Source organism: Donghicola tyrosinivorans, from assembly GCF_003003355.1.
In the GTDB taxonomy this organism is placed as follows: Bacteria; Pseudomonadota; Alphaproteobacteria; order Rhodobacterales; family Rhodobacteraceae; genus Donghicola; species Donghicola tyrosinivorans.
The window spans coordinates 1-54,696 of record NZ_PVTQ01000011.1; the positions used below are offsets into that span (position 1 = coordinate 1).

Below are 54,696 nucleotides of genomic sequence, written 5' to 3' on the forward strand. Positions count from 1 at the left end.
CGTCGGTCAGCCAGAAAAGGTCGCTCATGTCACCGCTCCGTTTTCCGGGCCGTGAATCACGCAGCGCTTTGAAAATCAATGCATCCTGACCCTAGGGCGGCTTCTTTCGCATTGTGTTTGAGGGTCTTCGTAACTCCCAAAAAGGCGAAAACTCCTACTATAAAAGTCTGCCAATCCTCCAGAAAATCGATGCTGCACTTAAAAAGTGTCAGAAATTTCCCCCCAAAATATACAACGCAACTGAGAAAATTTTGCTCAGACAAAATCGCAAGAAAATTCTCGCTCATATCAATATCTCCAGACTTTGAATGATGTCTTCTGGTTCTCTCGCAATACGCTTTCTAGAAACTCTGTCCATACCTGAGGGACCGAAATCTGGATTGAAGATAAGCCTTGCTCCTTTTCAAAGGCAATTCGTAGAAGGCGCATTGGCACATAGCATAAACGTCGCAGTACTAAGCATTGGGCGAGGTAACGCTAAAACTGCGCTGTCTGCAGGGCTCGCTCTAGGGTCTTGCATGGGCGTATGGGATAGCCAGCCCCGCCGCGAGACCATCATTGCGGCTAGAACACGGGACCAAGGGCGGATCGCTTTTGAGTTCGTAGTCGGCTTTATCCGAACTCTACCTGACGAAGATCAAGCGCAGTTCACCATCCGTCGCAGCCCACGCCTTGAAATTGAGTTTGAAGGCGACGGCGGTGGCCACTTCATCCGCGTAATTGCTGCTGACGGGAAGTCTGCACTGGGTTCAGCGCCAACATTGGTTTTAATGGACGAGCGCGGCCACTGGGCGTCAGATCAGGGGGACGCGCTAGAACACGCGCTTCTGTCCGGTTTAGGAAAGCGCGGCGGTCGCGCCTTGATCATTTCCACATCTGCCCCAGACGATACGCACCCGTTCAGCGTCTGGCTCGACGAAGATCAACCCGGAGTCTACCGCCAAGAACATCGCCCTGCCCCCGGTCTTCCTGCCGACGATCTCGAAAGCCTAAAGGAAGCAAATCCCGGCGCTTTGCACGGAATTGGTTCTTCAATTGATTGGCTTCAGGGACAGGCGCGCCGTGCGATTGCACGCGGCGGATCAACGCTGACAACTTTCAGGCTGTACAACAGGAACGAGCGGATCAGCGGTGAAACCCGAGATCAGTTGGTCACTGTAGACGAATGGCTAGCCTGTGAGGTTTCAAAACTTCCCGAGCGCGACGGACAATGCGTCATCGGCATTGATCTTGGCGGCAGCGCCAGCATGACAGCAGCGGCATTCTACTGGCCCGACACAGGAAGGCTGGAGGCTCTAGGAACATTCCCGAGCCGCCCCACGCTTCTGGACCGCGGGCAGAATGACGGTGTCGGGGATCGTTACGTACAAATGAACGACCGCGGCGAACTCTCGACCATTGGAGATCAAACTGTTCCCATTTCAGCGTGGCTCACTGAGGTCATCAATCACGTTGAAGGTGAACCTATCGCGGCGATAACGGCGGATCGTTACAAGCAAGCTGAGCTTGGCGAAGCCATTGAACAGGCGGGCATTCGTTCGCCGATTGTATGGCGGGGCCAAGGTTTCAAAGACGGCGGACAAGACTGCGAACGATTCCGCCGCGCGGTCTATGAAGGCAAAGTAAAAACCAACGCATCCCTTCTGCTTCGGTCCGCATTTGCAGATGCAGTGGTTCTTCGCGACCCCGCCAACAACATGAAACTAGCGAAGGCCAGATCCACAGGCCGCATTGACCCCGCAGCGGCGACGGTTCTCGCCGTGGCTGAAGGTGCGCGAATTATCGGTCGCCCCCGCAACAAAGGGGGGCGCGTGGCATGGGGTTGATCAAGGAATACAAGCGGCATTCAGCCAGGGTTACCCGCTCTGCCCGCTGGAAGTCTTTGAGACTTCAGGCGCTAGAACGCGATGATTGGAAATGCGTCCAGTGTGGCGAACGGCGGCGCTTGGAAGTGGACCACATTAAACCTGTCCGCACTCACCCCGAACTCTCCTTTTCTCTGGCCAACCTCCAGTGCCTCTGCGGGCCGTGCCACAGCAGAAAGACCCGTATCGAGATCGGCTTAGGCCGACCCGACCCCAAGCGAGACGCTTGGAAGAAACTGGTGCGCGATATGCAGCGCACCCCCTCCCTGAAAGGAAAAGACCTTGCTTGATTCTGTCAAAATCCAGCGCCGTCAAAGTGAAATCCGCCAAGAACTGGCGGTAATTGTCGGCAAATCCCAACCCTCTGAAAACGAAACCCGCTCGATGGAGGCGCTTGATACCGAATACCGATCGAACGAAACCCGCTATCGTGCGGCCCTCATTGCTGAGGACACCGAACGCCGGGAAGCGGGCGCGGAACTCGAAACCCGTTCGGAACGCGAATGGTCCGACCTCATGGCAAATTTCGAGATGCGCCAAGTCGCCTTGGCTCTGGACGAAGGGCGCACCCTGTCCGGTCAAACGGCTGAGATTGTGACCGAGCTTCGTGCTTCTGGGGGCTACCGCGGCCTACCTATTCCATGGCAGGCGCTGGAGGTTCGCGCCGGTGAAACTGTTGCCAGCGGCACCCCCAACCCGATCCGCACCGCACCCATCATCGAACGCCTGTTCTCTTCTTCGGTTGCAAGCCGCATGGGCGGGCAAATGGTCAACGTTGGTATCGGTGAACTGGAATACCCCGTTGCGACCTCTGGCGTGACCGCCGGTTGGGCAAACGGCGAAACTGCGAACGTGGCTGGTCCCTCGGCATATGAGACCATCGACCGCCCCTTGAAGCCCGATCATAACTTGGGCGTTCAAATGCGCCTGACCCGCAAGACCCTGAAGCAATCGGGTGACGGTCTGGAACAGGCGGTTCGTCGCGATATGAACGGCGCAATCCAAGAGGCCATGGACAAGGCGGTTTTCCTCGGCAGCGGGGCGAACGGCGAACCAACCGGCATCTTCGCGGGTGCATCCACTTGGGGCATTGCCGAAAACGCGGTTGATGCAGCGGCATCTTGGGCGGCATTCCGTTCTGAGGTTGTCAGTTTCATGACCGGCAACGCGGCGAACGGCCCCAGCGATGTCAACGCCCTGATCCGTCCCGAAATCTTCGACGGCATGGACGGCACTTACATCTCGGGAACTGCTGTAACCGAATGGGACCGCCTGACCCAAGCACTCGGCGGCGTAACCATGAGCCATAACGCTTTGGCTGCACCGACCGGTGATCCTGCGGCAAGTTCGGTTGTTCTGACCACCTCAGCGGGCGGAGTTGCACCGTTCTTCGTAGGCACTTTTGGCGCAATAGATTTGGTTCGCGATGTTTTTAGCGACGCACAATCCGGCGGCCTTCGTCTGACCGCTCTTGCGACCATGGATGTGACCATTTCGCGGGCTGCTCAAATCCGCATCATGACGGGCGTTCGCTAATGCTCTGGGGCGGTCACACAGGCGGGCTAGAACTCCGCAAGCGTGCATCTGGCGCAATGGCGTTGCGTGGCCGCTTCCCCTACGGAAAACGGGCGGTCCTCAGCGATGGGGGCCGAACCGGACGGCCACGGAAAGAGGCAATCGCCCCCCGTGCCTTCGCCTATCGGGTAGAACGGCCTGAGGAAGATATTCACCTGTTGGTTGGTCATAGTTATGACCGGCCCCTAGCATCGCGGGGGGCTGGAACACTAACCCTTGCCGACAGTGACGACGCCTTGACCTTCGAGGCGCTGATTACTGAGGAAATGCAAGAAGTCTCCTATGTGCGGGACTTCCTTAACGCCTTCGCGGCGGGCTTGATCATGGGTATTTCCCCCGGCTTCAGGCTTCCCCCGAAACGTGCGGTCCCGAACCCTGAGAAGATCGAGGATGAAGGCCACGACCCTGAAAACGGGATGCACAACGCCATTATCCGAACTGTGCTGGCGGCGTTGCTGTACGAACTCAGCGTAGTGACCCGTCCTGCCTATCCTGAAGCCCAGATCGAGGCGCGGAACTGGCAAGAGACTGACGCGGGCTTGATCGTCCCGCAAAACCCCCTGAACCGTTGGAGGCTGTGAGATGGCGACCACGCTAAAGCAGACTGAAACAATCCCGTCTTACCCTAGCGCCCCCAGCGGTCTTAGCGAGAAGGCGGCGGCGATTGATCCCGGCGCGATCTGGTCCCGCATCGAGGCATACACGGCCTATCGGTATTCCCCCCGTTCCGTGGTCTGGATTTGTGAAGGTCCGGGCGAATGGACTCCCCCACTTGCCGATACCGTCTTGGGAACCTGCGAGATGTGGACCGGCGAAGGCTGGACGCCTTACCCCCTTAAGCAAGGCCCTCTAGGCGGCGTCCTGCTGTACGGCGAAGGCCCTTACCGCATCACCGGCACCACCGGCAGCCAACAAGCCCCTAAAGCCGTCCTAGAGGCTTACAGGCGCTATTCGGAGTATATGGCCGAAGAAACCGGAGCAGCGCCAGCTACGGGCGGTTCTACCGGCGGCAACATAAAGATTGGCGATGCAATGGAACTTTCATTTGAGCGCCCCGGCAACTGGATTGCCCGCGCTTTGCAGAACAGCGGCGCTGCGGACCTACTCCGCCCCTATCGGAGAGCCTGAGACATGTTCAATTGGTTCAAAAAGAAAGCACCTATCGAAGCGCGTTCGTCATCCTGCGGGTTTACTGCTGAGGTTATCACGGCGCGGGAAGCCTACATTTCGGGAACCCGTGGCATAGGTGAGCTGACCGCCACTGTCCAAAGCTGCGCAACGCTCTGGCAAGGGGGTCTTAGCCTAGCGGACGTGGAAGGCACCGACCTGTTGACCCCCCGTGTTCTCGGCATGGTGGCCCGTGGTCTGGCGTTCCGTGGGGAAGCCCTGTTCTTGATCCGTGATACCGGCCTTGTTCCCTGTTCAGATTGGGAACTGAAAACCCGCGACAGCAAGCCGACCGCGTACCGCGTGACCGTGCCTGAAGTCGGCGGAGGGCGAACTGAAACCGCCCTAGCTGGTGAAATCCTGCATTTCAGGACTGGCACCGACCCGCTGGCCCCGTACGCTGGGCAAGCCCCGCTGAAGCGGGCGCAACTGACGGCGGGATTGCTTCAGGCTATCGAGACGGCTCTAGCTGAGGTTTACGAAGACGCGCCCTTAGGTTCGCAGATCGTGCCTTTCCCTGAAGCCCCCGAAACCGACATGAACGAACTAGCCCGTGGTTTCCGTGGCAAGCGGGGCAAGGTGCTTATTCGTGAATCGGTCAACGTCACAGCGGCGGGCGGCCCTGCACCGGTCCAAGACTGGAAAGCGGCGGACGTAACGCCGGACTTGTCCAGGGCAATGACGCGGGAAAGCCTTAACGCGGCCCGTGATGCGATCTGCATGGTATTCGGCGTTTTGCCCGGAATGAACAGCAGCGCCGTCACCGGCCCTCTAGTTCGTGAAGGACAAAGGCATCTCGCTCAATGGGTTCTAAGCCCCTTAGCCGCGGAGATTGCTGAGGAATGCACCGACAAGTTGGGAACGCCGGTCAAGCTGGACGTGATGCGCCCGCTTCAGGCGTTTGACGCGGGCGGACGTGCTCGAGCGGCGGCCGGCATCGTCCAGACATTAGCACTTGCGAAAGAAGCCGGCGTCGATCCGTCCGTGGCGCTGCGGCTGGTAGATTGGGAGAACCGGGCATGAATATCGGAATCACAGGACTGAATTGCGTGGACGCACCGAAACCGAACGGCAAGGGAGATATGATTATCGCATACTTCGACTTTCAAGCGGACTTCGTAACCATGAAAGGGGCTGCGCTGGTGCAACTGGCCAGCGGCGGACTCACGACTTGGGAACCGCTCGCTAAGGATGACCGCCTGCCGCGCCGTTCGGTCCAGATGACCGGCGACGCGCGGCGCAAGGTAGCGCAAGCGGCGCTGCCCCTATTCAAGGTGTTAAGCAGTGGCAAAAAAGCGCCAATCGCTATTAGAGATTAGGGCAATCGAACGTCATCGCGGAGAATGGTCTAGACTGATCTAGAGGGAAAAGCATGAAACAAGAACTCACAGCAAAACAGAACTTCATTCTTCAAAACGCACTCGACCAAATGGATGCTTGCGGCCCCTCGATGTTGAAACTGATCTGCAAACTTGTGGAGCTTGGACGATTGCCACTAGCCGAAGAAGTGATGAAAATTGCCTATGCCCAACCAAGCCCCGATAGCGGCGTGGTTCTTCCATATGACCACGAATTTGAGCGCCAGCTGCGGTGCATTCCAGAACGAGAAATGCCCTTTTGGTTCGGTGCATTTTCGGCGCTTGTACGGATAGATGACAAACCACGGTTCGACCGCTTCTTGGGCGTCTTCCAAGCTCGATCGGCAAACTAGAATCGCTCGTTGCGAATTTTCTCACAGAAATTTGGGGGGAATTTCGTGCGGGGTAACATCATTGAAACCTGTTACCCCGAACGTTACCCCAAAGAAAAACCCCGCTGCTGAGGCGGGGTTTTTTCTTGGCTAAGCCTTTGTTTTTAGTGGTGCCCCCACACGGACTCGAACCGCGGACCTACTGATTACAAATCAGTTGCTCTACCAGCTGAGCTATAGGGGCACTGACACGCGTTTACGATGACCCGTAGGGCTTTGCAAGCCCCTATCGGTTCGCACGTGCCAAGAGCGCGACGGCGACCAAACCGACGGCGCTGACCAGCAGCGCGGCAGGGGCCGCATCGCCGATATTCTCAAGGCTGGCCTGATCGTAAACCCGCGTTGCAAGGGTGCTGTAATTAAAGGGACGCAGCAGCAGTGTGGCGGGTAACTCTTTGACACAATCCACAAAAACCAGCAGCAAGGCCGAGCCGATAGACCCGCGCATCAGCGGCAAATAAATCTCATACAGCACTTTCAGCCGGTCCCGTCCCAGCGACCGCGCAGCCATCGGCAGGTTGGGGGCAACACGCTCCATCGCGGAATCAGCGGCCCCTTGGGCGATGGCGAAGAAACGCACCGAATAGGCCAGCACCAGCGCAAAGGCCGAGCCGGTCAGGATCAGGCCGATGTTATTGCCGGTCAGGGCCTCGACTGCGTCGGCCAGAAGGTGGTCACTTGCGGCCAGCGGGATCAGGATGCCGACCCCCAGCACCGCGCCGGGCGCAGCATAGCCGATGGTGGTCAGCGGCGCCAAAAGCTGCGGCAGGCGGCGGCCCGAAAGGCGCACGCCGTAGACCATGAATAGTGCAGCAACGACCGTTAGAACCGCCGCGATGCCGCCAACGGTCAAGGTGTTCCAGAACGCCTTCAACAGACCGCGGGCGACGAAGCCCTCCATATTTTCAAGCGCGTGTTCTCCGATCACCGTCACCGGAAGCACAAAGCCGATCAGCACAGGCACCACGCAAAGGGCAGTTGCCAGCCAAGCCCGCACACCCGACAGCGGCAGGCGCTGGATCGGACGGTGCCGACGGGACAGCGCGTAAAAACGGACCTTCTTACGGCTGAGTTTCTCCATCGCGACCAGAAAGATCACAAGGCCAAGGATGACACAGGCGATCTGTGCCGCGCCACCCGCGTTGTTGCCTTGTAGCCAAACGGTAAAGATGCCCGTGGTCAGGGTCTGCACCGCGAAATAATCCATGGTACCGAAATCATTCACGGTCTCCATCATCACAATCGCAGTGCCTGCGGCAATGGCCGGACGGGCCAGCGGCAGCCCCACGCGGACAAAGCGGGACCAGCCCCCTGCCCCCAATGACTGCGCCACCTCATGACCACAGCCCGATTGTTCGCGGAAACCCGCGCGGGTCAGCAGGTAAACATATGGGTACATCGAGGCCGCCAGAACGATCACCGCAGCGCCTTGGCTGCGCACCTCGGGGAACCAGTAATCCCGGGCCGTTTGCCAGCCGAAGGTGCTGCGCAAGGCGGTCTGGAGCGGACCTGCATATTCCAGAAAATCCACCAGTGCATAGGCCCCGATATAGGCAGGGATCGCCAGCGGCGTCAGCAGCGCCCATTCAAGCCAGCGCACACCGGGAAAGCTGTGACGCACCACCAGCCATGCCGCACCCGTCCCGACCATCGCAGCCAATAGGCCGGTACTGAACATCATCACCAGCGTCGTGCCGAAATAGCGCGGCAAGGTGGTGGACAGCAGATGGGGCCAGATATTTTCAGTGGGATTGAAAGCGATCAGCAGAACCGAGACGATCGGGGCCAGCACAAGGCCCGCGATCACGATTGCGCCCACGGACCACGGGTCAGGCAACGACCAGCTTTTGCGATGAGGTTTGGCGGATGTGAAATCAGTCATAACAGCCTCCTGCCCGAATGCGGTTTAACTGTCCATAAATTAGAATATAATTAATACCAATCGGGACCACTCGAAAAAGTTAGGCAGAGCAGATGCAGATTGCACTTCATATCGGCGCACATAGCACAGATCACGAACAACTGATCCAGACGCTTGCCAAGAACGGGCCGCAATTGGGCTTTGAGGGGATCGCGGTGCCTGCGCCGAATGCCTATCGCAAGCCGATGCAGGATCTGCTGATGTCCTCGATGAAGGGCGAGTCCACCGACAGCGCCGTGCGCAAGACGATGCTGGACGCCATCGGCTTTGGCGGCAGCGCCACGCGGGCGCTTTTGTCTCATGAGAACCTGCTGGGTCGTCAGCACCGGATTTTCGAGAAGGGCAAGATGTATCCCGTCGCGCCGCGCCGTCTGGCTGACCTGATGTCCCTGCTGCCGGTGACCGAGCTTCAGGTCTATATGGCCATCCGCAATCCGGTTCTGTTCGTGGCCGACAGCTATCCGCAGGCCAATGCTCCCAGCTTTGCCGAATTCATGGACGGTGTACGCTTTGCCGATATCCGCTGGTCCGACATGATCGAACAGATGGCCGCGGCAGTGCCCCAAGCCGACTTTACCGTCTGGTGCCATGAGGACACTCCGCTGATCTGGGGCGATATACTGCGGGACATGGCGGGCGTTGCCTCAGATTTCGCCCTGAATGGCGAATTCAACGGCTTGAAAGAGATCATGACCGAAGAAGGGTTCCGCCGGATGACCGCCTACATCCAGCAGCACAGCCCCCAAACGCCCCAGCAGAGACAGCGGATCATCAGCGCGTTTCTGGACAAATTCGCCCTGCCCGACGCGCTGGAACAAGAGATCGAGCTGCCCAATCTGGACGATCCCGCGATTGAACGTCTGACCGCCCAGTATGAGGCCGACCTGGACAAAATCGCCGCCCTGCCAGGCGTACGGCTGATCCAGCCAGCGTTCCAGAAAAGCTAAAGAAACGCACTGAGAAACAGCGGGCAATAAAAAAGGCGGATGCCGCAGCACCCGCCTTCTGATCTGTCGCGGCAAGCGCGCCTTAGCTCATGCCAAGCGCTTCTTTGTACATTTCAAGAATCGCTTCTTCTTCCGCGATGTCATCACGGTCGCGCTTGCGCAGAGAGATTATCTTGCGCATCACCTTCACGTCGTAGCCACGGGCTTTGGCCTCGGCCATCACCTCTTTTTGCTGGTCGGCGAGGTCTTTCTTTTCGATGTCCAGACGCTCGAAACGCTCGATGAACTGGCGCAGCTCGTCCGCGGTCACGCGGTAGGTGGCATCAGCGGCGCTGACTGCGCTTTCGGGGATATCACTCATGAGGGCTCCTCGGAATTGGGTTGCAAAGGGGATAGACCGCCGCAGGGGGCGGTGCAAGGGCTGGACGTAAGCGGCGGCATCATTTACCGCTGCGCCCAAGCAATGCAAGGAGTGTAGCGATGAGCTGGCTGATCTGGGGCGGTGCCCTGCTGTCTGTACTGGGCCTGTGCGGGATCCTCTGGTCGATCGTGACGGTCTGGCGGGCGAAAAAGGCGAACCTGCCCGATGAGGAAATGCGCGAACGTATCCGCAAAGTGATGCCGGTGAACATGGGCGCCCTCTTTGTATCGGTCATCGGCCTGATGAGCGTGATCATGGGCATTTCCCTGTCCTGATCCTATCGCTTCGCTGTATCGCCAGTACCAACGGTATCAACGAAAAAGGCGCACCCGAACCGGTGCGCCTTTTCTATTGGGTCATGCCTTCCGCGATCCGGCCCGAAGCCGCTACGCGGCCTTAGACAGGCATATTGTCCATTTCAGCCTCGGTGGCTTCGTCTTCCATCTCTTCCAGCGTGGTCCGCAGGTTGATGGAAACCTCCATACCCCGCGCCGAGATATCCGCAGTCAGTTTGCGAAGCTCTGCCAGCAGTTCGTAACGGTTCTCGCCGGCAGCGTTGATACGTGCCAGCAGGTCGGCTTTTCTACGGTTCAGTTCCATCGCATTTCCTCCCAAGCGCATATCGCGCCATGACCTTCTCACAAGCGGTTAAACCCGCTCAGGTTCGGTTGCAGTTTTGCACGTCTACGACGATGCCGGTTGACGCATGTCAGGACAGCACGAACACAAACATTTAACTGCAAACCAAGTGGCGCCTCTCCCTTTGCACCAATGTCACCTCTGCCACGCAAGCGTCAGAGATTTGTGACACCTAGACTGTTTCGTCAGCACTTTCATGCGTCAACCCGCCACAGCAGCTGGTACCGGTACAAAAAAGCGACATGCACGTCTTGAGTGCAAAAGCGCCGACTCATTCATCAAATATCGGAACAATACTACGAAAGATCGCCGGAACGTACATTGATACGGATCAAATCTTTTACCCCCTTGCAAGCCATATTCAAGTTTCTATATATGTAGGGAAACGAAACCGGAGGACTCACCATGCACCCCGTCGTAAAAGCATTTTTTGATCAAGCCACCAATACCATCTCGTATGTGGTCCGTGATCCTCAGGGCAGCTCTTGCGCCATTGTCGATAGTGTTCTGGACTTCGACTACGCGTCGGGCCGCACGGACACCCGCTCGGCAGACGCCATCATCAACTACGTCAAAACCGAAGGTCTGAATGTTGAATGGCTGCTGGAAAGCCATGTTCACGCAGACCACCTGTCGGCAGCGCCCTACATCCAGCGTGAAGTTGGCGGCAAGATCGGCATCGGCGACCGGATCACCGTGGTGCAGGACACCTTCGGCAAGGTCTTCAACGAAGGGACCGAGTTCCAGCGTGATGGCAGCCAATTCGACAAACTGTTCCAGGAAGGCGACAGTTTCCACATCGGCCAACTGCGCGGCGACGTTCTGCACACACCCGGCCACACACCTGCCTGTCTGACCTATGTGATCGGCGACGCGGCCTTTGTTGGCGACACACTGTTCATGCCTGACTTCGGCACCGCACGTTGTGACTTCCCCGGTGGCTCGTCGGAAACGCTCTATGCCTCGATCCAGAAAATCCTGGCCCTGCCCGATGAAACCCGCATCTTCGTGGGTCACGATTACAAAGCACCGGGCCGTGATGAATATGCATGGGAAACCACCGTTGGCGCACAGAAGCGCATGAACATCCACGTGGGTGAAGGCAAAGCGAAAGAGGACTTCGTCCGTATGCGCAACGAGCGTGACGCGACCCTTGATATGCCCAAGCTGATCATCCCCTCGCTTCAGGTGAACATGCGGGCGGGCAACATGCCCGAGCCCGATGAAAAAGGCGACGTGTTCCTGAAGGTTCCCGTCAACAAGATTTAATCAGTACCAGCTCCGGCAGAGCCGCGAACTCTCTGCCGGACGTTCAGGACAATAGGAAACGCAATGGAACAAGACTGGATTATGGGTCTGCTTGGCGGACTACTGATCGGGCTGGCAGGGGCTGTCTTCCTGCTTGGCAACGGCCGCGTCATGGGCGCGAGCGGGATCATCGGCGGATTGGTCGATGGGTCGGGCATGAGCAACAAATGGGAGCGGATTTCGTTCCTTGTGGGCTTGATGGTCGTCCCGCTGGCACTGCTGCCGGTATATGAAAAAGTGGACACCCACCTGACCAGCAACCTCTGGGTCATCGTCGCCGCTGGCGTTCTGGTGGGCGTCGGGACCCGTCTGGCCAATGGCTGCACCTCGGGTCACGGGGTTTGCGGGATCTCTCGCCTATCGCTGCGCGGCATTGTCGCAACGGTCATGTATATTCTGGCGGGCGGTCTGACCGTTGTCTTCTTCCGCCACCTGCTGGGAGTGATCTGATGCGCAACGTATACGCTCTGATTTCCGGTGGCCTCTTTGGCCTTGGTCTGTGGATTTCCGGCATGATTGACACCACCAAGGTGCAAGGCTGGCTGGATGTCTTTGGCGACTGGGACCCGACTCTGGCCTTCGTGATGGGCGGGGCAATCGTCCCTATGGCCATCGCATGGCAACTGACCCGAGGCCGCAAGCCGCTGGTTGGCGGTAACTTCCCCGAAGCGCCCGCGCCCCGTCTGGGCCGCAATCTGGTACTGGGGTCGGTGCTGTTCGGCATGGGTTGGGGTCTGGCCGGTCTGTGCCCCGGCCCCGCAATGGCTGCCGTTGGTCTGAACGGTCTGGGCGGTCTGGTTTTCATCGCCGCAATGGCCGCTGGCATGTTTGCTGCGCCCGCCGTGCGTACAACACTAGACCGAGCCGTTCCGGCAGAGTAAACGCAAAGCATGGATATCCGTGTTTTGACCCCCACATACTCGGTCTCGCCGCAGATCACCCCCGAAGACATCCCCGCAATCGCGGCGGCTGGCTATAAGGTGGTGATCTGTAACCGGCCTGACGCCGAGAACCCGCCGCAGCTTTGGGCCGAAGAGGTCGGTAAAGCCGCAGCAGATGCAGGTCTGGAATTTTACGTCCACCCTGTCACGCATAGCACCATGACCCCGCAGGTCATCGCGCACCAAAAAGAGATCATGGACAACGCCGCTGGCCCCGTTCTGGCCTACTGCGCGTCGGGAACCCGCTGTTCGGTCGTCTGGAGCTTTGCCATGGCAAAGGAACTGTCCGCTGACGACATCATCGCGACCACCGAACGCGCGGGTTACGCCTTGGGTCAATTGCGTCCGCAGATTGAAGTGCTGGCAAGCAGCTAATCCCTGCCCATGCACCAAGTTATACGGGGCTTCCTTCAATGGAGGCCCCGTTTTCGTTTTCCACCGGCAACGCTGGCGCAGGTTCTGCCTTTTGCCCGTCGGTGAACTTGAAGGCCCGCCGCCCGCCAAAGCGGCCCAGTTTGCCAATCCCGACCTTTTCGCCGTTGCTGATGCGCAGTTGCGCACGCTCCAACGCCTCCATCGGGATGGTCAGTTCGTCCCCGACCGACAACGCCTCAACCCGCTGCAAGGGCATCCGGTATTCTTCAAGGACAACCTGCAAGGATACCTGCGCCGCGCTGACATTCTCGGACAAAGCCGCGCGCCATTCAGCAGGGTCCATGACCTCTGACGCCTCATCAGGCATGGGCGGCGGCATGATCAGGCGGACCTTTCCCGAGTGATCTGCCCCAAGCTTCAATTCGCTCCAGTATTCGTCCAGCGCCCCTTCCGGCATCACCCGCGCGAAATGGGCCGGTGCCAGCAACGCCCCGAAGCGCAGACGTTCAAAGCCCTGATCCGCCTCGGCCATGTCATCCAGCACCCGATTGACCAGCGGCTCTAGCAAAGCCGCATCCGTGGCTGTCGGCATTCGCGGCGCAACCGAAGCCGCTGTCAGCATCCCGAAGGTCAGCAATTGCACCATGCCCGCGCTAAGAAGCGGTGGCACCAACAACGCCCCCGTCCGCCCGTCGGCCGCGTCCAGCAGCAAGATCAGCGTGCCCGCCTCAAGATTATCGGGGATCAAACGTGCGGCCACCTGCCCCCGCCCCGAGGCCATCACCCGCACCGGATGATCAAGCCCCGCGCCAAAGGCCACCTCACAGCTACGGGCGAACCGCTGCTGCGGTTCGGGTCGCCCGCCATTCGCCATTGATCTCAGAATCGAGTCGCCCATTCGGCCCCCTGTGATCCAAATCTTCTGACAGGGCTAAGGCACCAAGGTTATCAAAGGGTTTCTACGCGCCTATTGCGCCGCCATTTCCAGTGCATCAGGCAGGGTTACGCGGAAAGACGCGCCACCCTGTCCAGGCAAATAGGCAATTTGCCCACCAAGACGCAGCATGATCTCTCGGCAGATGGCCAGCCCAAGGCCCGCGCCTCCCGCCGCCTGATCACTGCCCACGCGCGAGAATTTCTCGAAGATCACCTCTTGCGAGGCTTTAGGGATGCCGCTGCCATTGTCGGTGAAATCGACCACCAACTGGCCTTCGACCTCGCGGACCGAGATCGTCAGAACCGGACTCTTTGCATCACAGTATTTCTGCGCGTTGGAGATCAGGTTGATGAACACCTGCGCCAATCGATCCAGATCGGAAAAAAGACGCACATCCTCACGGGCGCCAGAGCGGCGAATGCGCATCGGATTATTCTCGGCCCCTGCCGCCGCCATCGCCTGATCCAGAACCGAGGCAATCGTGCCACCACGCATATTCAAACTGACCTGCCCGTTTTCAAGCACGCTCAGGTCCAGAAGATCATCCAGAAGACGGGTCAGACGGATCGCCTCATCATGGATAATGCCCGCGTATTTTTCCTGAGCTTTCAACTCTAACGTCCCGCCATCCCTCAGAATTTCTGAAAATGCACGGATCGAGGTCATGGGCGTTCGAAGTTCATGACTGATCTGGCTGAGAAAGGCGTCTTTCTGATGGGAAATCTGCGTCAGCTTTTCGTTGGCGGCCCGCAACTGGCGGGTGGTGTGGACCAACTCGGCAGATTTGGCCTCAAGCTGGTTCGAGTATTCCATGATCTGAGCGGTTTCATCGGCCACGGCCATCAGGTCCTCAACCGTGACGCTGGCGCGGCCCATGATCTGACCGATCATCGCGTGAGCTGTCGCAGCACCAACCGAGCCCGCCATTTCCCGTTCCAGCCGTTGCAGAAACTCGGGGCTGATCTGGGGCAGATAGCCGGTGATACCCTGACTTGCGGCCTCGGACCGGAACAGGGCCTGCGCATCGGCGGGGCCCAAGATACGCTGCGCCATCACCAGCAGATCCTCGGCCTCAGCTGCGCCACGGGACCAGACGCCCGGTCGAGCCGAGTGGTCAAAGACGTTCACAAACTGCGCACCCTGAAGCCGTTCCAGCGGGGTCGGAAAGCTGACCAGCGAGGCGACCACAAAGAATAGAGCGTTCAGCGACATGCTCCAGACCAAAGCGTGGATCATCGGGTCCAACCCCGAAATCCCGAACAATGCCTGTGGCCGCAGCCAGACAAGACCCAGCGGACCGTGATCCAGCACGTCTTGGGTAAAGAAGACGTCAGGGCCGAAACTGGGCATGAACATGGTGTAACCCCAGATCACAAAGCCGGTCACCAGCCCTGCCAAAGCCCCCACACGCGTGGCCCCACGCCAGAAAATCCCGCCCAGAAGCGCGGGCAGCGTCTGCGCCACACCGGCAAAGCTGATCAGACCGATGGCGGCCAGCGCCTCGCCCCCGCCGGTGGCGTGAAAATAGAAATACCCCAGCGCCAGAACACCCATGATCGACAGGCGCCGCGACAAGAGAACCACGTGGCGCACGTCGCCCGCCACCATCGCACTAGCCCCTTGGCTGCTAAGCCAGATTGGCATGACGATATGGTTCGACACCATCGTCGACAGGGCAATCGCCGCCACGATCACCATCGAAGTGGCAGAAGAAAACCCGCCCAGAAAGCTGAGCATCGCCAGCGCATCCTGCCCCTGCGACAGGGGCAAGGTCAGAACGAAAAGATCAGGGTTCGCGCCTGCGGGCATCAATTCTAGCCCCACCACGGCGATGGGAACTACAAAGAGGCTCATCGCCATCAGATAGGCGGGAAAGGCCCAACTGGCGGTTGCGAGGTGGCGTTCATCCTCATTCTCGACCACCAGCACCTGAAACATGCGCGGCAGGGTCAACAGTGCGGCAGCAGACAGGAACATCAGTCCCGCCCAACGCCCGCTAGAGACCTGCCAGACCGCAATCTCGGACTGGCTGATCATCTCCATCACCGGCCCGACGCCGCCCGCGATGCCCCAAACGACAAAGAGGCCAACGGCGACCAGAGCCAGCAGCTTGACCACGGCCTCAACGGCAATGGCCATCACCACCCCGTCGTGCCGTTCATTCGCATCCAGATTGCGGGTGCCGAACAGCACCGTGAAGAGGGCCAAACCTGCGGCCAGCCAAAGGGCCGTGGCGTTATGGCCCGCGCTGGTGCGCGCCTCGCCGGCGAAAGCCTCAAGCGCTAGTGTCACTGATTGAAGTTGCAAGGCGATGTAGGGCGTGGTGCCCACCACCGCGATCACCGTCACCACAACGGCCAGCGAGTTCGACTTGCCAAAACGGGACGAAATCAGGTCCGCAATCGACGTGACGCGCTGGCTTCGGCCAATCCGCACCAGTTTGCGCAGGCCCCACCACCAGCCGATCATTACGATTGATGGTCCAAGGTAGATGGTCAGATACTCAAGCCCCGACCGCGCCGCATAGCCCACCGCACCGTAGAAGGTCCATGCGGTACAGTAGATCGACAATGACAGGGTATAGATCAGCGGGCTTTGCAGCCACTTCGCGTGGCCCCGAGCCGCCGCGTGATCAGCCAAAAATGCGACGACAAACAGGAACAAGACATAGGCCAGCGAAACCGCGACCAGAACGTTTAACATGCCCATCAGCGGCGCGTCCGATCTGTCCGGCCAGGCATGTCACGAAGGCGGCGCGATAGGAAATACGCCCCGACGACTAAAACCAGCCAAACCGAAAAAAGGTAAATAATAGCGAAGGTTGTCGGGACATCCTCACGCCCCACCCACAACAGAGGAAAGCAGAACAAAAAGGCCGTGATCACTGGGGCAACCCGTGCGGCATCCATCAGACGCCGCCTGCGGTAGCTTTCTCTTTCCAGAAACAACGGGTGATCGGCTTTTCTCATGGCTCAATCGCCTGCCTCATGATGCCGCCTTTTGCCCCTCGACCAGCGAGCGGACAATATCAAGCACCTCCGCATTCGAGAACGGCTTAGTCATGAAACAGGACGCCCCCAGACGTTTGGCCATCTCACGGTCCTTGGTCTGGCCGCGGGCGGTCAGCATCAGTACCGGTAGATCAATCGTCTCGGGCTGGTTCCGCAAATCTCCCAAAATGTCGAAACCGCTGCGCCCCGGCAGCATGACATCCAGAATCACCAGATCCGGATTGCGTTCTTTCACACGGTCCACGGCGTCACGACCGTTGGCGTGGGTGTCCACATCCCAACCGTCGCGCGACAAAATAAAACTGATCGCTTCGATGATGTTTGGCTCATCCTCGATCAGCAATACGCGTTTTCCCATGCCATCACCCCTCCCCTTGGCTTGGCACTATAGTCCAAAGACTATCGCAAGAAGCATGATCAAAAGTCAAAACCCCTCTGCCAAAATTGAAGGTTCACGCCGCGCATCGCAGCGTTCCTTGGGGCAGATTCGACAACTCACCCCCACAGATTCGGACGAATCGGCAGGCTCCTGATCCACGGGAAGAATCAGCATGGCTGATTCAAAGCGCATCGGCTTACCGAATTCCAGCGCTCCGGTCGGTTGCGCGATGGCATAAGTTTCGAATGAGCCACTTCCGCGCCCGCTTTGGGCAACCACCTCAAAAAGCGGCATCATCGGTTGACTGAGGGCACGGAAAAGGCTCCACAAAGGACAGGCCGCGCCGAAACGGGGCATCGGAAAGCCTTCCAGTGGCTTACGCTGGATCAATGTCCCAGAGGCATCACAAGACACAAAGCCGATGGACCCATAACCCGCCTCCTCCGGCAGGGCCGCAAGCCGCCGGAACAGCCGTGCCATATCCACGCCAAGACGACTGGCCAGCAATGAGGGCTGCATCCCCACATCATGCAGGGCCTGCTTCAGCCGCCCCATGGGCAAGGCCCGAACATCTTCGACGTAGCGTTCCAAGAACGCCTGCGCCAAGGCTTTGGACGAGGCCGAGGCAAGATGGGTGTCCCCTGCCAGAACCTCGGCAATCACATCCTCTTCGGCCTCGGGATCCTCAAGTTCAGGGAAATGGTATTTGTTCAGGGTCAGAAAGGCCTCAACCTCTTCCTGAGGCGAGGTCACACTTGCATCGATGTCATCCACCCCATCCAGATAAGAAGCCAGCGCCCGCGATGCCTCGGTCAAACGCTGACTGTCTTCGTTAATGTTCCGATGGAAACGCCCCCGCCATTCCGGCTCCAGCCCCGGCGTATCCACAAGAATGGTCGAGGTTGACCGGATCGCCGTCACAGCGGTCAGCATGTCGTGCAGGGCCGCCGACAAAAACGGGTCGTGGGTCAAACGGTCGGTCAGAACCTCAACTGTTCGTTCCAACGTGGCCACGCGCCGCTGCTTTTCAACGATCAGCTCGGCCCAACCCGGAAAGCGGCCCGCGAATTCATCAGCACGATCCAGTTCGGCCCGCTTGCCGCCCTCTGCTGCGGCTTCGCGCAAACGGGCGACCATATGCGCCTCTGCCCCTTCGGATAGGGCTGCGGGTTCCACATCCAGCGCAATCGCAATATCACGCAACAGTTTGCCAGCGATTCTCCGGCGATTGTGCTCAATAAGGTTAAGGTAACTGGCAGAAATACCTACTGTCCGGGCAAGATCTGCCTGTCTCAGCGCTAACATATTTCGGCGCTCTCGGATGCGGCTTCCGGTCAGGGCACTGCGTGACATGCGATTTCCTTTTGCATTCAAGGCTTTTCTGCAGTTGCGAGAAAAATAATTTACTACGTATACCACCGTATTGTGTAGGTATTTACAAATTTTTCCTTAAAGACAACGTGGTTGTTGCGAAATTTTACAACTCGGAGCGATACTGAATTTGCACGAAAGTGTCGCTTTACCCGGGGAAGAGGAGCCCTGGCCGAAGCAATCGCAAAAATTTGGGAGGAACACATGTCCAAGACGGATGTGACACGCCGCGGCGTGCTGAAGACCGGTGCAGTCGCCGGTACTGGCCTACTGCTGCCGACGTATCTACGCGCAGCTAGCCACGAAGGTTTTACCAACGCACCCACCGGTGACACCGTAACTCTGGGTTTCAACGTACCCCAGACCGGCCCCTACGCGGATGAAGGTGCAGACGAGCTGCGCGCATTCGAACTGGCGGTCGAGCACCTGAACGGTGGCGGCGACGGCGGCATGCTGCAAACCTTCAGCTCCAAGGCTCTGGAAGGCAACGGCATCATGGGTAAGAAGGTCCAGTATGTGACCGGTGATACCCAGACCAAGTCGGACGCAGCCCGCGCATCGGCAAAGTCGATGATCGAAAAAGACGGCGCGATCATGATTTCGGGCGGCTCGTCCTCGGGCGTGGCTGTGGCTGTGCAGGGTCTGTGTCAGGAAGCTGGCGTGATCTTCATGGCGGGTCTGACCCACTCGAACGACACCACCGGCAAGGACAAGAAGGCAAACGGTTTCCGTCACTTCTTCAACGCCTACATGTCGGCAGCGGCTCTGGCCCCCGTTCTGAACAAGCTGTACGGCTCGGACCGTCGCGCTTACCACCTGACCGCCGACTACACCTGGGGCTGGACCCAGCAGGAGTCGATCCAGGCAGCAACCGAAGCAATGGGTTGGCAGACTGTGAACAACGTTCTGACCCCGCTGGCAGCGACCGACTTCTCGTCGTATATCGCGCCGGTTCTGAACTCGGGTGCAGACGTTCTGGTTCTGAACCACTACGGCGGCAACATGATCAACTCGCTGACTGCTGCTGTTCAGTTCGGCCTGCGTGAAAAGCAGGTAAACGGCAAGAACTTCGAAATCGTTGTTCCGCTGTACTCGGAGCTGATGGCGAAGGGTGCTGGTGCCAACATCAAGGGCATCGTCGGTTCGCAGAACTGGGACTGGAAACTTGAGAACCAGATGGGCGCTCGCTACAGCGGCACCAACGCGTTCGTTAAGTCGTTCGGTGAGAAATACGGCTTCCCGCCGAGCCAGGCTGCACAGACCTGCTACGCACAGACCATCCTGTACGCAGACGCAGTTGCACGTGCCGGTTCGTTCAACCCCTGCGCCGTTGCAGAAGCTCTGGAAGGCTTCGAATTCGACGGTCTGGGCAACGGTCCCACCAGCTACCGCAAAGACGACCACCAGTGCTTCAAAGACGTTCTGGTTGTGCGCGGTGCTGAGAACCCTGCAAACGAATACGAACTGGTCGAAATCGTCGAGGTCACCCCGACCGAGCAGGTTTCGTACGACCCCGAGCACCCGATGTTCGCGGGTGGCGCCCTGGGTACCTGTAACCCCGGCGCATAATCGCCCCCTACAATCGGTCCGGCCAGCCTACGCGCTGGCCGGTTGATCAGCCGGTCCGAGATACCTCTCGGACCGGTCTAGCATCCTATTGAAAAGACGGTCGGAACCATGGACGCGATCCTACTGCAAATCCTGAACGGGCTCGACAAGGGCTCTGCCTACGCGCTGATCGCGCTTGGGCTTACACTGATCTTCGGCACACTTGGCGTTGTGAACTTTGCTCACGGCGCCCTGTTCATGATCGGCGCATTCTGCGCGGTCACCGTGCAGCGAATCCTCAACCTCAGCTTTGAAACCATTGACCCCAGCAAGACGGACTTTCTAGGCAACCCGCTGAAAGTACAATCGCCCTATGTGGTCGAATGGTTCGGCGCAGACTTCGGCAACGCCATCATTGACTGGTCGGTTCCGATTGCGATCCTGTTCGCGATCCCGATCATGATCTTTGTCGGCTTTGCGATGGAGCGCGGGCTGATCAAGCACTTCTACAAGCGTCCCCATGCGGACCAGATCCTTGTGACCTTCGGCCTTGCGATCGTTCTGCAGGAAATCGTCAAGTACTTCTACGGCGCGAACCCCATCCCCACCGGTGCCCCCGAGGCATTCCGTGGCAGCTTTGATTTCGGCGTTCTGCTGGGTTTTGATCCCAACGCGATCATCTACCCCTACTGGCGTCTGATCTACTTCAGCTTTGCGGCTGTGATCATCGGCGGCGTGTTTGCCTTCCTGCAATTCACCACCTTCGGCATGGTCGTCCGCGCCGGTATGGCCGACCGCGAGACCGTGGGCCTGCTGGGGATCGACATCGACAAGCGCTTTACCTTCATGTTCGGCCTTGCTGCCGCCGTGGCTGGTCTGGCCGGTGTGATGTACGCCCCCATCAACAGCCCGAACTACCACATGGGCATGGACTTCCTTGTGCTGTCCTTCGTTGTGGTGGTTGTCGGCGGCATGGGCAGCCTTCCGGGCGCCGTTGCTGCGGGCTTCCTGCTGGGTGTTCTGGAAAGCTTTGCATCGATGAACGAGATCAAGTCGATCATCCCCGGCATCGACCAGATCATCATCTACGTGGTCGCAATCATCATTCTGCTGACCCGCCCCCGTGGCCTGATGGGCCGCAAAGGCGTGATGGAGGAATAATTCATGTTCGGACTGAACAAAAAGGACGCCAGCCTTCTTCTGGTGGTCGCGGTGCTGACCATGTTCGCACCCTTCATCCTGAACCCCTTCCCCACTGACAGCGGTCTGGCGCAGTTCAACGCGGGCTATCCCGACCTGATGCAGCGCTTTGTGATCTTCGGCATCTTTGCTGTGGGCTTTAACATCCTGTTCGGCCTGACCGGCTATCTGTCCTTCGGTCACGCAGCGTTTCTGGGTGTGGGTTCGTACTCGGCCGTATGGATGTTCAAGCTGCTCAGCATGAACGTGATCCCCGCGATCATCCTGTCGGTTATCGTCTCGGGCCTGTTCGCCCTGTTGATCGGCTTTGTGTCGCTGCGTCGCTCGGGGATTTACTTCTCGATCCTGACGCTGGCCTTCGCACAGATGTCGTTCAACCTGGCCTACTCGGTTCTGACGCCTATCACCAACGGTGAAACCGGCCTGCAGCTGACCCTGGACGACCCGCGCATTCTGGGCGAATCCGTCACGGCTGACGGCTCGATCCCGGTGACCAACCTCTTCGGTATGGAAATGCGTTCGGCCTTCAACCTTGAAATCGGTGCATGGGACTTCCAGTTCTCGGTCGGCTACTACCTCTGTGCCGTCATCATGCTGCTGACCTTCTACCTGGCGATCCGTATCTTCCGCTCGCCCTTCGGCCTGATGCTGCGCGCCGTGAAGTGTAACCAGAACCGGATGCGCTACACCGGCCTGAACACCCGTCCCTACACTCTGGCGGCGTTCGTGATCTCGGGCATGTATGCGGGTCTTGCTGGCGGCCTGATGGCCTCGATGGACCCCCTTGCAGGCGCAGAGCGTATGCAGTGGACCGCATCGGGCGAAGTTGTTCTGATGACCATCCTTGGCGGCGCAGGCACTCTGATCGGCCCCGTTCTTGGCGCAGGCTTCATCAAGTACTTCGAAAACATCTTCTCGAAGATCAACGACAACGTTCTGCACCAGTGGTTCAGCTTCATGCCCGACGGGATCGAGGACTTCGTCGTCTTCATCATCCATCCCTTCATCGGTAAAGGCTGGCACCTGACCCTCGGCATCCTGTTCATGCTGGTGGTGATCTACCTGCCCGGCGGCCTTGTCGAAGGTGGTCAGCGTCTGATGAGCCTGTTCAAGAAGGACAAGGCAGATGACGACGGCAGCCACGCCCCCACCAAGCACCCCGCAGAATAAGGAGAGCAACCAATGGGTATTCTCGAAGTCAAAGGGGTTGGGAAACGCTTCGGCGGTCTGCAAGCCCTCGGTGATGTGAACCTCAGCGTTCAGGAAAACACCGTCCACGCAATTATCGGCCCGAACGGGGCCGGTAAATCCACCCTGCTCAACTGCCTTGTGGGCAAGCTGATCCCCGACACCGGCAGCGTCATGTTCGACGGCCAGTCGGTTCTGGGACGTAGCCCCCACGAGATCAACCAGATGGGCATCAGCCGCGTGTTCCAGACGCCCGAGATTTTCACCGATCTCACGGTTCTGGAAAACGTGATGATCCCCTGCTTTGCCCGCCGTGACGGCTCGTTCCGCATGCACGCCTTAGGCGCTGTCAGCAACGAGCGTGACATGCTGGAAAAAGCAGAGAAAATGCTGTCCGACGTGAACATGCTGGAAAAGGCCCACCTGCACGCAGGCAGCCTGTCGCGCGGTGATAAACGCCGTCTGGAAATGGCCATGTGCCTTGTTCAGGAACCGCGCCTTCTGCTGCTGGACGAACCCACAGCCGGTATGGCCCGCGCCGACACCAACAACACCATCGATCTTCTCAAAGAGATCAAAACCAAGCGCGACATCACCATGTGTATCATCGAACACGATATGCATGTGGTCTTCAGTCTCGCCGATCGCATCACCGTTCTGGCTCAGGGCACCCCGCTGGTCGAGGACACCCCCCAGAACATCAAAGGTCATCCGAAGGTGCGCGAAGCCTACCTCGGCGAAGCCCACGTGGATTAAGGAGAAAACCAGATGAACGTCAGACCCGATTTCTCCAAGAACTCCAACCACGCAGAGACGGCACCCGCCTTTCTGTCGGTCTGGGACATGCACGCCTACTACGGCGAAAGCTACATCGTCCAAGGCGTCAACTTTAACGTCCACGAAGGCGAAATCCTCGCCCTTCTGGGCCGCAACGGTGCCGGCAAGACCTCAACCCTGCGCGCCATCGCCCGCACGGGCAGCCCGCAGGTTACCCACGGCGAGATCTGGCTGGACCACCAGCCCCTGCACAACATGAGCAGCCATCAGGCCGCCGCTGCAGGTCTGGGTCTTGTCCCCGAAGACCGCCGTATCATCCCCGGCCTCACGGTTGAAGAAAACCTGCAACTGGCGCAAATCGCGCCCCCCGTCGGCTGGTCGATTGAACGTCTCTATGACCTCTTCCCCCGCCTCGGCGAGCGTCGCAAACAAGAGGGCGTGACCCTCTCGGGCGGCGAACAGCAGATGCTGGCGATTGCCCGTGCCCTGGCCCGTGACATCAAGGTCCTGCTCCTCGATGAACCCTATGAGGGCCTTGCCCCCGTCATCGTGGACGAGATTGAAAAGACCCTGATGCACATCAAGGAACAGGGCATCACCACAGTGATCGTGGAACAGAACGCCGTACGCGTGCTCCAGATTGCCGACCGCGCAATCATCCTCGACACCGGCACCATCGTTTATGACGGTTCCGCCGCCGAGGTTCTGGCAAACGCCGAACTGCGCGCCGAATATCTGGCGATCTAAAGAAAATTCTCTCCCAAGACGATCAGAGCCCCCTCGTGGGGCTCTTTTCACATGCCCCTCTTTCATCTTGGCAAAAATACCTCGGGGGAGCAGCGCAGCTGCGGGGGCAGCGCCCCCTACCCGCCAAACGCCTGCGCCATCGCAGCCAGCTTGCGCACTGTATTCAGGTTCCGCATGGTCCCCATCGCAGCCTCAGGCAGAACCAGCTTTGAACGGCCCATGCCTGACGGATAAAACACAAAGGCCTCGCGCCCACTGGGCAGAACCTCTTCATCGGCCTGCCCGCGCAAACTCTCAAAGCCACTTTCAGGCACAACATCCTCATAGAACATCACCCCCACTTGCGCGCCGCCCCGATCCCCGAACGGCGTGCTCTGCGCCAGCGTGGCCATCTCCTCCGCAGACCGTACCAGCACAGACACTGCCACTCCTATACGCGCCAGCAACATGGCTTCCAGCCCCTCCGCCACGGCGTCCCCGGACAAATCCGACCGCAGCACCAGATTGCCGCTGGCGATATAGGTCTGCACCGCACCAAAGCCTGCCTCAGTGCACCAGTCCCGCAAATCCGCCATCGCCAACCGCCCGTGGCCACCCACATTCACCGCCCGCAACAGCCCGACAAAAACAGTCATACGACCCCCATGGTTTTTACAATCACTCGCGCGAGCCCTTAATTGCTTTACAAAAACATCCCCAGACGCCAAAGAACAGCAATTATGAGAAAGCCCAAGTCACGTACCCGTATCCAGCAAAAAAATATTCAGGCCATCCTTGATGCAGCGCTGGAGGTTTTCTCGCAATTTGGATTCCGCGGCTCGACCCTTGACCAGATCGCGACCCAAGCAGGGCTTTCAAAACCGAACCTGCTTTATTACTTCCCCTCGAAGGAAGCGATCCACGCGGAACTTCTGGAAGAGCTGCTGGAGAACTGGCTGGCGCCCCTGCACGAAATCACCGCTGACGGTGATCCCATCGAAGAGATCATGGGCTATGTGCATCGCAAGTTACAAATGAGTCGAGATTTCCCCCGTGAAAGCCGCCTCTTTGCCAATGAAATCCTACAAGGTGCGCCCCGCATCATGGAGGCGATCACCGGCGATCTCAAAACGCTCGTGGATGAAAAGGTCGTGATCATCCGCCAATGGAGCGCCGAGGGCCGCATCGCCGAGACCGATCCCTATCACCTGATCTTCTCGATCTGGGCACTGACCCAGCATTACGCGGATTTCGACGTGCAGGTTCGTGCGATCCTACCGGACCAGCGTGACGACCAGATCTACGCCCAAGCCGATGATTATCTGACCAAACTGTTCACCAGATTGCTGACCGCATAAGGCGCATCGGGCGTTTTTCCGCATATTTCTGCGCAGACCACCCGCCCGATTGCCGTCATACGCCCATCTTCCGCGCAACAGGCTTTCATACAGGCCCCGCTTCGCGCAACGATCTAACGCTGCATCTGCACAGTTTCGCAAATCCCCATCAAAACTCTCGTATTGAGGTTGACCACAGGGCATCAGACGCTTTTCACCAGTGCAAGCCTCGCGTATAAGCGCCCAAAATTCGACATGTGCCCTTGGATGGAAGGGCAACAAAAACCCTATCGAGGACGGCATGACAAAACATTCCCATGACGCGGACGTAGCCTTTATCCAGGCGCTGGCAGAATTGCTGCGGGAAAATGACCTGACCGAACTGCAGGTCAAACGTGAATATGGCGAAGACGACAGTCTGGATGTCCGCGTATCGCGCGCGGCCCCTGCCGCAGCGCCGGTCCACTATGCCGCCGCTCCCGCACCTGTTGCTGCTGCGCCTGCCGCCGCGCCCGTCGCCGCTGCGCCGGAAGCTGCCTCGGACAACCCCGCCGACCACCCCGGCGCGATCAAGTCGCCGATGGTTGGTACCGTCTACCTGCAGCCCGAACCCGGCGCGCCGTCGTTCATCTCCGTTGGCGCTCAGGTCAAAGAGGGTGACACCATCCTCATCATCGAAGCGATGAAGACCATGAACCACATCCCCGCCCCCAAATCGGGCACCGTCAAGCGCATCCTCGTCGAGGACGGCTCGGCAGTGGAATACGGCGCACCGCTCGCGATTATCGAGTGAGGCTGACCCATGTTCGATAAAATCCTGATCGCAAACCGGGGCGAGATCGCGCTGCGCGTCATCCGCGCCTGCCGCGAGATGGGCATTGCTTCGGTCGCGGTCCATTCGACCGCCGACGCCAATGCAATGCACGTGCGCATGGCCGATGAGGCCGTTTGCATCGGCCCCAACTCCAGCGCGGAAAGCTATTTGTCCTTCCCTGCGATCATCGCGGCTTGCGAAGTGACCGGCGCTCAGGCGATCCATCCGGGTTATGGCTTTCTGTCGGAAAACCAGAACTTTGTGCAGATCGTCGAAGATCACGGCATCACCTTCATCGGCCCTTCGGCCGCGCACATTAGCCAGATGGGCGACAAGATCACCGCGAAGGAAACCGCTGAAAAGCTGGGGATTCCGGTGGTGCCCGGTTCCGCCGGTGGCGTGCCCACCGTCGAAGATGCCAAGAAAGTCGCGAATGAGATGGGCTATCCCGTCATCATCAAGGCAACCGCCGGTGGCGGTGGTCGCGGCATGAAAGTGGCCAAGTCGGACACTGATATCGAAGTCGCTTTCCGCACCGCCCGTTCCGAGGCCAAAGCAGCCTTCGGCAATGACGAAGTCTACATCGAGAAATACCTGCAAAAGCCCCGTCACATCGAGGTTCAGGTGTTTGGCGACGGTCAGGGCAACGGCGTTCATCTGGGCGAGCGCGACTGCTCGCTTCAGCGCCGTCACCAGAAGGTTTTCGAAGAGGCCCCCGGCCCCTGCATCACCGAAGAAGAGCGCGCCCGCATCGGCGGTATCTGTGCCAACGCGATTGCCAAAATGGGCTACCGCGGCGCCGGTACCATTGAGTTCCTCTATGAGGACGGCGAATTCTACTTCATCGAGATGAATACCCGCCTTCAGGTGGAACATCCCGTGACGGAATCGATCTTTGGCGTGGACCTTGTCCGCGAACAGATCCGTGTGGCCGCAGGCATGCCCCTGTCGTTCACGCAGGACGATCTGAAGATCAACGGCCATTCGATCGAAGTGCGCATCAACGCCGAGCGTCTGCCCAACTTTGCACCCTGCCCCGGCACCATCACCCAGTATCACGCCCCCGGCGGTCTGGGTGTGCGCATGGATAGCGCGCTCTATCAGGGCTACACGATCCCGCCCTATTACGACAGTTTGATCGGCAAGCTGATCGTTCACGGCCGCGACCGGACCGAAGCACTGGCACGCCTGAAGCGGGCGCTGAGTGAGCTGATCATCGACGGCGTCGACACCACGCTGCCCCTCTTCCATGCCCTGCTGGCAGAGAAAGACGTGCAGACCGGCAACTACGACATCCACTGGCTGGAAAAGTGGCTGGCGGCGAACGGCGCATAAGCACCTACGCTATCAAAGAAATTTCAAGGGCAGGCCATCGGTCTGCCCTTGTGCGTTCTGACGGGCGGGATAGGATCGCGGAATGACGATCACACCGGAACTTTTGCTGAATGCCTACGCCTCGGGGGTCTTCCCCATGTCCGAGGGCCGCGACGATCCAGAGTTGTTCTGGGTTGATCCCAAGCGGCGAGGGATCTTTCCCTTGGCGCAGTTTCGCATCTCGCGCTCACTGGCGCGACGGATGCGTCGGCAGGAATTCCGACTGACCTTGAACGCTAATTTCACCGGTGTCGTCGAAGGCTGTGCCCATCGAGATGAAACATGGATCAACCACGAGATATTCGATCTCTACCACAAGCTTCATGAGATGGGTTTCGGCCACAGTATCGAGGTCTGGGACAAAGACGGCGATTTGGTCGGCGGCGTCTATGGCGTCACCCTTGGCCGTGCGTTCTTTGGGGAAAGCATGTTCTCGTACCGGACGGATGCGTCAAAGATCGCCCTCGCCTATCTGTGTGATCACCTACGGCGGACCGAGTTTGCCCTGTTCGACACCCAATTCCTGACGCCGCATCTGGCCAGCCTTGGCGCGATTGAAATCCCTCGTGCCCGCTATCGCGGGCTATTGGCGGATGCCTTGTCAGGAGTGGCCGATATTCACTCGGTCCCGCTAGAATCCGCACCCGAAGCAGTCTTGCAGCGCAGCACCCACACGTCGTAACGCGCGTGGTCCATCGGGTTCAGCGCGGGCGAGGATGCAACCATCCAGCCTTGAAACACGTCGGTTCCATCGTTTTCAGCAATCGAAAGGAAAGCAAAGGCGTCGCCCGCCGGATCGCCCTCGGGATAACGGCATTCGGCCATCCCGATCGTCACGCGCCCGAAGGTCACATAGCCGCCATTGTCGACCTCTAGGTCAGTGACATGGCCGGTCAGCTTGTCCAGACCGCGCAATACAGCGCCGGTGCCGGTTTCTGTCCGCTCTTGCAGCACCGCCCCTTGGGCCGTGCCCGCAATCAGAACCAACGCAAGGGCAGAACGGATCATTGATCAGCTCCGCCCGATACGAATTTCATCATCAAAGAGACCAGACTGATGGCGCTTTGGGTGTCTTCAATCTCGGCCCCTTCTTCAAAATTGAAGGGCGAGCCGCCGGGAACAATCTCGATGAACGAACCACCCAGCAACCCTTCCGAGGCCACAGTGATCGCGCTGTCATCGGGAATATCGATCCCCTTTTTGATCGTGACGGTCGCATCGGCGCGGAAAGTTTCGGGATTTAGATCCAGAGCCGTCACCGTACCGATTTTGACACCGGCCAAGCGCACATCGGTGCCAAGACCAATCCCCTCAGCCGAGCGGAAGCTTGCGGTCAACGGATAGCTATCCGCGGTGCCGATGGTCAGACCGGCAACCTGCCCTGCGTAAACCACAAAGCCAATCGCCATCGCCAGCACAATGCCACCGATGGCCACTTCGGTACGGTTTTCCGACATGATGGCTTATTCCGGACTCCAGGCCTCATAGTCCTGACGGGGCGCCGGCGTCGCATGACGGATCGAGCCCGCAGGAGCATAGGCCAGCGCGGTACCGGTCAGGTTTTCCTGATGGGGCTGTTCCCATGCCTTGTGGGTCAGGGGTTTATCACCGGGATGTTCGTCAAAGGTGTAGTGCAGCCAACCATGCCAGTCAGGGCTGACGCGGCTTGCTTCTGCTTCACCGTTGAAAATCACCCAGCGGCGTTTGCCATCTGCGGTCTGGTAAAAAACGTTGCCTTGCTCATCTTCGCCCACTTTCTGGCCGTTGCGACGGGTCCAGAGCATTGTGTTCAAAGTAGCGCCGTTCCACCAGGTGACGGCCTTCAGCAGCGAGTTCAGGATACCCATAGGTGCCTCCGATCTTGGTCATCTTCGTATGGACGAAGTACCGTAAAAGGTCCAGTCCCTTAGCTGTGAGCCAAGGCGGTTACTTCGATTTCGATGCGGTATTTATCGTCGATAAGACCGCATTCGATCATCGTCGCGGCGGGCGGGTTTTCCCCGAAAGTCTCAGCCAGAATGGGCCAGCAGGGTTCAAACTCGGCCCGATCCTGCAGATAGTAGTTCACCCGCACCACGTCGGCAAAGGTGCTGCCCGCCTTTTCAAGTGCGGCACCAATGACATCCAGCGCCGATTTGCACTGTTCCTGCACGGTATCGCCCTGCCCGACGGTGCCCGCCACATGGACAAAGCCCCCTGCGACCACCGCGCGGCAATAGCCGATTTTCTCTTCGAACACACCGCCAGATTTGATGCGCTTCATTTGTCTTACCTTCTGAAATCAGTGGGGCTTGCCTGCGCAGGCCCGATACGAAAAATGCCCGCCGGAACCGGCAGGCATTATGTTGTCTCGTGAAACGGGGCTTAGCCCGCGCTTGCGCCGCCTTTTTTGGCTTCGGAGTAAATCATCAGCGGTTTTGCCTCGGCTGCGGTGACAGCCTCTTCGTTGACGACCACTTCTTCGACCTCATCCATACCGGGCAGTTCGAACATGGTGTCCAGCAGGATGTCTTCCATGATCGAGCGCAGGCCGCGTGCACCGGTTTTGCGTGAAATTGCCTTTCGGGCAATCGCCAGCATCGCATCCTCGGTGAAGGTCAGCTTGGTATCTTCCAACTCGAATAGGCGCTGGTACTGCTTGACCAAAGCATTCTTGGGCTTGGTCAGGATGGTTACCAGTGCGTCTTCGTCCAGATCTTCCAGCGTCGCGATAACGGGCAGACGGCCAACGAATTCGGGGATCAGGCCGAATTTCAGCAGATCTTCAGGCTCCAGCTCTTTCAGCAGTTCGCCCACGCCCTTCTGGGTTTCGTCCCGTACATCGGCACCAAAGCCCATCGCGCTGCCTTTGCCGCGCTGCGCGATGATCTTGTCGATGCCCGCAAAGGCGCCGCCACAGATGAAGAGGATGTTCGTGGTGTCCACCTGCAGGAACTCCTGCTGGGGGTGCTTGCGTCCACCTTGCGGGGGAACGCTGGCCACAGTGCCTTCCATCAACTTCAGAAGAGCCTGCTGCACGCCCTCACCCGACACGTCGCGGGTGATCGAGGGGTTTTCAGACTTACGCGTGATCTTGTCGACTTCGTCGATGTAGACGATGCCGCGCTGCGCACGCTCAACATTATACTCAGAGGCCTGAAGCAGCTTGAGGATGATGTTTTCCACGTCCTCACCCACGTAACCGGCTTCGGTCAGGGTCGTGGCATCTGCCATCGTGAAGGGCACATCCAGAATGCGCGCCAGGGTCTGCGCCAGCAGGGTCTTACCGCAACCGGTGGGACCCAGCAGCAGGATGTTCGATTTCGAAAGTTCGATCTCGGACGCGCTCTGCGAATGGTTCAGACGCTTATAGTGGTTATGGACCGCCACAGACAAAACGCGTTTCGCCTGTGCCTGACCGATTACGTAGTCATCCAGAACCTCGCAAATTTCGCGCGGGGTGGGAACGCCGTCGGTAGACTTCAGCCCGCCGCCTTTGGTTTCTTCCCGGATGATATCCATGCATAGCTCGACACATTCATCACAGATGAAGACGGTCGGGCCGGCGATCAGCTTGCGCACTTCGTGCTGGCTCTTGCCGCAGAAGCTGCAATACAAGGTATTTTTGCTGTCGCCGTTGCTATTGTTCGCCATGTCTCGCCTTTCGGTCGTTCACGCAAAATGGCCGGTGCCAGCCTGCGCGTATGTGTTCGTACGACATGCTAGGGTGTTGTTCTGCCCTTCACAATGTCAAAAGTGCCGCGAAGTTAGGTTCCGCGGCACCTAATTTGGCTTACTTGTCTGCGTCGGGTTTGACGCGGTTTTCGACGATTTCGTCGATCAGGCCCCAAGCCTTGGCATCTTCAGCCGACATAAAGTTGTCACGCTCCAGCGCGGCTTCAACGGTATCGTAATCGTTGCCGGTGTGCTTCACGTAAATCTCGTTCAGGCGGCGCTTCAGCTTTTCGGTTTCACGGGCGTGGATCATGATATCCGTCGCCTGACCCTGATAGCCACCCGAGGGCTGGTGCACCATGACGCGGCTGTTGGGCAGCGAGAAGCGCATGCCTTTTTCGCCAGCGGTCAGCAGCAGCGAACCCATCGAGGCCGCCTGACCGATGACCAGCGTGCTGACCTTCGGTTTGATGTACTGCATGGTGTCGTAGATCGACAGGCCCGAGGTCACAACACCGCCGGGGCTGTTGATGTACATGCTGATCTCTTTCGAGGGGTTCTCGGCCTCAAGGTGCAGCAGCTGTGCGACGATCAGGCTGGACATGCCGTCATGGACGGGGCCGTTCAGAAAGATAATCCGCTCTTTCAGCAGGCGCGAGAAAATGTCGTAAGCACGTTCACCGCGGCTGGTCTGCTCAACCACCATGGGAACAAGGTTCATGTATGTTTCGATCGGATCGCGCATTGCCTGCCTCTGTCTGTCGTCGTCTCAAGCATTCAAAACCAAAATGCCTAAAAGAGTCTTAGTCTTGCACCAGACCCCCTGCAAGAGGTGTGCCTTTTTAAAAACGCGTCATTTGGCGCGATATTGATCGCTTTGTTTGCCGTACTATCCTTTTTCTCCGACTTAGATCACCGGAAGGGTATGAAATGATTGGGACTTTGCAACAAAATGCCGTGCCGGACAGAAATAACGCGTTGACTGTTTTGCAGGCTTTTCTGCCCAAGGCGGGTGAAAATTATGCACAATTGCGAAATTTTGATCGCGGGGCGGGGTTGGATAGCTGCACCGTCTCTACCCTGTCCCCTTTTATCCGTCGCCGCATTCTGACCGAGGAAGAGGTGTTGCGCGCGACCCTTGGCCTTCATTCCCCCCGCGCGGCAGGCAAATTCATCCAAGAGGTGTTCTGGCGCAGTTACTGGAAGGGCTGGCTGGAATTGCGCCCCACGGTCTGGCGCGACTATCGCCAAGAGGTCGACCGGCAACTGAACCGTATCCAGTCAGAGGGCGGTTTGCGGCAGATGTGGCAGGATGCCTGCGCGGGCGACACGGGAATCGCTTGTTTCGATGCTTGGGCGCGGGAGTTGGCACAGACCGGTTATCTGCATAATCATGCGCGGATGTGGTTCGCCTCGATCTGGGTCTTTACGCTGGGGCTGCCTTGGGCCTTGGGCGCTGATTTTTTCCTAAGGCATCTGCGCGATGGCGATCCGGCGTCCAACACGCTTAGTTGGCGATGGGTGGCGGGACTGCATACCCAAGGTAAACACTATGTGGCCAGCGCCCAGAATATCGCCAAATTTACCGAAGGACGGTTCTTCCCAAGTGGCCAGCTTGCGCAGGACCCTGCCCCTTTGCCGTGGCAAGCATCACCAGCCCCGCGCGTCTTGCCGCCGACTTTATCCGTTCAAACCGGTTTGCGCACGGGACTGCTGGTCCATGATGAGGACGTGGCATTAGACCAAGCCCTAAACGCCTGCCCCGAACCTGTGGCTGTCGGGCGCATGAATTCTGCTGCTAACCTAAGCCCGTTAATCGTCGCGCCGATGGTCACAAATTGGGCAGAAGGTGCGATCACCCATGCGCTTGCAGCCTACCCGCAGCTTGCGTCAGCAACCGCACTAATGCCCGATATAATCGCGGAATGGGCCAAATCCAAAGGGTTAGAGCAGATCGTCACCCCCTATGCCCCCACAGGCCCCGTGGCCGAGGCCTTTGCAGCCGCGCTGCCAACCTTAGAGGCCGCTGGCATCCGTCTGTGCCAGATACGCCGGACATACGATAGCCGCGCATGGCCCTTCGCCACGCACGGCTTTTTTAGGTTCAAAGACCAGATCCCCGCCCTATTGGCAGCACTGGACGGATCAGATCACTCGGCCGCCTGAGGCATCCGCGCCAGTTGGCACTGGGACCACAGGTCGGCCAACGCCTTGACCAGATGCTCGACATCCTTTGCGCTATGCACGGGGCTGGGAGTAATCCGCAAACGCTCGGTCCCTTTGGGAACGGTGGGATAGTTGATCGGCTGGATGTAGACACCGTGGGTCTTCATCAGCTGGTCCGAGATGAACTTGCATTTTACCGGATCGCCCACCATCACCGGAATGATGTGGCTGGGGTTCGGGATATGGGGAATGCCGATCTGGTCCAACTGCGCCCGCAACTCGGCCACGCGCTGCTGCTGCAACGCACGCTCGGTGCTGCTTTGCTTCAAGTGCTTGATCGAGGCCGCAGCCCCCGCAGCCACACTAGGCGGCAAAGCGGTGGTGAAGATAAAGCCGCTGGCGAAACTGCGCACAAAATCCACCATCTCGGCCGAGCCGGTGATGTAGCCGCCAACCACGCCGAAGGCTTTGCCAAGGGTGCCTTGGATGATGTCCACACGGTCCATCACCCCATCCCGCTCGGCGACGCCGCCGCCACGGGGACCATACATGCCAACCGCATGCACTTCGTCCAGATAGGTAATCGCGCCGTATTTCTCGGCCAGATCACAGATTTCGGCGATGGGGGCGATGTCGCCATCCATCGAATAGACCGATTCAAAGGCGATGATCTTGGGCTGACCCGCAGGAAGCGCCTGCAAATGCGCCTCTAGGTCGGCCAGATCGTTGTGCTTCCAGATCACCCGCTGCGCCCGCGAATGGCGCATGCCTTCGATCATCGAGGCATGATTCAGGGCATCCGACAGGATCACACAGTCAGGAATTTTGGCAGCCAGAGTGCCCAACGCCGCCCAGTTCGAGACATAGCCGCTGGTGAACAGCAGCGCCGCCTCTTTGCCGTGCAAATCAGCCAGTTCGGCCTCTAGCAGCACATGGTCATGGGTGGTGCCGGAAATATTGCGCGTGCCGCCTGCACCAGCGCCGCAACGGTCCAGCGCCTCATGCATGGCCTCCAGCACTTTGGGGTGCTGACCCATGCCAAGGTAATCATTGGAACACCAGATGGTTACAGGGCGCTCTTCAGTGCCGCTACGGTGCGTCGCCTGCGGGAAATTGCCCGTGTGTCGTTCCAGATCCGCAAAGTGGCGGTAGTTTCCTTGCGCACGCAAATCGTCCAGCGCGCCCTTGAAAAAGCTGTCGTAATCCATCGTCCCTCGTCTCTTAGGTGGGACGGCCCTTGCGGGGCCGTCCTGCCGCCTTGGGGCGGACGTGTTAGCCAAACATGTCTGCGGTGATACCGGCGTACCAGCCAACAGATTCCTCATAAGTTGCTTTGCGCAGCGCTGCATCCTCGCCGGTTGCGCTGATAAATCCATCGACTTTGGCGATTTTTTCATCAGTTGCTTCATAAGTCGCGCCGACCTTGATCCCGTCATCCGAGTCAATCAGCGACCAGCAGGTGTTCGAGAACTTGGCCGGGAACACTTTGGAGCCGGTCAAAGCACCGCGTACGGCCATTGCCGCCACTTTCGCCTGCGAGTTCGCCGAGAAGCCCGACTTCGGCATATCGCCCTGCGCACAAGCATCGCCAAGCACATGGATGTTCTCGTCAATCCGGCTTTGCATGGTGTGGCCGCTGACAGGCGCCCAGTTGCCGTCGGTGATGCTGGCCATCTCGCAGATACGGCCCGCTTTCATGGCGGGAATCACGTTGCAGACGTCAGCCTTGATCACCTCACCGTCCACATCAACGGTCATCTCATCCGCATTGACGCTGACCTTGTCACCGCCGAAGTCAGGACCGATGCGTTCGATCATACCGCTGTAGTGCTTGCCCCAACCTTCCTCGAACAGAGCCTGTTTCGAGAATTTGTCCTTGGGGTCCACGATGATGATCTTCGCGGTCGGGTTTGTCGCTTTCAGGGTGTGCGCCACCATGCTGATCCGCTCATAGGGGCCAGGGGGGCAGCGGTAGGGGTTCGGCGGTGCGACCATGACATAGGTGCCGCCTTCGGGCATCGCCTCGATCTGGGCGCGCAGCAGTTCGGTCTGGCTGCCCGCCTTATAGGCGTGGGGCATCTTGTTCTGGCTGGCCACCGACCAGCCGGGGACTGCGCCTTCGATGAAATCAATGCCGGGGCTCAGGATCAGACGGTCGTAAGAAACACTGCCGCCACCGGCCAGCGCCACAGTCTTGGCGTCGCGGTCAATGCCTACGGCCCAATCATGCACAACGTTGACCCCTTGCGAGGCAAGCGCACCGTAGGAATGGCCAAGGCTCTGCATCTCGCGGAAACCGCCAAGGTAGAGGTTCGAGAAGAAACAGGTGTAGTACTGACGACTGGGTTCGATCAACGTCACGTCGATCTCGCCTTTGCTGTCCTTAGCGATATAGCGGGCCGCGGTCGCACCGCCTGCCCCGCCGCCGACAACAACAACACGGGGCTTGCCCGATGCGCGAACCATGGGCGCGGCCATGGTGGCTGTTGCCACGCCGGTCGCGATAAAGGTGCGTCTGTTCAAAGTCATGGTCTTTCCTCCCTGAAAGAGGCCCTGCGCTGAATTTTCTCAGTCTTCCAGAGCCGCAAAATACGCAGCCAGCGCCGCGATTTCTTCGTCCGTCAATCGGCCTGCCATCATTTGCATGACCGGATGGGGACGGATTTTCTCCTTGTATGCATGCATTGCCGTCACGAAATCTTCGGTCGCCCACTGAGTAATCGAGGGGATCCCCTCGTCCCCACCATCGCGCTGATGGCAGGTCGTACACTCGCTAGATAGATATTCACCGTACTCCGGATCGCCCACAATCGCGAGGATCTCATCGGATAGCTCTATCTCCTTTGGGATCGCTGTCGGCTGCGCCTCGGGAATATCGCGGGGGCTGGCACTGAACTGGCGCAAGTAAGCCAGTACATCGTGGCGTTCCTGTTCGTCCTTCAACCCGCGAAAGTTCATGCGGGTGTCGCTGACCAGCGCCTTGGGGTTATTCAGGTAGGCGTCCAGATGTTCATAGTCCCAGACCAGCCCGTTGTTACCTTCACGGATCAAACCGTCGGAATAGCGAAAGCCTTCAATCGCGCCCGCTTTGCGACCGAAAACCTCGTTCAACTGGGGGCCGACCTTGTTCTTGGCGTCCGGCCCGACCGCGTGGCAGCTTTGGCATTTGCGGAAGATAACAGCGCCATTGTCGGCATCGCCCAATGCCTCGGTTTCTTCAGCAGCTAACGCCGGAGACAGAAAAGCAGCGGCGCTGAGCGCCACTGCTGAGAGGTATTTCGCAACACCCGACATCAGATCACTGACCGAAGGTCTTGAGGTATTCGATGACCGCGGCCACATCTTCCTCTTTCTTCAGACCCGCGAAAGACATCTTGGTGCCTTTTACCTCTCCCTTCGGATTAGCAAGGAACGCCGCCAGACGCTCGGGCGTCCAATCGCCGCCGTGATCGACCATCGGACCCGAGTATTTGAACCCGTCCGCGCTGGCCACAGCACGGCCCACGATGCCATTCAGCTGCGGACCCGAGCCGTTCTTGGCCCCGTCCCCAACCTTGTGGCAGGCTTTACACTTCTTGAAGACCTTCTCGCCTTTACCGGCCAGATCCATGTCGATGGCAGCGGGTGCTGCGGCCTCAACCACAGCTTCCGGTTCGGCTGCGGGCTCTGCAGCGGGTGCCGCTGCTTCTTCCGCTGCCGGAGCTTCGGCTGCCGGAGCAGTTGCGGCCTGCTCTTCCGCGGTATCGACACCCGGCGTCACGTCCAGATTTGTCGCGCGGCGGGTAATCTCGACGCTTTCCTTGCAGTTTTCCATGCAGGGCTCGCCGGACCAGATCGCGTATTCGGTCTCGGCCCGATCGTCGATGATAAAGCCTTCGGCGTTCGGCAGGACGATCTCGGTGAAGTTCTCGTTCGACAGAACAAAGTCGTCTTCGACCAGATAGTTCGAATAGAGAATGTAGGCCACAATCGCGTAGACCTCGTCCGCTGTCAGGCTTTGGGCATTGCCAAAGGGCATCGAGCGGTTGACGTAGTCCCATGTGGTCGACAGGTGCGGCCAGTAGCTGCCCACGGTCTTCAATGGGTCATCATCGGCCAGCGTGCCGTCACCACCCGCCAGCTTGGGCCAGTTGTCACGACCTTCGGCAAAGTCACCGTGGCAGACGGCGCAGTTGTCGGCAAAGACCTCTTCGCCGGTCATCACGTCGCCCGAACCTACGGGCAGGCCAGTGCCATCGGGGCTGACGTCCAAGTTCCACGCGGCGATCTCTTCGGGCAGTGCCTCACGGCCCAGACCAAAGGGCGCATCCGCCTTCGCCTCGTCCGCGTAAGCACGGGCGATCAGGTGGAATTCGCGGTCATTCTCGACGGCCACACGATCGAACTCGGCAGGCATCTCGGGGGTCAGACGGTCGGCGAAGTTCACCGACAGGGTCAGCATCAGCACAGTGCTGATGGCCGAGCCCGCAAAGAGTTTAAGAGACTTCGACATTTTCTGCCTCCCCGTTCGTTTTCACATGCCAGGTCTGGATACAGTTGTTGTGGTAGACCGAGTTCAGACCGCGCACTTCGCGCAGTTGCTTTTTGGTCGGCTGGACATAGCCGGTTTCGTCCATCGCGCGGGATTGCAGCAGCATCTCGCTGCCATCCCAATTGATGTCCAGATAGAAGCGCGCCAGAGCCTTGTCGCCGGGTTCAGACGCCAGACGGGCCTGCTGCCAAGTCTTGCCACCATCGATCGAGACATCGACGCGCTTAATCTTGCCATGGCCAGACCATGCTAGACCGGTGATAACCAGCGGGCCGGGACCGTGCTTGATCGGCGATTGGGGGCTGGGGCTGGTGACGACCGATTTGGCGTCCATAACCCAAGTCCACTTGCGGCTGGTGCCGTCCGCCAGCGTGTCGGTATACTTGCTGGTTTCTTCACGGCTTTCAACGGCTTGTGTGGTGACCTCAATGCGGCGCAGCCACTTGACCCACATGTTGCCTTCCCAACCGGGAACCACAAGACGAACGGGGTAGCCATGTTCTTTGCGCAGGGCTTCGCCGTTTGCCTTGAAGGCCACCAGAACATCTTCCAGCGCCTTTTCCAGCGGGATCGAGCGGCCGTTCGACGACGCATCCGCGCCTTCGACATAGACCCACTTGCCCTCGGTCTGGATGCCAGCCTCGTTCAGCAGGGTGCGCAGGGGCACGCCGGTGTATTCCATGTTGTGGATCATGCCGTGGGTGAACTGCGCACCGTTCAACTGCGCACCTGCCCATTCCATGCCGGTGTTCGCCGCACATTCGCAGAAGTACACATGCTGTTCGCGGGGAAAGCGTTCCAGATCTTCATAGGTGAAGACCAGCGGACGATCGACCAGACCGTTGATCATCAGGCGATAATCTTCTTTGGCCAGTTCAATCGCGCCCGAGTGGTGGCGTTCGAACGCACAGCCTTGCGGCGTGATGGTGCCATCCAGCGCGTGGATCGGCGTGAAGTTGATCGAGCTGATCGGGTCCGCCGTCAGCCACGGCACGTTGCGGCGCACCACGTCCTGTTCGAAGCGGATCGGCATCCCGTAGGGGGTTGCGTCCACGCCATCGCCCAAGCCCTGTGCCCAAGGCTGGATTTCAGTGATCAGCGGATCGGGAGTCGCGGCACGGACGCCGGTCGCGGCCCCTGCCCCGATTACAGCCGCACCCGCCAGAAACTGGCGACGCGATGCTTTAGGTCCCTTGAAGCTGGATGTCATTGTCCCTTGCTCCCTTTTTCAGATCGACGAATTCGCGTTCGTGAATTCGTAGGTGTAAAAAATTTTGCCGTAGTGGCGCGTTGTTACGCGCCAACCACTTTCACGGTGGTGTTGGGCTCGACCACAACGGTGCCCTTCTTGCGGATGTGGCTTTCGACCACGTCCCAGATCTCGGGACCTTCGGTCCCTTCGTTCACGCTGGCCCAACCGGCGACAACGTAATTCTTTGCGGGATCCAGCTGTTCGCCGGTCTTCAGCAGGGTCAGTTCGCTGATACGACTGCCTTGCGGTTTATTGATGTCGATGCGGTAGCCAAGACCACCCATGCGCACCATGTCCCCGCCCTGCTGGTAATAGGGGTTCGGGTTAAAGATGTTGTCGGCAACATCTTCCATGATGGTATGGATGAATTCGCCAGTCATCTCGGTGCGGTAGGCCTTGGGATAGGTCATCGAAGTGACGTTCCACAGGTCTTCTCGGGTGATCGCCTGACCCGGCAGGATCGACGGTCCCCAACGCACGCCCGGCGACATGGCGATGTCGGCCTCACGCTCTTCCAGAAGCGCCTGACAGATCAGGTCGTCCCAGGTGCCATTAAAGTTGCCGCGCCGGTACAGCAGCGAATCCGTGTGACCGATCACCTCGGACAGGGCGGATTCATAGGGGGCGCGCTGCTCATCAATCAGTGCGGCAACCTCTGCATCCGGTGTAATCACATCCGAGAAGATGGGGATCAGCTTGTGACGGAAGCCCATCAGGCGACCATCACGCACATCCAGATCGACGCGGCTTACAAACTTACCATTTGAACCGGACGCAACGATGATCGTCTGGCCCACAGCCACCGGCTCAGGGAGGGCGTCGTGGGTGTGGCCCGAGAGGATCACATCGATACCAGTGACGCGTTTCGCCATCTCGCGATCCACGTCAAAACCGTTGTGCGACAGAACGACGACCAGATCAGCACCTTGGCCGCGGACTTCGTCTACCATCGCCTGCATGTTCTCGTCGCGAATACCAAAGCTGTATTCAGGGAACATCCAACCGGGGTTCGCGATCGGCATATAGGGGAAGGCCTGACCGATCACGGCGATCTTGGCACCGCCACGTTCGAACCACTTGTAGGGTTTGAACAGCTCGGCGGGTTCGTCCCATTCGGCGTCAAAGATGTTCTGCGCCAGCGAGTCAAAGGGCAGTTCCTGCACCAACTGGTTCACACGCTCGGAACCAAGGGTGAATTCCCAGTGGAAGGTCATCGCATCAGGACGCAGAGCGTTCATGACGTTGACCATGTCCTGACCTTGAGTGTGGTAGCAGGTGTACGAGCCGTGCCATGTATCGCCACCATCCAGCAGGATCGCATCGGGGCGGTCGGCGCGGATCGCGTTGATCACGGTTGCCACGCGGTCCAGACCACCCATCTTGCCGTAGGTCTGACCCAGCGCGGCGAAATCATCATAGCTTAGCGCATAAGCCGAGGCCGAACCGTCGTCGATGCCGTAAAGCTTGCGGAAATCTGCGCCGGTCACATGGGGTACAACGCCCGCCACATCGCCCACACCGATGTTGATGCTGGGTTCGCGGAAATAGATCGGCTTCAGCTGCGCGTGAATATCGGTCACGTGAATCAGCGAGATGTTCCCGAAGGTGTCGAACTGAAGCAGTTGATCCTGCGTCAGGGCCTGCTGTGCAGCGAGACGGCTCCAGTTGCCAAAGCCTGAAGCACCGACCAAGGCCGAAGCGGCCATGCTGGCCTGAAGAAAATCGCGGCGGGAAATCATGAGTTACTGACTCCGAAATGTGATCCGTATCAGATCATTGAGGACAAAAGCTCCCTGCCCCGTGCAATAATGCACGGGCCAAGGCGTTGGTTTTAGGTAGTTTTTCGCTTAGTTGCGAACCGAGGGCCCTTCGACCGACAGACCGTTGCCGCGCGATGCGACATACAGTTCCAGCGCCACGAATTCGGGGCTACCGGGCTTGTAGGTTTCGGCACGGGTGTCGCGAACGCAGCCCTTGAAGCGGTCGTGGACCGAGTTCAGCTTGGCGTTGTTCAGACGATACACGGGAAAGCCGTTGATCTGGCCCTGGCTGAGGTGGTCAGCGCGGATCAGATTGTCGTAGTTATCTTCGTGGCAGTTCGCGCAGGACAGCTCCAGCTGGCCGGTGCGTGTGTAGTACAGCTCTTTACCCTGTTCCCAGGTTGCCTGAGCGGGACCGTCGATCGCCACGTTAACGGGCAAGCCACGCGACACCGACGAAATCAGCGCCGACATGTCGGTCATTGCGCCATCGCTATAGCCGTAAGCCTCGGCGCCCATGTTCTCGGTACGGCACGCGTTGATCTGCATCTCAATGGTGCGGACCTCGCCTGCGTCCTCGTTCCACTTGGGGTAAACCGCTTTGACACCGGCCAACGTTTCGGGCTCGCCATGGCAAGACGCACAGCTTTTGCCTTCGCTGCCTTCGACAGTCGCCCATGTTTCACGCGCATCGTCGACACCCAGCATGCCGGGGTTGTCAAAGTCGTCACGCTGCAGGTCCTGCGTATCGGGCGTACGGAATTCCCAGCCCGACTGGATCGTGCTGATGTTTTCCATGTGCGCAGGTGCCGCGGTGTTGGTGACGATTTCGATGTCGCCGTTGATCACCAGCGGCGCAGCGCCGTGGCCTTCTGCGCCAGCAACGCTTGCCAGTGCGAACGAGCTGACAGCCAGCCCCATCGCGATCAGTGCCTTGCTCTTGTTTAGCTTGGTCATATGTTCCTCCCTGAAGCCAGTGAGCGGGGCGGCAAGGTTATCCTCCTCCCGCGCCCCGCGCCTTCGCATTAGACGCTGATCGACTGAGTGTCTTCGTAGACCGAGCCGTCGTCATCGTACCAAGTGAACTTGAAGTCACCTGCTGCGGGAACAGTGGCGTCGAACTCGAAGTACGGGTTGGTCGAGATCGCCGGCTCCAGCGTCACATCGATCACCATCTCGCCGTTAAACTCGCAGGTGAAACGGTTGATGATCGAGCGCGGAATCACGTTGCCGCTGCTGTCTTTGCGCTGGCCCGATTCCATCGGGTGGCTGATCAGGGTCTTGAGGGTGATGGTTTCACCAGCCGAAGCGGACTTGGGAACCTTAACGCGGGGGCGTACACCAGATGCCATTTTAGGACTCTCCTAGGAATTTCGTTGATCGACAGGTCGCGGGCGGTTAGCCGCCACAGCCGCCGATGGTCACTTTGACGGTCGACGAGGCCTTCACGAAGCTGCCGTCCGCCATTTTGGCGATTGCGACAACGTCCTGAGTGCCAGCCAGACGGATACGGGTGGTCACTGCCTGCGAACCGGCCAGAGGACCAAAGTTGAAGGTGGCCACACCGGGGGTCGGGTTGCCGGTGGCCAGCAGCATGATGCTTGCCGCGCCGGGCGCGTCGACAGTGATCGGAACAGTGTTGCCGTTTTCCGCGATTTCAGGCGCGGTCAGGGTGATGCCAGCATCGCCCATGGCAGCGCCGCCGGTGAACTCTGCGATATTGTCGTCAGCCGAAGCCGATACACGGAACGGCAGCGCAGCCATTGCCGCAGCGCCGAAGCCCATAGCGATGGTCTCGCGTCGGGTGAATTGCATGGTTTTCTCCTCTAAGCTCTTAAGTCGCTTATTATTCTTTCAGGGTCAGCAGGAACGCGACCACGTCCTCGATGTCCTGCGCGCTGAGCAGCGGACCAAGGGGTTCAGTCGGCGCCTTACCTGTGTAGGCGTCACCGGGGCGGATATAGCCTTCGGTTTTGTAGAACGCGGGCATGATGGTACCCTCGTAGGTCATCTTGGCGTTGGCCACGATGCCGCGCATCTCTGCTTCGTTCCAGCGATCGCCTACCCCATCCAGAACGGGACCGACTTCACCGTGGAACGGAAATTCAGCAAGACCGGCTGCCGCGTGACACGACACGCAGTTGCCTTTGCTCTTGGTGCCCATGATCACTTTGCCATTGGCAGGATCACCTGCCACGCCAGTCAGCGACTGGGCTACGGCGCCATATTCATCATACTGGACCTCTGCCGGAGCAACGGGCTCGGCGGCTGCGATACCGGCAACACAAGCGAGCGCGGCCGCAAGTGAAATTGAAATCTTCATGTTTCCTCCCTGGCTACCATTCTGGGCTGGTTAGCTTTGTACACGATAGAACACCGTGACTTCGCAACGCAACAACAAATTCATGTACTTGAATTTTAGAAGATGTTGCACCGCAGCATTCTGCAACGATTTTATTGCGATCTTTCCTGTTCGATCATCCGCGCAAGGTACTTCTGGAACGGCTCATCTCCTTGATAGCCCTTCTCAACAACCCAGCGTAACATGTTCAAAGTAGTCATCTTTCCGAAAGCACCGGGCATATTCACCACGGTCGCCTGATTGGCCATCAGCCCCTCTGGAACCTCTTCGGGAAAAAACATCATTGTGGGCGTGAACATCGCCCCCCAACGGCGCACCATGTCCTTTTCGGCCATGGCTGTACCGTCAAAATCGACCACTTCGACGTCGCCGAACATGTTGATCTGCACCACGAAGAAATTGTCCTTAATGAAGGAATCAATCGCCGGATCGGGAAAAACCTCTTCGTGCATTTTGGTGCAATAGATGCAGCCGCGCTGCTCGATGATGATGGCCAGACGCAAGCCCTCGGCATTCGCCTCTTCCAGATCATCGCGCAGGTCTTTGAAGGTATCGCGCATCCAATCGGTCTTGTGCAGACCGTCGTCGCCCATTGTGGCGGCCCCTGCGGGCAGCGCCATTGCCAGCATCAAGGCCAGCGTCGTTCCAAGTCTCAACATGTCTTTCCTCCCCAAAAAGACGCGGCCCCTCAGCCGAAAGTACCGAACGATGGGAACCACTCGATCATGAATGCCGCGATAAGGTTGACGGCATTCGTCGCAATCAAAATCGCGAAAAGGATCAGCATGACCCCCATCGCCTTTTCCACATAGGCCAGATGACGCCGGTGCTTTGCGGCCCACTTCAGGAACGGGCGGGCAAACAATGCCGCCACCACAAAGGGCGCGGTCATGCCGATTCCATAGACCAACAGCAAAGTGCCCCCCTGCCACAGATCCCCCATCCCGCTGGCGATCATCAGAATCGAGGCCAGCGCCGGCCCCACGCAAGGGGTCCAGCCAAAGCCGAAGGCCAGTCCCATCAGATAGGCGCCGCCGATGGTCGAGGGCTCGGCCTTGCTTTCAAGCCGCGCTTCTCTGTACAGAAAACCGATGCGCAGAATGCCAAGGAAATGCAGACCGAACACAAACAGGATCGCCGCAGCAACATAGGAAAGCGGTTGTTTCCATTGGGCAAATGCCTGCCCGACAGCGGTTGCTCCCAGTCCAAGCATGACGAAGATCGTGGTTACACCAGCTGCAAAAGCCACCGCACTGATCACCAAGCGCCGCTGCGCGCCTTTGTTGATCTCGCCCGCCCCGTTCAGCTCTGCCATGGACAAACCGGCCATGTAGCTTAGGTAGAACGGCACCATCGGCAGAATGCATGGGGTGAAGAACGATAAGAGACCCGCAAGGGCTGCACCAAGGTACGACACATCGAACATTGAAATTCTCCCCACTTATTCATATATTCGATTGCATCGACGTTACACTCTGTCAACGGTAGAAAAGAGATCACATGTTCCGCCGCCTCATCAGCGCTATGGCCTTCGCGGGGTTTGCAACGGCAGCACCTGCCGCCGATCTACTGATGGTCGAACAGACCGGCTGCGCCTATTGCGTTCTGTGGCATAAGCAAATCGGTCCGATCTACCCGAAGACAGCAGCCGGAGCCACCGCACCCCTTGCGCAGATCCAGCTGACAGACCTGAAAGACGACGGACCGGTCATCAAACGGCCTGTGGTCTTTACTCCGACCTTTCTCTTGGTAGAAAACGGTGCGGAAATCGCGAGACTCGAAGGATACGCGGGCGAAGACTTTTTCTGGCCCCTTGTTGAAAAGATGATCGCAGACCACATGCCATTGGCAGCAAAGCCTGTGGCGGTGAACTGAACGGTTAGGATTTTAAGGTAGTCAAATGTCTCTCCCTGCACTTTCAAATGACCTGAGTGAGTTCGAGATGGATCGCATGGTCGAACGCGCGACCAATGCCTCGAACTTTCTAAAAGCCATCAGCCATGAAGGCCGCCTGATGATCTTGTGTCATCTGGTCTCTGGCGAGAAATCCGTGACCGAACTGGAAGAGCTGCTGGCCGCACGTCAGGCTGCGGTCTCGCAGCAGTTGTCGCGCCTGCGCCTTGAGGGACTGGTTGTCCCGCGCCGTGATGGCAAAACCATCTACTACAGCCTTGCCGATGACCGTCCCAAACGGATCCTTGAACGGGTCTACGAAGTCTTCTGCGAAGAGGAATAGTCTTCGCTAAAAGCTTTTGGTAGCCTGTCGCATACAATCGGGCTTGGGGAGGAGCACGGATGTTTGCAGGTCTACCGGACGCAGTCCTTGTGACCATGATTGGTGGTGTCACAGGGCTGGCTCTTGGGCTGGCGGCACGGCTGGGGCGTTTTTGCACCCTCGGTGCTATTGAAGACCGCACTTACGGCGGCAGCTCTGTGCGGATGCGCATGTGGGGCATCGCAATCGGCGTGACCTTGGTGATGGTCTTTGCAGCCCTGAAGCTTGGCTGGTTCGATCCGACCGAAGCGTTCTACCTGAATTATAAATGGCTACCGTGGCAATCGGTGATCGGCGGCGGCCTGTTCGGCTACGGCATGGCGCTGGCGGGAAACTGCGGCTATGGTGCGCTTGCCCGTTTGGGCGGCGGTGATCTGCGGTCCTTCCTGATCGTGGTCGTCCTCGGGATTTCTGCCTATGCCACCCTCTCGGGACCGACGGCATTTATCTTTGATACGGTATTCCCCCGCATCCCAGCCGAGCATCCCCAAAGCTACGCCTATCTAGCCGAACGCCTGACCGGCATTGATGCGGCTTGGTTCGGCATCTTGGCGGGGCTTGCGATCCTGACCTACACCCTCAGCGATCAAGAGATGCGACAGGACCGCTCTGCGATCCTATGGGGTGCTGTCGTTGGGCTGGCGATTGCGGGCGGCTGGATCGGCACGCACTATGTCTCAAACCACGGGTTCGAGGTGACGCCGGTGGTGTCGCACAACTTCTCTGCCCCGATTGGCGAGACGATGCTGTGGCTCATGCTGGGAGAGAACCACGCCCCTACCTTCGCAATCGGATCGGTCATCGGCGTCTGGAGCGGCGCGCTAATTGGCAGCTTTATGCTAGGTCACTTCCGCTGGGAGGCGTGTGAAGACCCGCGCGAGCTGCGTCGTCAGATTTATGGAGCGATTATGATGGGCGCCGGTGCGGTCATCGCCATGGGTTGCACCATTGGGCAAGGCATCACCGCCTTCGGACTGCTCAGCTATTCAGCGCCAGTCACCATGGTCTCAATCTATTTCGGTGCCGCATTTGGCCTGCGACACCTGATCGAAGGGTTTGAAATCGCGGACTAGCGATTAAGCAGGAACTTTGATCTTCGGTGTGCGCTGGCTACAGGTCGGCGCCATCAGCAACAGGTCTTCCAACTGGTGGTTCTCGCAGATCAGCATCTCAAGTGTGATCTTCTCCAGATGGCTGTAAAAGGCGTTGATCGCCTCCGAGATCGCAATCCGCAAGCGGCAGGCCTCGGTCAGCGGGCAGGTGTTGTCCACATCGGCAAAGCATTCGGCGACGGGCACGTCGGCCTCTAGCTGGCGGAACACATCCCCGATCGAGATCTGCTCGGCAGGGCGCGACAGGGTCAACCCGCCCCCGCGACCGCGGGTGGTGCTTAGGAAACCAAGCTGCGACAGCTGGTTCACAATCTGCCCCAAATGGTTTTCCGAGCTGTTACAGGCCTCAGCGATGTCATGCTTGGTAACGCGGCGATCGTCATTCACCGCACAAAACATCAGAGCGCGGATGGCGATATTCGTTCTTTTCGTGATGCGCACGTTACGTCCTCCGATTCATCTGCAAAGGACGCTATCAGAAGGTGTATCAAGTAAACTTGATCTAGATCAGATGTGAGTTTTTGATAAATCTTCAAGAATGGGGCAATCAGGGCGATTGTCCCCCGCGCAGCAATCCACCAAGGTTGCAAGAGTGGCACGCATTTCCTGCAATTGCTTCAGTTTCACTTCAATCTGCGCCAGATGGTTTTTCGCAATACTGCGCACATCTGCAGATGACCTTTCGCGGTCTTCCCATAGCGCCAGCAGGTTGCGGCAATCCTCAATCGAAAAATCCAAATGCCGTGCCCGACCGATAAACGCCAGTTTATGCATGTCGCTGTCTGCAAATTTGCGATAGCCGTTCGCGCCCCGTGCAGGTCTGATCAGGCCAATCTCTTCGTAATAGCGGATGGTTTTGGCGGGCAGACCTGTCCGCTCTGCAACCTCTGAGATATTCATCTTGCTCAAATACCTTTTGTTGACCTTACCTATGTCCGCACGCCTTTTCATAAAGGCAAGCACCGGCAAGGAAACAAGAGGTAGGCGTTAATTCTGTGGCGAACAGATCAGAATTTTCGCATCTGACAATTTTTGACGCACAGCTTTTGCCATTTGAACAGCGCCCGGCGTGTCCCCGTGCAGGCAAATCGTATCCACCGGCACATTCACCCGCGCACCGGACTGAGCAATCACACAGCCCGCCTGAACCATCGCCAGCACCCGCTGCGCCACCTCTTCGGGATCGTGCAGCACAGCGCCCGGACGGGACCGAGGCACAAGGGTGGCATCATCCTGATAGGCGCGGTCGGCAAAAATCTCGGCACTGTAGGTCGCGCCCAATGCCGCTGCCGCCCGTTGCTGCGCCGTGCCTGCAATAACGAACAGGCGCAGATCGGGGATCACCTGAAGCGCCGCGCGATAGCAAACCTCGGCCATCGCCTGATCGCGGGCTGCCATATTTGCCATCGCCCCGTGTAGCTTCAGATGAGCAACCGGAACGCCCTGCCCCGCAGCCATCGCCGCAAAGGCGCCGACTTGGTATTGCACCAGCGCCGCCAGCTCGTCCGAAGGCAAGTGCACATCACGGCGGCCAAAGCCTTGCAGATCGTCGAACCCTGGGTGGGCTCCGACAGCCACGCCTTTGACCTTGGCGGCGGCAATCGTTTTGGCCATCACCAAGGGATCGCCCGCATGTTTGCCGCAAGCCACATTGGCGCTGCTGATCACCTCCAAAAGCGCGGCGTCATTGCCCATGACCCAAGGGCCAAAGCTTTCGCCCATATCGGCGTTCAGATCGACAGTGATGGTCATTCCCAAGTCTCCGGATCGGTGGCCGAGACAACGCCCGCCACAAGGGTATAGCCTAGCAAATCATGCATCTGATGCGGGTCTCGCACCAGAGGGGCAACGCGGCCCTTCAAAGCAGCCAGTTCGGCAACGAAAGTGGCGCGGGCCGCCAAAGCCTCTTCCAGATCCACAAAGCGGAACCGAACCTGTTTGCCCGCTTGCACCTGCGCGAAGGCAGGCAGATCGGCCGAGATCACCGTGGCAATCCGTGGATAGCCCCCTGTGGTCTGCGCCTCGGCCAACAGAACAAACGGCGTGCCGTCACCGGTCATCTGGATATCGCCAAGGCTGACGATTTCGGACGTGATGGACAGCCCCTCGGGCATCGCAACGCCATCGCCATCGACCTGCAACGCCGCTCCCATGCGGCTGCTGCGGGCGGTCTTGGTCAAACTTGTGGTCTCAAGCCAAGCACGTCCATCGTCGCCGAACAATGCTGTCTGGACCGACGGCAAGACGCGGAACACCTGTGCATCATTCCAAGCGCGTTCGGGCAAGCCGTTTCCCATCAGCGCGGGCTTGGGCTGCACAGGCAACACGTCGCCCGCCACCAGTTCTGCGCCAATACCGGCCTGAAGATGGGCACTGCGGGCTCCGAAACAGTCAGGCACAGAGATCTGACCCGCAACGGAAAGATAGCCATAGACACCCTGCCGCGCCGCGCTCACCTCTAGCACCGCGCCTGCGGGCAAAAGATGCGATGCGCCCCAGCGCAGGGGCACCCCGTCCACGTTGGCCTTCATCACCGCGCCCGTCAAAGCGACGGTCAGATCGGCCTGCATGCAGCGAAATTTTCCGCCCGTCTGTGTCATCTCGATGGAAAGGCCATCATAAGCGCTGCCCAAGAGGGCCGCAGCCTCGGCCAAGGCCACAGGGTCCATTGCCCCGCCACGGGACAGCCCATAGGCCGAAAGGCCCACGCGGCCCGCGTCCTGCAAGGTCATGCGCGGACCTGCGGAAAGGATCTCCAATTGAACGCTCATGGGCTGGACCTTTCAATAAGGAGCCCGCCAGCCGCCAGATGGGCGCGGAAGGCCCCCTCACCACAGGGCGCAAAGCGCAAGGTATCACCGGCAGTCAGGAATTGGTCCGGCCCGCCCGAAGCATCCCAACCACGCCACGCCGCCTGCCCGATCTGCCGCCATCCGGTCGAGGACGGCACCGCAAACAGCACGATCTGCCGGATCGCTGCGGTGATCGCACCCACCGGCACTCGAGGCGTCAGACTGGTCTGGCGGGGGACATTCCACCCCTCAGGCAATTGCCCCAGATAGGGCATGCCGGGGGCGAACCCCAACGCCAGAACACGCAGCGGCGTTTCCGAAAGCTGTGCAATCAGATCGCTTTCAGAAATTCCTGATAACTCAGAAAATTCAGATATTTGCGGCGCGAAGTCACCATCAAAGCAAGACGGCAATTCCCAATGGCGCGCCTCTGGCATGGGGGCCGTGAGCCAGTCCCGATCTGCCATCAACTCCTTGATCTTCGGAATGATCTGCGCGTGCGGCAACGCCACCGGATCAAAGCGGATAAAGGCAGATTTCAGGGTGCTGCCGACCTCGGTCACACCGCGCAAGCGCAGCCCTTCCAAGGCACGGCGAAAAGCGATCGCGGCGGCGTTGGCCTCCATCATCAGAGAGGAGCCGAATTCCACCAGCAGGCCATCCTCGCCCAGATTGTGTAGTGTGGGGCTACTGTCCTGCACCATGTTCCTTACCCGTCTGCTTGGCGGCCAGACTAGGGAAATGCCCCGCCGCTGCAAGAGGGCTTTAGCGGTGCAAAGGCGGCATATGCCGAACCAGCGCGACCAGCAGAAACCCGACCATCGCTCCGTTCAAGAGATGCCAAAGGTAGTGCGTCCCGATGGGCAGCGCGCCGCAGACCTGCAAGTCGATGGCCCGAAACACCAATGACAGCGCAAATGTCCCCGCCGCCAAGGCCATCCAGCGCCAACCAGCAAAGCCGTGGCCATTGAGAGTGCGGCAAAGATCACCAAAGCCGCCAGCGCCGCCAGAGGGAAGGACAGATTGGACAGGGTATTCAGAGGCTCATTCCACAGGCCAAAGGCCAAAGGCTGAGCGCTCGCAGTAAAGGTCAATGAATTCGGGCGTCATGGCAAAGACTTATGTTCTGAAATCGCCCCGATCTTAGACCTTAGCCCTTGGATCGCAGCGAAAAACCCCCGCGGTTCAGCGCGGGGGTTTTCGGGATTATTCTGCGGCGTCCATGTAGTCCGACAAGGGTGGACAGGTGCAGACCAGATGACGGTCACCAAAGACGTTGTCCACACGGCCGACGGGCGGCCAGTATTTGTCCACGCGGAAGCTGGCAGCAGGGAAACATCCGGCCTCGCGGCTGTAGGGACGGTCCCAATCCCCCACCAAGGACGCCACCGTATGGGGTGCGTTCTTCAGCGGGTTGTTGTCACGGTCCATCTCGCCCTTGGCAATCGCCTGCGCCTCTTCGGCAATAGCGGCCATTGCGGTGATGAAACGGTCCAGCTCTGCCTTGGTCTCGGATTCAGTGGGTTCCACCATCAAAGTGCCCGCCACCGGCCAGCTCATGGTCGGTGCGTGGAAGCCATGGTCCATCAGGCGCTTGGCCACATCATCCACGGTCACGCCAGCACTGTCTGCAAAAGGACGGGTGTCCAAGATGCATTCGTGTGCCACACGGCCAGAGCGGCCTTTGAACAGCACATCATAGTGGTCCTTCAACTGGCTGGCGATGTAGTTGGCCGACAGGATCGCAACCTTGGTCGCCTGCGTCAGACCTGCCCCGCCCATAGCCAAACAGTAAGCCCAAGAGATCACCAAGATCGACGCCGAGCCCCAAGGGGTCGAGGTCACAGGACCAGTCTGCCCCCCCGTTTCCGGATGACCGGGCAGATAAGGTGCCAGATGGGATTTCACGCCAATCGGACCCATGCCAGGACCACCGCCGCCATGCGGGATGGCAAAGGTCTTGTGCAGGTTCAGGTGGCTGACGTCCGCGCCAATCTCCCCCGGTTTGACTAGACCGACCAATGCGTTCAGGTTCGCACCGTCCAAGTAAACCTGACCGCCGTAACGATGGGTGATGGCGCAGACCTCACGCACGGTTTCCTCAAACACCCCGTGGGTCGAGGGATAGGTGATCATACAGGCCGCCAGATCGTCGCCGGCCGCCTCGGCCTTGGTGCGGAAGTCCTCAAGGTCAATGTCGCCGTTCTCCAGCGATTTGACGACGACCACCTTCATGCCGCACATCTGGGCGCTGGCAGGGTTGGTGCCATGGGCCGAGGTCGGGATCAGGCAAACCTTGCGGTGCGCGTCCCCATTGGCCTTGTGATAGGCCATGATGGTCAGAAGACCTGCATATTCCCCCTGCGCACCGCTGTTGGGCTGCATGGACATGGCGTCATAGCCGGTGACCATACACAGAATGCGGCTAAGGTCATCGACCAGTTCCTGATAGCCTTCGCGCTGGTCGGCGGGGGCAAAGGGGTGAATGGCGCTGAATTCGGGCCACGTAATGGGGGCCATTTCAACAGCGGCGTTCAGCTTCATGGTGCAAGAGCCAAGCGGGATCATCGCGCGGTCCAGCGCCAGATCACGGTCACTGAGGCGACGCATGTAGCGCATCATCTCGGTCTCGGCGCGGTTCATCTGGAAGATCGGGTGGGTCAGGTAATCGCTTACGCGGACCAGATCTTCGGGCAGACGATAGGCGTGGTGATAGTCATCAAAGCTGCGGGTGATGCCAAAGGCTTCCCACAGACGTTCGATGGTTTCACCACGGGTTGTCTCATCCACCGCGATGCCAAGCTTGCTGGCCCCCACTTTACGCAGGTTGATTTTGCGATCCAAGGCGGCCTGATAGATCACGCCCTGCATAGGGCCGACCTCAACCGTCACCGTGTCAAAGAAGTTTTCAGGCTCGACCGCGAAACCGGCGCTTTCCAGACCTTCGACGAATTGCACCGCCACGGCGTGGATACGCTGCGCGATGGCCTTCAGGCCCTTAGGGCCGTGGAAGACCGCATACATCCCCGCCATCACCGCCAGCAGCGCCTGCGCCGTACACACGTTCGAGGTCGCCTTTTCGCGGCGGATATGCTGTTCGCGGGTTTGCAGCGACAGACGATAGGCAGGCGTTCCGTGGCTATCAACCGACACGCCCACAATCCGCCCGGGCATCGAGCGTTTGTAGGCATCGCGGCACGCCATATAGGCCGCGTGGGGACCACCACCGCCAAGAGGCACGCCAAAGCGCTGGGTGTTGCCGACAGCGATGTCGGCACCCATAGCGGCAGGCTCTTTCAAAAGGGTCAGGGCCATCGGGTCCGCGACCACAATACCAAGGGCGTTCGCCGAATGCAGCGCATCGATCTGCGCGGTGAAATCGGTCAGACCGCCATAGGTGCCCGGATATTGGAAGATCGCAGCAAAGACCTGATCGGGCACCAGATCGGTGGCGGGATCACCGACGATCACCTCATACCCCAGCGGCTCGGCGCGGGTTTTCATGACCGCGATGTTCTGAGGATGGCAGTTCTGGTCGATAAAGAAGCCCTTGGCTTTGGTCTTGGCAACACGCTCAGCCATGGCCATCGCCTCGGCGCAGGCGGTGCCTTCGTCCAGCAGCGAGGCATTGGCGATCTCAAGCCCAGTCAGATCACAGACCATAGTCTGAAAGTTCAACAGTGCCTCAAGACGGCCCTGAGAAATCTCGGGCTGGTAAGGGGTGTAGGCCGTGTACCACGCGGGGTTTTCCAGAATGTTGCGCTGGATCGCAGGCGGGGTCACGGTGCCGTAGAACCCCTGCCCGATCATCGAGGAGTTCACAGTGTTTTTCTTGGCGATCTGACGCAGGAACCACGTCAGTTCGCGCTCGGACTTGGGCGCGCCAAAGTCCAGCGGATCGGTGGTGCGGATGCTGGCGGGCACCGTCTCATCGATCAGGGCATCAAGGCTGTCTGCCCCCACCGCTTCCAGCATCAGCGCCATCTCCTCGGGCGAGGGCCCGATGTGGCGACGGTTGGCGAAATCGTAGGGATCGTAGTCAGTGGGGGTAAACGGCATGATGATCCTCAGCCCGTAAAGTCGTTATATGCGTCCGCGTCCATGAAACCGTCGATGACCGACAGGTCCGCGACCTTCATCTTGAAGAACCAGCCCGCCCCAAGCGGGTCTTCGTTCACCAATGCGGGGTTGTCGGCGATGGCCTCGTTGACCTCGACGATCTCGCCGTCCAGCGGCGCCAGAATGTCCGAGGCCGCCTTGACGCTCTCGATCACCACGATCTCTTCGCCCTTTTCCACTTCGCGGCCCACATCGGGCAGCTCGACGAAAACAACATCACCCAGCTGGGTGCTTGCGTGTTCGGTGATGCCAACGACCAGAATGTCGCCTTCGACCTTCAGCCACTCGTGTTCTTCGGTGAATTTCATGGGGGTCTCTCCCTGTGTTTATCGTTTGAAGGTGTTGGGGACGAAGGGCAGGTCCACGACCTGTACAGGCATACGCTTGCCGCGCACTTCGCCGAAAAGGGTGGTTCCGGTGGCCGCCAGATCGCGGTCCACGTAGGCCATCGACATGGGCGCTTCGAGGGTCGGGCCAAAGGCACCACTGGTCACTTCGCCGATGGGGTCGGTGGCGTCCTCGGAGGCAAAGATCATCGTGTGGGCACGCATGGGCGCACGGCCTTCGGGGCGCAGACCTACGCGGGTACGCGATGCGCCATTGGCGATCTGGTCCAGAATGATGTCCGCGCCGGGAAAGCCGCCTGCCCGTTCGCCGCCCGTGCGGCGGGTTTTCTGGATGCCCCAGACCAGCGCGGCCTCAACCGGCGTGGTGGTGGGGTCAATATCATTGCCATGCAGACACAGGCCCGCCTCAAGGCGCAGGCTATCACGGGCGCCAAGGCCGATCGCCTCGACCGCCTCTTGCGCCAGCAGGGCTTTGGCAAAGGCAACGGATTGATCCGCCGCGACCGAGATCTCAAAGCCGTCCTCGCCGGTGTAACCGGAACGCGAGACCCAGAGTTCACCGAAATCGCTGGCAACCGTGGCCACATCCATGAACACCATATCCGGCAGCGCAGGCGCGATGGCCTTCAACGCCGCCTCTGCCGCAGGGCCTTGCAGGGCCAGCAAGGCGCGGTCGGTGATCTCCTCGACCCCGTCGATATGGGCACGCAGGTGGGCCAGATCGGCCTCTTTGTTGGCGGCATTCACCACCAGAA

Annotated in this window: 63 protein-coding genes and 1 tRNA gene (1 of these 64 only partly in view); 27 read left to right on the forward strand and 37 right to left on the reverse strand. The window is 59.0% G+C overall.

The features are described from left to right. Positions 1-56: 56 nt before the first annotated feature. Positions 57-287 (reverse strand): hypothetical protein, encoded by a 231-nt coding sequence (locus CLV74_RS14715; RefSeq protein ID WP_106266211.1) that lies wholly within the window; start codon positions 285-287, stop codon positions 57-59. A gap of 231 nt (positions 288-518) precedes the next feature. Here CLV74_RS14715 and CLV74_RS14720 point away from each other — a divergent pair, with 231 nt between their 5' ends. From CLV74_RS14720 to CLV74_RS14755, 8 genes are read left to right on the forward strand one after another with little or no spacing between them, the layout of a single operon-like run. Next, on the forward strand, positions 519-1,826 hold the full coding sequence (locus CLV74_RS14720) for a terminase TerL endonuclease subunit (RefSeq protein WP_245888560.1): 1,308 nt from the start codon (positions 519-521) through the stop codon (positions 1,824-1,826). Further along, positions 1,817-2,155: an HNH endonuclease gene (locus CLV74_RS14725; protein WP_106266213.1), complete on the forward strand. Its 339-nt coding sequence runs from the start codon at positions 1,817-1,819 to the stop codon at positions 2,153-2,155. Before CLV74_RS14720 ends, CLV74_RS14725 begins: the two co-directional genes overlap by 10 nt. Next, the gene (locus tag CLV74_RS14730; protein ID WP_106266216.1) at positions 2,148-3,401 is read left to right on the forward strand and encodes a phage major capsid protein; all 1,254 of its coding nucleotides are present in this window, start codon (positions 2,148-2,150) and stop codon (positions 3,399-3,401) included. The genes CLV74_RS14725 and CLV74_RS14730 overlap by 8 nt, the downstream gene beginning before the upstream one ends. Beyond that, positions 3,401-4,021 carry an HK97 family phage prohead protease gene (locus tag CLV74_RS14735; RefSeq protein WP_106266218.1) on the forward strand — a complete coding sequence of 207 codons (621 nt, stop codon included), beginning with the start codon at positions 3,401-3,403 and terminating at the stop codon, positions 4,019-4,021. Before CLV74_RS14730 ends, CLV74_RS14735 begins: the two co-directional genes overlap by 1 nt. Before the next feature lies 1 nt (position 4,022). Then, entirely contained in the window at positions 4,023-4,568 is a 546-nt protein-coding gene (locus tag CLV74_RS14740) for a hypothetical protein (RefSeq protein ID WP_106266220.1), read from the forward strand. Between the two features lie 3 nt (positions 4,569-4,571). Then, the gene (locus CLV74_RS14745; protein WP_106266223.1) at positions 4,572-5,630 is read left to right on the forward strand and encodes a phage portal family protein; all 1,059 of its coding nucleotides are present in this window, start codon (positions 4,572-4,574) and stop codon (positions 5,628-5,630) included. Further along, positions 5,627-5,926, forward strand: coding sequence for a hypothetical protein (locus CLV74_RS14750; RefSeq protein ID WP_106266225.1), 300 nt, complete (start codon positions 5,627-5,629; stop codon positions 5,924-5,926). The genes CLV74_RS14745 and CLV74_RS14750 overlap by 4 nt, the downstream gene beginning before the upstream one ends. 53 nt (positions 5,927-5,979) lie before the next feature. Further along, positions 5,980-6,318 carry a hypothetical protein gene (locus CLV74_RS14755; RefSeq protein WP_106266227.1) on the forward strand — a complete coding sequence of 113 codons (339 nt, stop codon included), beginning with the start codon at positions 5,980-5,982 and terminating at the stop codon, positions 6,316-6,318. A gap of 147 nt (positions 6,319-6,465) precedes the next feature. Here the strand turns inward: CLV74_RS14755 and CLV74_RS14760 are convergent. After that, positions 6,466-6,541: transfer RNA gene (locus tag CLV74_RS14760), tRNA-Thr, on the reverse strand. 42 nt (positions 6,542-6,583) lie between these two features. After that, positions 6,584-8,239, reverse strand: coding sequence for an ABC transporter permease (locus tag CLV74_RS14765; RefSeq protein ID WP_106266229.1), 1,656 nt, complete (start codon positions 8,237-8,239; stop codon positions 6,584-6,586). 92 nt (positions 8,240-8,331) lie between these two features. On the opposite strand from CLV74_RS14765, the gene CLV74_RS14770 reads away from it, so the two are divergent. Beyond that, complete coding sequence (locus CLV74_RS14770) at positions 8,332-9,225, forward strand: hypothetical protein (protein ID WP_106266231.1); 894 nt, start codon at positions 8,332-8,334, stop codon at positions 9,223-9,225. Between the two features lie 82 nt (positions 9,226-9,307). Here CLV74_RS14770 and CLV74_RS14775 read toward each other — a convergent pair whose 3' ends face one another. Next, positions 9,308-9,586: a DUF2312 domain-containing protein gene (locus tag CLV74_RS14775; protein ID WP_106266233.1), complete on the reverse strand. Its 279-nt coding sequence runs from the start codon at positions 9,584-9,586 to the stop codon at positions 9,308-9,310. 119 nt (positions 9,587-9,705) lie between these two features. Between CLV74_RS14775 and CLV74_RS14780 the strand changes: the two genes are divergently transcribed. Further along, on the forward strand, positions 9,706-9,921 hold the full coding sequence (locus CLV74_RS14780) for a hypothetical protein (RefSeq protein ID WP_106266235.1): 216 nt from the start codon (positions 9,706-9,708) through the stop codon (positions 9,919-9,921). A 121-nt stretch (positions 9,922-10,042) separates the two neighbouring features. Here the strand turns inward: CLV74_RS14780 and CLV74_RS14785 are convergent, their stop codons facing one another. Further along, entirely contained in the window at positions 10,043-10,246 is a 204-nt protein-coding gene (locus tag CLV74_RS14785; RefSeq protein WP_106266238.1) for a hypothetical protein, read from the reverse strand. A gap of 444 nt (positions 10,247-10,690) precedes the next feature. On the opposite strand from CLV74_RS14785, the gene CLV74_RS14790 reads away from it, so the two are divergent. From CLV74_RS14790 to CLV74_RS14805, 4 genes are all read left to right on the forward strand, one after another. Further along, positions 10,691-11,554, forward strand: coding sequence for an MBL fold metallo-hydrolase (locus CLV74_RS14790; protein WP_106266241.1), 864 nt, complete (start codon positions 10,691-10,693; stop codon positions 11,552-11,554). Between the two features lie 63 nt (positions 11,555-11,617). Next, positions 11,618-12,043 (forward strand): YeeE/YedE family protein, encoded by a 426-nt coding sequence (locus tag CLV74_RS14795; RefSeq protein WP_106266243.1) that lies wholly within the window; start codon positions 11,618-11,620, stop codon positions 12,041-12,043. Further along, positions 12,043-12,474 (forward strand): DUF6691 family protein, encoded by a 432-nt coding sequence (locus tag CLV74_RS14800; RefSeq protein ID WP_106266246.1) that lies wholly within the window; start codon positions 12,043-12,045, stop codon positions 12,472-12,474. Before CLV74_RS14795 ends, CLV74_RS14800 begins: the two co-directional genes overlap by 1 nt. Positions 12,475-12,483: 9 nt before the next feature. Then, a complete protein-coding gene (locus tag CLV74_RS14805) occupies positions 12,484-12,909 on the forward strand; it encodes a protein tyrosine phosphatase family protein (protein ID WP_106266249.1) in 426 nt (141 codons plus the stop codon). Between the two features lie 19 nt (positions 12,910-12,928). On the opposite strand, the gene CLV74_RS14810 is transcribed toward CLV74_RS14805, so the two are convergent. The 4 genes from CLV74_RS14810 to CLV74_RS14830 form a co-directional block, all read right to left on the reverse strand. Next, positions 12,929-13,807 (reverse strand): FliM/FliN family flagellar motor switch protein, encoded by an 879-nt coding sequence (locus tag CLV74_RS14810; protein ID WP_106266251.1) that lies wholly within the window; start codon positions 13,805-13,807, stop codon positions 12,929-12,931. A 69-nt stretch (positions 13,808-13,876) separates the two neighbouring features. Then, complete coding sequence (locus CLV74_RS14815; protein ID WP_106266253.1) at positions 13,877-16,555, reverse strand: ATP-binding protein; 2,679 nt, start codon at positions 16,553-16,555, stop codon at positions 13,877-13,879. 276 nt (positions 16,556-16,831) lie between these two features. Then, positions 16,832-17,215 (reverse strand): response regulator transcription factor, encoded by a 384-nt coding sequence (locus tag CLV74_RS14825; protein WP_106266259.1) that lies wholly within the window; start codon positions 17,213-17,215, stop codon positions 16,832-16,834. A 66-nt stretch (positions 17,216-17,281) separates the two neighbouring features. Further along, a complete protein-coding gene (locus tag CLV74_RS14830) occupies positions 17,282-18,589 on the reverse strand; it encodes a helix-turn-helix domain-containing protein (protein WP_106266261.1) in 1,308 nt (435 codons plus the stop codon). 222 nt (positions 18,590-18,811) lie between these two features. Between CLV74_RS14830 and CLV74_RS14835 the strand changes: the two genes are divergently transcribed. The 5 genes from CLV74_RS14835 to CLV74_RS14855 all read left to right on the forward strand — a co-directional run bounded on the left by CLV74_RS14835 (position 18,812) and on the right by CLV74_RS14855 (position 24,067). After that, complete coding sequence (locus tag CLV74_RS14835) at positions 18,812-20,176, forward strand: substrate-binding protein (protein WP_106266263.1); 1,365 nt, start codon at positions 18,812-18,814, stop codon at positions 20,174-20,176. Between the two features lie 108 nt (positions 20,177-20,284). Further along, complete coding sequence (locus CLV74_RS14840; protein ID WP_106266266.1) at positions 20,285-21,316, forward strand: branched-chain amino acid ABC transporter permease; 1,032 nt, start codon at positions 20,285-20,287, stop codon at positions 21,314-21,316. Between the two features lie 3 nt (positions 21,317-21,319). After that, positions 21,320-22,525 (forward strand): branched-chain amino acid ABC transporter permease, encoded by a 1,206-nt coding sequence (locus tag CLV74_RS14845; RefSeq protein WP_106266268.1) that lies wholly within the window; start codon positions 21,320-21,322, stop codon positions 22,523-22,525. 12 nt (positions 22,526-22,537) lie between these two features. Continuing rightward, positions 22,538-23,299, forward strand: a complete 762-nt coding sequence (locus CLV74_RS14850) for an ABC transporter ATP-binding protein (RefSeq protein WP_106266271.1) — start codon at positions 22,538-22,540, stop codon at positions 23,297-23,299. Between the two features lie 12 nt (positions 23,300-23,311). Further along, the gene (locus tag CLV74_RS14855) at positions 23,312-24,067 is read left to right on the forward strand and encodes an ABC transporter ATP-binding protein (RefSeq protein WP_106266273.1); all 756 of its coding nucleotides are present in this window, start codon (positions 23,312-23,314) and stop codon (positions 24,065-24,067) included. 116 nt (positions 24,068-24,183) lie between these two features. On the opposite strand, the gene CLV74_RS14860 is transcribed toward CLV74_RS14855, so the two are convergent. Then, positions 24,184-24,702 (reverse strand): DUF1697 domain-containing protein, encoded by a 519-nt coding sequence (locus CLV74_RS14860; protein WP_106266275.1) that lies wholly within the window; start codon positions 24,700-24,702, stop codon positions 24,184-24,186. An 84-nt stretch (positions 24,703-24,786) separates the two neighbouring features. On the opposite strand from CLV74_RS14860, the gene CLV74_RS14865 reads away from it, so the two are divergent. The 4 genes from CLV74_RS14865 to aat all read left to right on the forward strand — a co-directional run bounded on the left by CLV74_RS14865 (position 24,787) and on the right by aat (position 28,253). Then, complete coding sequence (locus tag CLV74_RS14865) at positions 24,787-25,404, forward strand: TetR family transcriptional regulator C-terminal domain-containing protein (protein WP_106266277.1); 618 nt, start codon at positions 24,787-24,789, stop codon at positions 25,402-25,404. Between the two features lie 280 nt (positions 25,405-25,684). Further along, on the forward strand, positions 25,685-26,176 hold the full coding sequence (gene accB / locus CLV74_RS14870) for an acetyl-CoA carboxylase biotin carboxyl carrier protein (RefSeq protein WP_106266280.1): 492 nt from the start codon (positions 25,685-25,687) through the stop codon (positions 26,174-26,176). A gap of 9 nt (positions 26,177-26,185) precedes the next feature. Further along, a complete protein-coding gene (gene accC, locus CLV74_RS14875) occupies positions 26,186-27,532 on the forward strand; it encodes an acetyl-CoA carboxylase biotin carboxylase subunit (protein ID WP_106266282.1) in 1,347 nt (448 codons plus the stop codon). An 82-nt stretch (positions 27,533-27,614) separates the two neighbouring features. After that, positions 27,615-28,253 carry a leucyl/phenylalanyl-tRNA--protein transferase gene (aat, locus tag CLV74_RS14880; protein ID WP_106266284.1) on the forward strand — a complete coding sequence of 213 codons (639 nt, stop codon included), beginning with the start codon at positions 27,615-27,617 and terminating at the stop codon, positions 28,251-28,253. Here the strand turns inward: aat and CLV74_RS14885 are convergent. The 6 genes from CLV74_RS14885 to CLV74_RS14910 all read right to left on the reverse strand — a co-directional run bounded on the left by CLV74_RS14885 (position 28,190) and on the right by CLV74_RS14910 (position 31,970). After that, entirely contained in the window at positions 28,190-28,579 is a 390-nt protein-coding gene (locus CLV74_RS14885; protein ID WP_106266287.1) for a DUF2155 domain-containing protein, read from the reverse strand. The two genes, aat and CLV74_RS14885, sit on opposite strands and share 64 nt — an antisense overlap. Beyond that, positions 28,576-29,028 (reverse strand): outer membrane lipid asymmetry maintenance protein MlaD, encoded by a 453-nt coding sequence (mlaD, locus tag CLV74_RS14890; RefSeq protein WP_106266289.1) that lies wholly within the window; start codon positions 29,026-29,028, stop codon positions 28,576-28,578. The genes CLV74_RS14885 and mlaD overlap by 4 nt, the downstream gene beginning before the upstream one ends. Positions 29,029-29,034: 6 nt before the next feature. Next, positions 29,035-29,418, reverse strand: a complete 384-nt coding sequence (locus CLV74_RS14895; RefSeq protein WP_106266291.1) for an NADH:ubiquinone oxidoreductase subunit NDUFA12 — start codon at positions 29,416-29,418, stop codon at positions 29,035-29,037. Positions 29,419-29,477: 59 nt separating this feature from the next. After that, complete coding sequence (locus CLV74_RS14900) at positions 29,478-29,834, reverse strand: RidA family protein (protein ID WP_106266293.1); 357 nt, start codon at positions 29,832-29,834, stop codon at positions 29,478-29,480. Positions 29,835-29,935: 101 nt separating this feature from the next. Beyond that, on the reverse strand, positions 29,936-31,204 hold the full coding sequence (gene clpX, locus CLV74_RS14905) for an ATP-dependent Clp protease ATP-binding subunit ClpX (protein ID WP_106266296.1): 1,269 nt from the start codon (positions 31,202-31,204) through the stop codon (positions 29,936-29,938). 139 nt (positions 31,205-31,343) lie between these two features. Then, positions 31,344-31,970: an ATP-dependent Clp protease proteolytic subunit gene (locus CLV74_RS14910; protein ID WP_106266299.1), complete on the reverse strand. Its 627-nt coding sequence runs from the start codon at positions 31,968-31,970 to the stop codon at positions 31,344-31,346. Between the two features lie 311 nt (positions 31,971-32,281). Here CLV74_RS14910 and CLV74_RS14915 point away from each other — a divergent pair, with 311 nt between their 5' ends. Next, entirely contained in the window at positions 32,282-33,391 is a 1,110-nt protein-coding gene (locus tag CLV74_RS14915) for an FAD-binding domain-containing protein (protein ID WP_245888561.1), read from the forward strand. On the opposite strand, the gene hemA is transcribed toward CLV74_RS14915, so the two are convergent. From hemA to CLV74_RS14975, 12 genes are all read right to left on the reverse strand, one after another. Beyond that, positions 33,376-34,599, reverse strand: coding sequence for a 5-aminolevulinate synthase (gene hemA / locus CLV74_RS14920; RefSeq protein ID WP_106266303.1), 1,224 nt, complete (start codon positions 34,597-34,599; stop codon positions 33,376-33,378). The genes CLV74_RS14915 and hemA overlap by 16 nt on opposite strands. Positions 34,600-34,663: 64 nt before the next feature. Further along, the gene (locus tag CLV74_RS14925; protein WP_106266305.1) at positions 34,664-35,920 is read right to left on the reverse strand and encodes an NAD(P)/FAD-dependent oxidoreductase; all 1,257 of its coding nucleotides are present in this window, start codon (positions 35,918-35,920) and stop codon (positions 34,664-34,666) included. Positions 35,921-35,959: 39 nt separating this feature from the next. Further along, on the reverse strand, positions 35,960-36,685 hold the full coding sequence (locus CLV74_RS14930) for a c-type cytochrome (RefSeq protein WP_106266307.1): 726 nt from the start codon (positions 36,683-36,685) through the stop codon (positions 35,960-35,962). 4 nt (positions 36,686-36,689) lie between these two features. Next, positions 36,690-37,883 (reverse strand): c-type cytochrome, encoded by a 1,194-nt coding sequence (locus tag CLV74_RS14935; protein WP_106266309.1) that lies wholly within the window; start codon positions 37,881-37,883, stop codon positions 36,690-36,692. Further along, positions 37,867-39,132 carry a sulfite dehydrogenase gene (soxC, locus tag CLV74_RS14940; RefSeq protein WP_106266311.1) on the reverse strand — a complete coding sequence of 422 codons (1,266 nt, stop codon included), beginning with the start codon at positions 39,130-39,132 and terminating at the stop codon, positions 37,867-37,869. Before soxC ends, CLV74_RS14935 begins: the two co-directional genes overlap by 17 nt. Positions 39,133-39,215: 83 nt before the next feature. After that, positions 39,216-40,913, reverse strand: a complete 1,698-nt coding sequence (gene soxB, locus CLV74_RS14945) for a thiosulfohydrolase SoxB (RefSeq protein WP_106266313.1) — start codon at positions 40,911-40,913, stop codon at positions 39,216-39,218. Between the two features lie 108 nt (positions 40,914-41,021). Then, complete coding sequence (gene soxA / locus CLV74_RS14950; protein ID WP_245888563.1) at positions 41,022-41,891, reverse strand: sulfur oxidation c-type cytochrome SoxA; 870 nt, start codon at positions 41,889-41,891, stop codon at positions 41,022-41,024. Between the two features lie 68 nt (positions 41,892-41,959). After that, positions 41,960-42,286: a thiosulfate oxidation carrier complex protein SoxZ gene (gene soxZ, locus CLV74_RS14955; RefSeq protein WP_106266315.1), complete on the reverse strand. Its 327-nt coding sequence runs from the start codon at positions 42,284-42,286 to the stop codon at positions 41,960-41,962. A gap of 46 nt (positions 42,287-42,332) precedes the next feature. Next, positions 42,333-42,749 (reverse strand): thiosulfate oxidation carrier protein SoxY, encoded by a 417-nt coding sequence (gene soxY / locus CLV74_RS14960; RefSeq protein ID WP_106266317.1) that lies wholly within the window; start codon positions 42,747-42,749, stop codon positions 42,333-42,335. Positions 42,750-42,780: 31 nt separating this feature from the next. Further along, positions 42,781-43,257, reverse strand: a complete 477-nt coding sequence (gene soxX, locus CLV74_RS14965) for a sulfur oxidation c-type cytochrome SoxX (protein ID WP_106266319.1) — start codon at positions 43,255-43,257, stop codon at positions 42,781-42,783. Positions 43,258-43,388: 131 nt separating this feature from the next. Then, a complete protein-coding gene (locus CLV74_RS14970) occupies positions 43,389-43,955 on the reverse strand; it encodes a SoxW family protein (RefSeq protein WP_106266321.1) in 567 nt (188 codons plus the stop codon). Between the two features lie 29 nt (positions 43,956-43,984). Then, a complete protein-coding gene (locus CLV74_RS14975) occupies positions 43,985-44,722 on the reverse strand; it encodes a cytochrome c biogenesis CcdA family protein (protein ID WP_106266323.1) in 738 nt (245 codons plus the stop codon). 74 nt (positions 44,723-44,796) lie between these two features. On the opposite strand from CLV74_RS14975, the gene CLV74_RS14980 reads away from it, so the two are divergent. The 3 genes from CLV74_RS14980 to CLV74_RS14990 are packed head-to-tail and all read left to right on the forward strand — an operon-like array spanning position 44,797 to position 46,644. Then, a complete protein-coding gene (locus tag CLV74_RS14980) occupies positions 44,797-45,171 on the forward strand; it encodes a hypothetical protein (RefSeq protein WP_106266325.1) in 375 nt (124 codons plus the stop codon). A 25-nt stretch (positions 45,172-45,196) separates the two neighbouring features. Then, a complete protein-coding gene (locus tag CLV74_RS14985; protein WP_106266327.1) occupies positions 45,197-45,532 on the forward strand; it encodes an ArsR/SmtB family transcription factor in 336 nt (111 codons plus the stop codon). Positions 45,533-45,591: 59 nt separating this feature from the next. Further along, positions 45,592-46,644: a YeeE/YedE family protein gene (locus tag CLV74_RS14990; protein WP_106266329.1), complete on the forward strand. Its 1,053-nt coding sequence runs from the start codon at positions 45,592-45,594 to the stop codon at positions 46,642-46,644. A 3-nt stretch (positions 46,645-46,647) separates the two neighbouring features. Here the strand turns inward: CLV74_RS14990 and CLV74_RS14995 are convergent, their stop codons facing one another. The 9 genes from CLV74_RS14995 to gcvT all read right to left on the reverse strand — a co-directional run. After that, on the reverse strand, positions 46,648-47,124 hold the full coding sequence (locus CLV74_RS14995; RefSeq protein ID WP_106266331.1) for an RrF2 family transcriptional regulator: 477 nt from the start codon (positions 47,122-47,124) through the stop codon (positions 46,648-46,650). Between the two features lie 66 nt (positions 47,125-47,190). Beyond that, positions 47,191-47,583 (reverse strand): Cu(I)-responsive transcriptional regulator, encoded by a 393-nt coding sequence (gene cueR / locus CLV74_RS15000; protein WP_106266333.1) that lies wholly within the window; start codon positions 47,581-47,583, stop codon positions 47,191-47,193. Between the two features lie 87 nt (positions 47,584-47,670). Continuing rightward, entirely contained in the window at positions 47,671-48,435 is a 765-nt protein-coding gene (locus CLV74_RS15005) for a LamB/YcsF family protein (protein WP_106266335.1), read from the reverse strand. Next, entirely contained in the window at positions 48,432-49,454 is a 1,023-nt protein-coding gene (locus CLV74_RS15010) for a 5-oxoprolinase subunit C family protein (RefSeq protein WP_106266337.1), read from the reverse strand. Before CLV74_RS15010 ends, CLV74_RS15005 begins: the two co-directional genes overlap by 4 nt. Continuing rightward, on the reverse strand, positions 49,451-50,179 hold the full coding sequence (locus CLV74_RS15015; protein ID WP_106266339.1) for a 5-oxoprolinase subunit B family protein: 729 nt from the start codon (positions 50,177-50,179) through the stop codon (positions 49,451-49,453). The genes CLV74_RS15010 and CLV74_RS15015 overlap by 4 nt, the downstream gene beginning before the upstream one ends. 61 nt (positions 50,180-50,240) lie before the next feature. Then, positions 50,241-50,414, reverse strand: a complete 174-nt coding sequence (locus CLV74_RS22860; protein WP_170108072.1) for a hypothetical protein — start codon at positions 50,412-50,414, stop codon at positions 50,241-50,243. A gap of 267 nt (positions 50,415-50,681) precedes the next feature. Beyond that, positions 50,682-53,534, reverse strand: coding sequence for an aminomethyl-transferring glycine dehydrogenase (gene gcvP, locus CLV74_RS15020; protein WP_106266341.1), 2,853 nt, complete (start codon positions 53,532-53,534; stop codon positions 50,682-50,684). An 8-nt stretch (positions 53,535-53,542) separates the two neighbouring features. Beyond that, a complete protein-coding gene (gene gcvH / locus CLV74_RS15025; RefSeq protein WP_106266344.1) occupies positions 53,543-53,902 on the reverse strand; it encodes a glycine cleavage system protein GcvH in 360 nt (119 codons plus the stop codon). 18 nt (positions 53,903-53,920) lie between these two features. Beyond that, a protein-coding gene (gcvT, locus tag CLV74_RS15030) for a glycine cleavage system aminomethyltransferase GcvT (protein ID WP_106266346.1) crosses the window boundary here: on the reverse strand, positions 53,921-54,696 show its 3' portion. It continues 331 nt past the right edge of the window; only the last 776 of its 1,107 coding nucleotides appear in the window; the start codon falls outside the window, past its right edge; it ends in the stop codon at positions 53,921-53,923.

Coding starts and splice junctions, on each gene's coding strand:
- CLV74_RS14715 (WP_106266211.1), bottom strand. CDS start 287: ATGAGCGAGAATTTTCTTGCGATTTTGTCTGAGCAAAATTTTCTCAGT.
- CLV74_RS14720 (WP_245888560.1), top strand. CDS start 519: ATGGGCGTATGGGATAGCCAGCCCCGCCGCGAGACCATCATTGCGGCT.
- CLV74_RS14725 (WP_106266213.1), top strand. CDS start 1,817: ATGGGGTTGATCAAGGAATACAAGCGGCATTCAGCCAGGGTTACCCGC.
- CLV74_RS14735 (WP_106266218.1), top strand. CDS start 3,401: ATGCTCTGGGGCGGTCACACAGGCGGGCTAGAACTCCGCAAGCGTGCA.
- CLV74_RS14740 (WP_106266220.1), top strand. CDS start 4,023: ATGGCGACCACGCTAAAGCAGACTGAAACAATCCCGTCTTACCCTAGC.
- CLV74_RS14745 (WP_106266223.1), top strand. CDS start 4,572: ATGTTCAATTGGTTCAAAAAGAAAGCACCTATCGAAGCGCGTTCGTCA.
- CLV74_RS14750 (WP_106266225.1), top strand. CDS start 5,627: ATGAATATCGGAATCACAGGACTGAATTGCGTGGACGCACCGAAACCG.
- CLV74_RS14755 (WP_106266227.1), top strand. CDS start 5,980: ATGAAACAAGAACTCACAGCAAAACAGAACTTCATTCTTCAAAACGCA.
- CLV74_RS14765 (WP_106266229.1), bottom strand. CDS start 8,239: ATGACTGATTTCACATCCGCCAAACCTCATCGCAAAAGCTGGTCGTTG.
- CLV74_RS14770 (WP_106266231.1), top strand. CDS start 8,332: ATGCAGATTGCACTTCATATCGGCGCACATAGCACAGATCACGAACAA.
- CLV74_RS14775 (WP_106266233.1), bottom strand. CDS start 9,586: ATGAGTGATATCCCCGAAAGCGCAGTCAGCGCCGCTGATGCCACCTAC.
- CLV74_RS14780 (WP_106266235.1), top strand. CDS start 9,706: ATGAGCTGGCTGATCTGGGGCGGTGCCCTGCTGTCTGTACTGGGCCTG.
- CLV74_RS14785 (WP_106266238.1), bottom strand. CDS start 10,246: ATGGAACTGAACCGTAGAAAAGCCGACCTGCTGGCACGTATCAACGCT.
- CLV74_RS14790 (WP_106266241.1), top strand. CDS start 10,691: ATGCACCCCGTCGTAAAAGCATTTTTTGATCAAGCCACCAATACCATC.
- CLV74_RS14795 (WP_106266243.1), top strand. CDS start 11,618: ATGGAACAAGACTGGATTATGGGTCTGCTTGGCGGACTACTGATCGGG.
- CLV74_RS14800 (WP_106266246.1), top strand. CDS start 12,043: ATGCGCAACGTATACGCTCTGATTTCCGGTGGCCTCTTTGGCCTTGGT.
- CLV74_RS14805 (WP_106266249.1), top strand. CDS start 12,484: ATGGATATCCGTGTTTTGACCCCCACATACTCGGTCTCGCCGCAGATC.
- CLV74_RS14810 (WP_106266251.1), bottom strand. CDS start 13,807: ATGGGCGACTCGATTCTGAGATCAATGGCGAATGGCGGGCGACCCGAA.
- CLV74_RS14815 (WP_106266253.1), bottom strand. CDS start 16,555: ATGGGCATGTTAAACGTTCTGGTCGCGGTTTCGCTGGCCTATGTCTTG.
- CLV74_RS14825 (WP_106266259.1), bottom strand. CDS start 17,215: ATGGGAAAACGCGTATTGCTGATCGAGGATGAGCCAAACATCATCGAA.
- CLV74_RS14830 (WP_106266261.1), bottom strand. CDS start 18,589: ATGTCACGCAGTGCCCTGACCGGAAGCCGCATCCGAGAGCGCCGAAAT.
- CLV74_RS14835 (WP_106266263.1), top strand. CDS start 18,812: ATGTCCAAGACGGATGTGACACGCCGCGGCGTGCTGAAGACCGGTGCA.
- CLV74_RS14840 (WP_106266266.1), top strand. CDS start 20,285: ATGGACGCGATCCTACTGCAAATCCTGAACGGGCTCGACAAGGGCTCT.
- CLV74_RS14845 (WP_106266268.1), top strand. CDS start 21,320: ATGTTCGGACTGAACAAAAAGGACGCCAGCCTTCTTCTGGTGGTCGCG.
- CLV74_RS14850 (WP_106266271.1), top strand. CDS start 22,538: ATGGGTATTCTCGAAGTCAAAGGGGTTGGGAAACGCTTCGGCGGTCTG.
- CLV74_RS14855 (WP_106266273.1), top strand. CDS start 23,312: ATGAACGTCAGACCCGATTTCTCCAAGAACTCCAACCACGCAGAGACG.
- CLV74_RS14860 (WP_106266275.1), bottom strand. CDS start 24,702: ATGACTGTTTTTGTCGGGCTGTTGCGGGCGGTGAATGTGGGTGGCCAC.
- CLV74_RS14865 (WP_106266277.1), top strand. CDS start 24,787: ATGAGAAAGCCCAAGTCACGTACCCGTATCCAGCAAAAAAATATTCAG.
- accB (WP_106266280.1), top strand. CDS start 25,685: ATGACAAAACATTCCCATGACGCGGACGTAGCCTTTATCCAGGCGCTG.
- accC (WP_106266282.1), top strand. CDS start 26,186: ATGTTCGATAAAATCCTGATCGCAAACCGGGGCGAGATCGCGCTGCGC.
- aat (WP_106266284.1), top strand. CDS start 27,615: ATGACGATCACACCGGAACTTTTGCTGAATGCCTACGCCTCGGGGGTC.
- CLV74_RS14885 (WP_106266287.1), bottom strand. CDS start 28,579: ATGATCCGTTCTGCCCTTGCGTTGGTTCTGATTGCGGGCACGGCCCAA.
- mlaD (WP_106266289.1), bottom strand. CDS start 29,028: ATGTCGGAAAACCGTACCGAAGTGGCCATCGGTGGCATTGTGCTGGCG.
- CLV74_RS14895 (WP_106266291.1), bottom strand. CDS start 29,418: ATGGGTATCCTGAACTCGCTGCTGAAGGCCGTCACCTGGTGGAACGGC.
- CLV74_RS14900 (WP_106266293.1), bottom strand. CDS start 29,834: ATGAAGCGCATCAAATCTGGCGGTGTGTTCGAAGAGAAAATCGGCTAT.
- clpX (WP_106266296.1), bottom strand. CDS start 31,204: ATGGCGAACAATAGCAACGGCGACAGCAAAAATACCTTGTATTGCAGC.
- CLV74_RS14910 (WP_106266299.1), bottom strand. CDS start 31,970: ATGCGCGATCCGATCGAAACATACATGAACCTTGTTCCCATGGTGGTT.
- hemA (WP_106266303.1), bottom strand. CDS start 34,599: ATGGATTACGACAGCTTTTTCAAGGGCGCGCTGGACGATTTGCGTGCG.
- CLV74_RS14925 (WP_106266305.1), bottom strand. CDS start 35,920: ATGACTTTGAACAGACGCACCTTTATCGCGACCGGCGTGGCAACAGCC.
- CLV74_RS14930 (WP_106266307.1), bottom strand. CDS start 36,685: ATGTCGGGTGTTGCGAAATACCTCTCAGCAGTGGCGCTCAGCGCCGCT.
- CLV74_RS14935 (WP_106266309.1), bottom strand. CDS start 37,883: ATGTCGAAGTCTCTTAAACTCTTTGCGGGCTCGGCCATCAGCACTGTG.
- soxC (WP_106266311.1), bottom strand. CDS start 39,132: ATGACATCCAGCTTCAAGGGACCTAAAGCATCGCGTCGCCAGTTTCTG.
- soxB (WP_106266313.1), bottom strand. CDS start 40,913: ATGATTTCCCGCCGCGATTTTCTTCAGGCCAGCATGGCCGCTTCGGCC.
- soxA (WP_245888563.1), bottom strand. CDS start 41,891: ATGACCAAGCTAAACAAGAGCAAGGCACTGATCGCGATGGGGCTGGCT.
- soxZ (WP_106266315.1), bottom strand. CDS start 42,286: ATGGCATCTGGTGTACGCCCCCGCGTTAAGGTTCCCAAGTCCGCTTCG.
- soxY (WP_106266317.1), bottom strand. CDS start 42,749: ATGCAATTCACCCGACGCGAGACCATCGCTATGGGCTTCGGCGCTGCG.
- soxX (WP_106266319.1), bottom strand. CDS start 43,257: ATGAAGATTTCAATTTCACTTGCGGCCGCGCTCGCTTGTGTTGCCGGT.
- CLV74_RS14970 (WP_106266321.1), bottom strand. CDS start 43,955: ATGTTGAGACTTGGAACGACGCTGGCCTTGATGCTGGCAATGGCGCTG.
- CLV74_RS14975 (WP_106266323.1), bottom strand. CDS start 44,722: ATGTTCGATGTGTCGTACCTTGGTGCAGCCCTTGCGGGTCTCTTATCG.
- CLV74_RS14980 (WP_106266325.1), top strand. CDS start 44,797: ATGTTCCGCCGCCTCATCAGCGCTATGGCCTTCGCGGGGTTTGCAACG.
- CLV74_RS14985 (WP_106266327.1), top strand. CDS start 45,197: ATGTCTCTCCCTGCACTTTCAAATGACCTGAGTGAGTTCGAGATGGAT.
- CLV74_RS14990 (WP_106266329.1), top strand. CDS start 45,592: ATGTTTGCAGGTCTACCGGACGCAGTCCTTGTGACCATGATTGGTGGT.
- cueR (WP_106266333.1), bottom strand. CDS start 47,583: ATGAATATCTCAGAGGTTGCAGAGCGGACAGGTCTGCCCGCCAAAACC.
- CLV74_RS15005 (WP_106266335.1), bottom strand. CDS start 48,435: ATGACCATCACTGTCGATCTGAACGCCGATATGGGCGAAAGCTTTGGC.
- CLV74_RS15010 (WP_106266337.1), bottom strand. CDS start 49,454: ATGAGCGTTCAATTGGAGATCCTTTCCGCAGGTCCGCGCATGACCTTG.
- CLV74_RS15015 (WP_106266339.1), bottom strand. CDS start 50,179: ATGGTGCAGGACAGTAGCCCCACACTACACAATCTGGGCGAGGATGGC.
- CLV74_RS22860 (WP_170108072.1), bottom strand. CDS start 50,414: ATGGCCTTGGCGGCGGGGACATTTGCGCTGTCATTGGTGTTTCGGGCC.
- gcvP (WP_106266341.1), bottom strand. CDS start 53,534: ATGCCGTTTACCCCCACTGACTACGATCCCTACGATTTCGCCAACCGT.
- gcvH (WP_106266344.1), bottom strand. CDS start 53,902: ATGAAATTCACCGAAGAACACGAGTGGCTGAAGGTCGAAGGCGACATT.